Origin of the sequence: Vogesella fluminis (genome assembly GCF_014652335.1) — a bacterium.
Classification (GTDB): domain Bacteria; phylum Pseudomonadota; class Gammaproteobacteria; order Burkholderiales; family Chromobacteriaceae; genus Vogesella; species Vogesella fluminis.
The window spans coordinates 1-55495 of the sequence record NZ_BMYP01000021.1 but is presented as its reverse complement, the minus strand read 5'-3'; the positions used below and the strand labels follow the sequence as shown (position 1 = coordinate 55495).

57 protein-coding genes are annotated in these 55495 nt (G+C 65.7%); 23 read left to right on the top strand and 34 right to left on the bottom strand.

What is annotated here, in order from left to right; all coding sequences use genetic code 11:
- Window positions 1-124 precede the first annotated feature (124 nt).
- From IE083_RS09775 to IE083_RS09765, 3 genes are read right to left on the bottom strand one after another with little or no spacing between them, the layout of a single operon-like run.
- Complete coding sequence (locus IE083_RS09775) at window positions 125-586, bottom strand: SixA phosphatase family protein (protein WP_189353414.1); 462 nt, start codon at window positions 584-586, stop codon at window positions 125-127.
- 49 nt (window positions 587-635) lie between these two features.
- A complete protein-coding gene (locus IE083_RS09770) occupies window positions 636-1349 on the bottom strand; it encodes an LrgB family protein (protein ID WP_189353413.1) in 714 nt (237 codons plus the stop codon).
- On the bottom strand, window positions 1346-1705 hold the full coding sequence (locus IE083_RS09765) for a CidA/LrgA family protein (protein WP_189353412.1): 360 nt from the start codon (window positions 1703-1705) through the stop codon (window positions 1346-1348). The genes IE083_RS09770 and IE083_RS09765 overlap by 4 nt, the downstream gene beginning before the upstream one ends.
- 79 nt (window positions 1706-1784) lie before the next feature.
- Here IE083_RS09765 and IE083_RS09760 point away from each other — a divergent pair, with 79 nt between their 5' ends.
- The 3 genes from IE083_RS09760 (at window position 1785) to IE083_RS09750 (ending at window position 3700) form a co-directional block, all read left to right on the top strand.
- Window positions 1785-2315 carry a chorismate--pyruvate lyase family protein gene (locus IE083_RS09760; protein ID WP_229799701.1) on the top strand — a complete coding sequence of 177 codons (531 nt, stop codon included), beginning with the start codon at window positions 1785-1787 and terminating at the stop codon, window positions 2313-2315.
- A complete protein-coding gene (gene ubiA, locus IE083_RS09755; RefSeq protein ID WP_373295182.1) occupies window positions 2315-3187 on the top strand; it encodes a 4-hydroxybenzoate octaprenyltransferase in 873 nt (290 codons plus the stop codon). Before IE083_RS09760 ends, ubiA begins: the two co-directional genes overlap by 1 nt.
- 174 nt (window positions 3188-3361) lie before the next feature.
- Complete coding sequence (locus tag IE083_RS09750; protein WP_189353410.1) at window positions 3362-3700, top strand: GrlR family regulatory protein; 339 nt, start codon at window positions 3362-3364, stop codon at window positions 3698-3700.
- Here IE083_RS09750 and IE083_RS09745 read toward each other — a convergent pair.
- From IE083_RS09745 to IE083_RS09735, 3 genes are read right to left on the bottom strand one after another with little or no spacing between them, the layout of a single operon-like run.
- Complete coding sequence (locus IE083_RS09745) at window positions 3669-4388, bottom strand: ABC transporter ATP-binding protein (protein WP_229799700.1); 720 nt, start codon at window positions 4386-4388, stop codon at window positions 3669-3671. The genes IE083_RS09750 and IE083_RS09745 overlap by 32 nt on opposite strands.
- Window positions 4381-5595: an ABC transporter permease gene (locus IE083_RS09740; RefSeq protein ID WP_189353409.1), complete on the bottom strand. Its 1215-nt coding sequence runs from the start codon at window positions 5593-5595 to the stop codon at window positions 4381-4383. The genes IE083_RS09745 and IE083_RS09740 overlap by 8 nt, the downstream gene beginning before the upstream one ends.
- Window positions 5592-6638 (bottom strand): efflux RND transporter periplasmic adaptor subunit, encoded by a 1047-nt coding sequence (locus tag IE083_RS09735; protein WP_189353408.1) that lies wholly within the window; start codon window positions 6636-6638, stop codon window positions 5592-5594. The genes IE083_RS09740 and IE083_RS09735 overlap by 4 nt, the downstream gene beginning before the upstream one ends.
- Window positions 6639-6715: 77 nt before the next feature.
- Here IE083_RS09735 and IE083_RS09730 point away from each other — a divergent pair, with 77 nt between their 5' ends.
- Window positions 6716-7048, top strand: a complete 333-nt coding sequence (locus tag IE083_RS09730) for a DUF2322 family protein (protein ID WP_120810667.1) — start codon at window positions 6716-6718, stop codon at window positions 7046-7048.
- 139 nt (window positions 7049-7187) lie between these two features.
- Here the strand turns inward: IE083_RS09730 and IE083_RS09725 are convergent, their stop codons facing one another.
- The 8 genes from IE083_RS09725 to purM all read right to left on the bottom strand — a co-directional run bounded on the left by IE083_RS09725 (window position 7188) and on the right by purM (window position 14601).
- Window positions 7188-8432, bottom strand: a complete 1245-nt coding sequence (locus IE083_RS09725) for a uracil-xanthine permease family protein (RefSeq protein ID WP_189353407.1) — start codon at window positions 8430-8432, stop codon at window positions 7188-7190.
- 50 nt (window positions 8433-8482) lie between these two features.
- Window positions 8483-9133 (bottom strand): hypothetical protein, encoded by a 651-nt coding sequence (locus IE083_RS09720; protein ID WP_189353406.1) that lies wholly within the window; start codon window positions 9131-9133, stop codon window positions 8483-8485.
- A gap of 48 nt (window positions 9134-9181) precedes the next feature.
- Window positions 9182-9814: a uracil phosphoribosyltransferase gene (gene upp, locus IE083_RS09715; RefSeq protein ID WP_189353405.1), complete on the bottom strand. Its 633-nt coding sequence runs from the start codon at window positions 9812-9814 to the stop codon at window positions 9182-9184.
- Window positions 9815-10040: 226 nt separating this feature from the next.
- Window positions 10041-10358, bottom strand: a complete 318-nt coding sequence (gene grxD / locus IE083_RS09710; RefSeq protein ID WP_189353404.1) for a Grx4 family monothiol glutaredoxin — start codon at window positions 10356-10358, stop codon at window positions 10041-10043.
- Between the two features lie 54 nt (window positions 10359-10412).
- A complete protein-coding gene (locus IE083_RS09705) occupies window positions 10413-11708 on the bottom strand; it encodes an RsmB/NOP family class I SAM-dependent RNA methyltransferase (RefSeq protein ID WP_373295183.1) in 1296 nt (431 codons plus the stop codon).
- Window positions 11704-12825, bottom strand: a complete 1122-nt coding sequence (locus tag IE083_RS09700) for a DUF3108 domain-containing protein (RefSeq protein ID WP_189353402.1) — start codon at window positions 12823-12825, stop codon at window positions 11704-11706. Before IE083_RS09700 ends, IE083_RS09705 begins: the two co-directional genes overlap by 5 nt.
- A 2-nt stretch (window positions 12826-12827) precedes the next feature.
- A complete protein-coding gene (gene purN / locus IE083_RS09695) occupies window positions 12828-13463 on the bottom strand; it encodes a phosphoribosylglycinamide formyltransferase (protein WP_189353401.1) in 636 nt (211 codons plus the stop codon).
- Window positions 13464-13563: 100 nt separating this feature from the next.
- Complete coding sequence (gene purM / locus IE083_RS09690) at window positions 13564-14601, bottom strand: phosphoribosylformylglycinamidine cyclo-ligase (protein ID WP_189353400.1); 1038 nt, start codon at window positions 14599-14601, stop codon at window positions 13564-13566.
- A 90-nt stretch (window positions 14602-14691) separates the two neighbouring features.
- Between purM and IE083_RS09685 the strand changes: the two genes are divergently transcribed.
- The 7 genes from IE083_RS09685 to IE083_RS09655 all read left to right on the top strand — a co-directional run bounded on the left by IE083_RS09685 (window position 14692) and on the right by IE083_RS09655 (window position 20590).
- Window positions 14692-15768 (top strand): AI-2E family transporter, encoded by a 1077-nt coding sequence (locus IE083_RS09685; protein ID WP_189353399.1) that lies wholly within the window; start codon window positions 14692-14694, stop codon window positions 15766-15768.
- Between the two features lie 21 nt (window positions 15769-15789).
- Entirely contained in the window at window positions 15790-16467 is a 678-nt protein-coding gene (hda, locus tag IE083_RS09680) for a DnaA regulatory inactivator Hda (protein ID WP_189353398.1), read from the top strand.
- 6 nt (window positions 16468-16473) lie between these two features.
- Window positions 16474-17142 (top strand): histidinol-phosphatase, encoded by a 669-nt coding sequence (locus IE083_RS09675; protein ID WP_189353397.1) that lies wholly within the window; start codon window positions 16474-16476, stop codon window positions 17140-17142.
- 31 nt (window positions 17143-17173) lie between these two features.
- Window positions 17174-18043 carry an ATP-binding protein gene (locus IE083_RS09670; protein ID WP_189353396.1) on the top strand — a complete coding sequence of 290 codons (870 nt, stop codon included), beginning with the start codon at window positions 17174-17176 and terminating at the stop codon, window positions 18041-18043.
- A 217-nt stretch (window positions 18044-18260) separates the two neighbouring features.
- Window positions 18261-19121 (top strand): flagellar motor stator protein MotA, encoded by an 861-nt coding sequence (gene motA / locus IE083_RS09665; protein WP_189353395.1) that lies wholly within the window; start codon window positions 18261-18263, stop codon window positions 19119-19121.
- A gap of 90 nt (window positions 19122-19211) precedes the next feature.
- Window positions 19212-20159, top strand: a complete 948-nt coding sequence (locus tag IE083_RS09660; RefSeq protein ID WP_308426740.1) for a Nudix family hydrolase — start codon at window positions 19212-19214, stop codon at window positions 20157-20159.
- Complete coding sequence (locus IE083_RS09655) at window positions 20156-20590, top strand: hypothetical protein (protein ID WP_189353393.1); 435 nt, start codon at window positions 20156-20158, stop codon at window positions 20588-20590. The genes IE083_RS09660 and IE083_RS09655 overlap by 4 nt, the downstream gene beginning before the upstream one ends.
- Window positions 20591-20931: 341 nt before the next feature.
- Here IE083_RS09655 and IE083_RS09650 read toward each other — a convergent pair whose 3' ends face one another.
- Window positions 20932-21486 carry an isochorismatase family protein gene (locus IE083_RS09650; protein ID WP_189353392.1) on the bottom strand — a complete coding sequence of 185 codons (555 nt, stop codon included), beginning with the start codon at window positions 21484-21486 and terminating at the stop codon, window positions 20932-20934.
- 135 nt (window positions 21487-21621) lie between these two features.
- Between IE083_RS09650 and IE083_RS09645 the strand changes: the two genes are divergently transcribed.
- The gene (locus IE083_RS09645) at window positions 21622-24453 is read left to right on the top strand and encodes an FAD-binding and (Fe-S)-binding domain-containing protein (RefSeq protein ID WP_189353391.1); all 2832 of its coding nucleotides are present in this window, start codon (window positions 21622-21624) and stop codon (window positions 24451-24453) included.
- A gap of 52 nt (window positions 24454-24505) precedes the next feature.
- Here IE083_RS09645 and IE083_RS15825 read toward each other — a convergent pair whose 3' ends face one another.
- From IE083_RS15825 to IE083_RS09595, 10 genes are all read right to left on the bottom strand, one after another.
- Window positions 24506-24874 (bottom strand): hypothetical protein, encoded by a 369-nt coding sequence (locus IE083_RS15825; protein ID WP_229799699.1) that lies wholly within the window; start codon window positions 24872-24874, stop codon window positions 24506-24508.
- A complete protein-coding gene (rplI, locus tag IE083_RS09635) occupies window positions 24858-25307 on the bottom strand; it encodes a 50S ribosomal protein L9 (protein ID WP_189353390.1) in 450 nt (149 codons plus the stop codon). Before rplI ends, IE083_RS15825 begins: the two co-directional genes overlap by 17 nt.
- 21 nt (window positions 25308-25328) lie before the next feature.
- Entirely contained in the window at window positions 25329-25556 is a 228-nt protein-coding gene (rpsR, locus tag IE083_RS09630; RefSeq protein ID WP_047967360.1) for a 30S ribosomal protein S18, read from the bottom strand.
- Window positions 25557-25560: 4 nt separating this feature from the next.
- Window positions 25561-25860 (bottom strand): primosomal replication protein N, encoded by a 300-nt coding sequence (gene priB, locus IE083_RS09625; RefSeq protein WP_189353389.1) that lies wholly within the window; start codon window positions 25858-25860, stop codon window positions 25561-25563.
- Between the two features lie 19 nt (window positions 25861-25879).
- The gene (gene rpsF, locus IE083_RS09620; protein ID WP_189353388.1) at window positions 25880-26257 is read right to left on the bottom strand and encodes a 30S ribosomal protein S6; all 378 of its coding nucleotides are present in this window, start codon (window positions 26255-26257) and stop codon (window positions 25880-25882) included.
- Between the two features lie 148 nt (window positions 26258-26405).
- Entirely contained in the window at window positions 26406-26612 is a 207-nt protein-coding gene (locus IE083_RS09615; protein WP_189353387.1) for a heavy-metal-associated domain-containing protein, read from the bottom strand.
- 31 nt (window positions 26613-26643) lie between these two features.
- The gene (locus IE083_RS09610) at window positions 26644-26946 is read right to left on the bottom strand and encodes a metal-sensitive transcriptional regulator (RefSeq protein WP_120810615.1); all 303 of its coding nucleotides are present in this window, start codon (window positions 26944-26946) and stop codon (window positions 26644-26646) included.
- A gap of 3 nt (window positions 26947-26949) precedes the next feature.
- Window positions 26950-27072 carry a multicopper oxidase domain-containing protein gene (locus tag IE083_RS09605; protein WP_229799698.1) on the bottom strand — a complete coding sequence of 41 codons (123 nt, stop codon included), beginning with the start codon at window positions 27070-27072 and terminating at the stop codon, window positions 26950-26952.
- 178 nt (window positions 27073-27250) lie between these two features.
- Entirely contained in the window at window positions 27251-27997 is a 747-nt protein-coding gene (gene rlmB, locus IE083_RS09600; protein WP_047967355.1) for a 23S rRNA (guanosine(2251)-2'-O)-methyltransferase RlmB, read from the bottom strand.
- 62 nt (window positions 27998-28059) lie between these two features.
- Window positions 28060-31233, bottom strand: a complete 3174-nt coding sequence (locus IE083_RS09595) for a sensor domain-containing protein (RefSeq protein ID WP_229799697.1) — start codon at window positions 31231-31233, stop codon at window positions 28060-28062.
- 244 nt (window positions 31234-31477) lie between these two features.
- Between IE083_RS09595 and mfd the strand changes: the two genes are divergently transcribed.
- The 7 genes from mfd to glpD all read left to right on the top strand — a co-directional run bounded on the left by mfd (window position 31478) and on the right by glpD (window position 42532).
- Complete coding sequence (gene mfd, locus IE083_RS09590; protein WP_189353385.1) at window positions 31478-34882, top strand: transcription-repair coupling factor; 3405 nt, start codon at window positions 31478-31480, stop codon at window positions 34880-34882.
- 248 nt (window positions 34883-35130) lie between these two features.
- Window positions 35131-35736, top strand: coding sequence for a TetR/AcrR family transcriptional regulator (locus tag IE083_RS09585; RefSeq protein ID WP_189353384.1), 606 nt, complete (start codon window positions 35131-35133; stop codon window positions 35734-35736).
- A gap of 275 nt (window positions 35737-36011) precedes the next feature.
- Window positions 36012-37112, top strand: coding sequence for an N-ethylmaleimide reductase (nemA, locus tag IE083_RS09580; protein ID WP_189353383.1), 1101 nt, complete (start codon window positions 36012-36014; stop codon window positions 37110-37112).
- 112 nt (window positions 37113-37224) lie between these two features.
- Window positions 37225-38163: a diacylglycerol/lipid kinase family protein gene (locus tag IE083_RS09575; RefSeq protein WP_189353382.1), complete on the top strand. Its 939-nt coding sequence runs from the start codon at window positions 37225-37227 to the stop codon at window positions 38161-38163.
- Between the two features lie 301 nt (window positions 38164-38464).
- On the top strand, window positions 38465-39967 hold the full coding sequence (glpK, locus tag IE083_RS09570; RefSeq protein ID WP_189353381.1) for a glycerol kinase GlpK: 1503 nt from the start codon (window positions 38465-38467) through the stop codon (window positions 39965-39967).
- Between the two features lie 114 nt (window positions 39968-40081).
- Window positions 40082-40786: an MIP/aquaporin family protein gene (locus IE083_RS09565; protein ID WP_189353380.1), complete on the top strand. Its 705-nt coding sequence runs from the start codon at window positions 40082-40084 to the stop codon at window positions 40784-40786.
- Window positions 40787-41005: 219 nt separating this feature from the next.
- The gene (gene glpD / locus IE083_RS09560) at window positions 41006-42532 is read left to right on the top strand and encodes a glycerol-3-phosphate dehydrogenase (RefSeq protein WP_189353379.1); all 1527 of its coding nucleotides are present in this window, start codon (window positions 41006-41008) and stop codon (window positions 42530-42532) included.
- A 69-nt stretch (window positions 42533-42601) separates the two neighbouring features.
- Here glpD and astD read toward each other — a convergent pair whose 3' ends face one another.
- The 6 genes from astD to IE083_RS09530 form a co-directional block, all read right to left on the bottom strand.
- A complete protein-coding gene (gene astD, locus IE083_RS09555) occupies window positions 42602-44068 on the bottom strand; it encodes a succinylglutamate-semialdehyde dehydrogenase (RefSeq protein ID WP_189353378.1) in 1467 nt (488 codons plus the stop codon).
- Between the two features lie 102 nt (window positions 44069-44170).
- Window positions 44171-45196, bottom strand: coding sequence for an arginine N-succinyltransferase (gene astA / locus IE083_RS09550; protein WP_189353377.1), 1026 nt, complete (start codon window positions 45194-45196; stop codon window positions 44171-44173).
- The gene (gene astA, locus IE083_RS09545; protein WP_189353376.1) at window positions 45196-46236 is read right to left on the bottom strand and encodes an arginine N-succinyltransferase; all 1041 of its coding nucleotides are present in this window, start codon (window positions 46234-46236) and stop codon (window positions 45196-45198) included. Before astA (IE083_RS09545) ends, astA (IE083_RS09550) begins: the two co-directional genes overlap by 1 nt.
- Window positions 46237-46299: 63 nt before the next feature.
- A complete protein-coding gene (locus tag IE083_RS09540) occupies window positions 46300-47541 on the bottom strand; it encodes an aspartate aminotransferase family protein (RefSeq protein ID WP_189353375.1) in 1242 nt (413 codons plus the stop codon).
- 136 nt (window positions 47542-47677) lie between these two features.
- Window positions 47678-48649, bottom strand: a complete 972-nt coding sequence (locus tag IE083_RS09535; RefSeq protein WP_189353374.1) for a GlxA family transcriptional regulator — start codon at window positions 48647-48649, stop codon at window positions 47678-47680.
- 426 nt (window positions 48650-49075) lie between these two features.
- On the bottom strand, window positions 49076-49306 hold the full coding sequence (locus IE083_RS09530; RefSeq protein WP_189353373.1) for a DUF3079 domain-containing protein: 231 nt from the start codon (window positions 49304-49306) through the stop codon (window positions 49076-49078).
- 267 nt (window positions 49307-49573) lie between these two features.
- Between IE083_RS09530 and IE083_RS09525 the strand changes: the two genes are divergently transcribed.
- From IE083_RS09525 to IE083_RS09515, 3 genes are all read left to right on the top strand, one after another.
- Entirely contained in the window at window positions 49574-50338 is a 765-nt protein-coding gene (locus IE083_RS09525) for a transporter substrate-binding domain-containing protein (RefSeq protein ID WP_047965698.1), read from the top strand.
- 379 nt (window positions 50339-50717) lie between these two features.
- On the top strand, window positions 50718-51302 hold the full coding sequence (locus IE083_RS09520) for a phosphoribosyltransferase family protein (protein WP_189353372.1): 585 nt from the start codon (window positions 50718-50720) through the stop codon (window positions 51300-51302).
- Window positions 51295-51915, top strand: coding sequence for a phosphoribosyltransferase (locus IE083_RS09515; RefSeq protein ID WP_189353371.1), 621 nt, complete (start codon window positions 51295-51297; stop codon window positions 51913-51915). The genes IE083_RS09520 and IE083_RS09515 overlap by 8 nt, the downstream gene beginning before the upstream one ends.
- Here the strand turns inward: IE083_RS09515 and IE083_RS09510 are convergent.
- From IE083_RS09510 to IE083_RS09500, 3 genes are read right to left on the bottom strand one after another with little or no spacing between them, the layout of a single operon-like run.
- Window positions 51864-53243, bottom strand: coding sequence for an aspartate aminotransferase family protein (locus IE083_RS09510; protein ID WP_229799696.1), 1380 nt, complete (start codon window positions 53241-53243; stop codon window positions 51864-51866). The two genes, IE083_RS09515 and IE083_RS09510, sit on opposite strands and share 52 nt — an antisense overlap.
- Window positions 53240-54298: a phosphotransferase gene (locus IE083_RS09505; RefSeq protein ID WP_189353370.1), complete on the bottom strand. Its 1059-nt coding sequence runs from the start codon at window positions 54296-54298 to the stop codon at window positions 53240-53242. Before IE083_RS09505 ends, IE083_RS09510 begins: the two co-directional genes overlap by 4 nt.
- Window positions 54291-54407: an SDR family oxidoreductase gene (locus IE083_RS09500; RefSeq protein ID WP_229799695.1), complete on the bottom strand. Its 117-nt coding sequence runs from the start codon at window positions 54405-54407 to the stop codon at window positions 54291-54293. The genes IE083_RS09505 and IE083_RS09500 overlap by 8 nt, the downstream gene beginning before the upstream one ends.
- A gap of 317 nt (window positions 54408-54724) precedes the next feature.
- On the opposite strand from IE083_RS09500, the gene IE083_RS09495 reads away from it, so the two are divergent.
- A complete protein-coding gene (locus tag IE083_RS09495) occupies window positions 54725-55441 on the top strand; it encodes a GntR family transcriptional regulator (RefSeq protein ID WP_229799694.1) in 717 nt (238 codons plus the stop codon).
- The last annotated feature ends 54 nt before the right edge of the window (window positions 55442-55495 follow it).

Genomic DNA, 55495 nt, shown 5'->3' with positions numbered 1-55495 from the left:
CTTTTTGATACCAGATCGGCAAGTCGTTGATTTTACAGCCGACCAAGCGCCAACAAAAATGAAAAAGGTTGGCCGCAACGCTTGCGGCCAACCTTGGACACGGAAATAAAGCCTGATAATCGTATCAATCGATACCCAGCATCGATGGCGTCATCATCGCCTTGAGGCGGATTTGCTCGATGCCGTGGCGTTCGCGATGGCTGAGCCACCAGATGGCACCTTTCTTCACGCTCCACAGCAGCGGTTGCTCGCTCATCAGCGTGGCGGCGAGACGACCGATGTAGGGTTGATGACCGACCAGCACGATGGTCTTGCCGCTGCGCGGCCAGTCGATGGCAGCCAGTACCTGCTCGACCGAGGCATCCGGGTTCAGCGCCGGTACAACTTCATAACTCTTGGCAAACAGTGCCGCGGTTTGTTGCGAGCGCAGCGCCTCGGAGGCGAGCAGCGCAAAATCGTCGGGCAGCTGCTTGCGCAGCCAGGTTGCCATCGCGCTCGCCTGTTTCTGGCCGCGACGGGTCAGCGCGCGCTGCATGTCGTCTGAGCCTTCCTCGGCTTCGGCATGACGCCACAAGATGAGATCCATATCATTCCTTAGTCTTATTGTTTGGCTGCCATATGCTGTGCCATGTGTATTACGACAGCAAGAAATGCACCAACAATGGTGCCACCACCGCCGTGACAAAACCGGTCAGCCCCATTGCCAGACCGGCAAAGGCGCCGGCAGTTTCCGAAATCTGGAATACGCGGGCGGTGCCGATGCCGTGTGCGGCGATGCCGGTGGCGACACCCAGCACCACGTCATCGTTCATGCGCAACAGTGTCAGCAGCGGCCTGGCCAGCACCGCACCGATGATGCCGGTCACGATGACAAAGGCGGCCGCCAGGGTGGGAATGCCGCCGATGGCCTCGGCCACGCCGATCGCGATCGGCGTGGTGGCTGAGCGCGGTGCCAGGCTGAGCACGATCTGCGGCGGCAGGTCGAAGGCGACGGCAATCAGCACCGCGCTGGCCACACCGGCGATACTGCCGACCACGATGCTGCACAGGATGGCGAAGGCGCTGCGCTTGAGGCGCGCCAGATTGTTGTATAGCGGAATCGCCAGCGCGACGGTGACCGGCCCGAGCAGGAACTGGATGAAACTGGCGCCGCGGAAGTACTCGTCGAAACTCAGCCCCAGCGCCAGCAGGCTGACGATCAGCAGCGCGGCACCGACCAGCACCGTATTGGCCAGCGGATGGCCGTGATAGCGGCGGCTGATACTCAGTGCGACGCGATAGGCCAGCAGCGTCAGGAAGATGCCGGTCAGCGGCGACTGGCGCAGCCATTCATGGAGTGCCGGTGTCATGGCCTGGCCTTTCTGCCTTGTTGACGGCGCAGCAGCAGTGTCAGCGTCAGCGCGCTGATCAGCAGCGTCGCCAGTGTCGACAGCAAGAGCACCGCCGCCATCGCCAGCGGTCGCTCGGCCAGCAGCGGCCAGAAGGCGAGGATGCCGGCGCCGGCGGGAATGAACAGCAGCGACATGTGCGTCATCAGCCGCGGCACGTTGTGGCGCAGCGTGTCGGGAATGCCCTTGCGCACGCACAGCGTCAGGAACAGGAACAGCATGCCGAGCACAGCGCCGGGGATGGGCCAGCCGAGGCTGCGTGCCAGCAACTCGCCGGCAAACTGGTAGCCCAGCAGCCACAGGAAGGTTTCGATCATCGACAACTCGCAGGGTGGTCACAAGGTTGGCCGCACGCGACAGCGGCGGGACAGGACGGGTTTTGGCATAATGCGCCGCATGACGCCTTTTTCTGACTGGTCGGCCCGGTTGCCGCCAACTTCACCGCTGCTGGCAGAGTGCATCACCGTCAGCGGCTCGCTCACCAACTACCTGATGGCAACCGGCCACGACTTCGCCGTCAGCGTACTGCAGCAAGGCAACGATGCGATTCATGCCGACGAAACCGCCCTGTTCGAGCTTACCCCAGATAGCCAATTGCATGCCAGACACGTGAGCCTGTCCCTGGCCGGCAAACCGGTGGTGGTGGCACGCAGCGTGTGTCTGCCGGCGTGCCCGGTGTGGCGGCCGATACTGGAGCGCGGCAGCCGTTCGTTGGGGCTGACGCTGTTCGGCGGCCTGCCGCAACTGCAGCGCGGCGAGCTGAACTTTGTCGAATTGCGCGCCGGACATCCGCTATTTGCACTGGCGCAGGCGCACGATCCCCGTGTCAGCAGCCGCTATCTGGCCCGCCGCTGCCTCTTCGAGCTGGACGGGCAACGGCTGCTGGTTTGTGAAATCTTCTTGCCGGAACTGGAGCAATTGCTGTGATGAGCATGGACTTTATCAAGGAGCGGCTGACGGTCTACGGCCAGCTGATGCGTATCGACAAGCCTATTGGCACCCTGCTGCTGTTGTGGCCGACACTGTGGGCGCTGTGGATCGCCTCAGCCGGCCAGCCGGACTGGCAGCTGCTGCTGATCTTCAGCCTCGGCACCTTCTTGATGCGCTCCGCCGGCTGCGTGATCAACGACTTTGCCGACCGCCACATCGACATGCACGTGGCGCGCACCAAGCAGCGGCCGTTCGCCCGCGGCGCGGTGAGCGGCAAGGAAGCGCTGCTGCTGGCCGCGGCACTGGCCGTACTCAGCCTGCTCTTGATCCTGCCGCTGAACCGGCTGACCCTGCTGCTGTCACTGCCGGCGGTGTTCCTCGCCGCCAGCTATCCGTTCACCAAGCGCTTCTTCCCGCTGCCGCAGGCCTATCTCGGCCTGGCTTTCGGCTTCGGCATCCCGATGGCGTTTGCCGCGGTGACCGGCGACGTGCCGCTGCTGGCCTGGCTGCTGTTCCTGGCCAAGGCGCTGTGGACCATCGGCTACGACACCGCCTACGCGATGACCGACAAGCCGGACGATCTGAAGATCGGCATCAGGACCTCGGCCATCACCTTTGGCGATCACGACGTGCGCGCGGTGATGCTGTGCCACGCCGCCTTCATCGCGCTGATGACCGGCATCGGCCACAGCCTCGACCTCGGCTGGCCCTACTACCTGTCGCTGCTGCTGTCGGTGCTGCTGATCGGGCGCCAGTACCTGGACATCCGCCACCGCGACCGCGCGCTGTGCTTCAAGGCCTTTCTCGACAACAACCGCGTCGGCGCGGTGATCTTTGCCGGGCTGGTGCTGGCTTACGCGCTGCGCTGAAGCGGATCGCCATGACAGGCAAAGCTGGCAGCCGGTGGCTGTCCGCTTTGTTTGGCCGCCGTACTCAAAAATGGCAGCCGCATCCAGATTTATCTGCCGTGATTTGTAGTCTAAGTTGAAACAGGTAGCTGCCTGCCGGCAGACAACAGATCTTCCCCTCGAAGGAGACGCACCATGATCAACGGTATCTATCACGTCACGGTATCCACCAGTGACGGTCAGCACAGCGATGGCCAGTGGGTGATCGACAACCATTCACTGCAGGGCACCGATTCCACCTCGCGCTATCAGGGGCGATTCCACCTTTCCGGCCAGCATGTGGCAATGCAGATGAACGTGTCGCGCCACCAGGAAGCCGAGCGCACGCTGTTCGGCCCGGCCATGCAATACCTGCTGTCGCTGAACGGCCACTTCATGAGCGACAGCAACGCCTTCAACCTGTCCGGCCCGGTGGCGCAGGAGCCGGCGCTGATCGCCACCGTCAGCGGCCACTGGCTGAAGGCGCTGGACTGAGCCATCCATCCGGCTGCAGCCGCCCATCCAGCAGCCGGATCTGGCGCGGACAGCCATCGGCCAGGCGCTGGTCGTGGGTAACGATCAGGAAGGTGGTGCCATCCTCGCGATTGAGTTCATGCAGCAGCGCAAACACCTCGTTCGCCGTCTGGGTGTCGAGGTTGCCGGTCGGTTCATCGGCCAGCACCAGCCGCGGGCGATTCATCAGCGCCCGCACGATGGCGACGCGCTGCTGCTGCCCGCCCGATAGCTGTACCGGCTGCTTGGCGGCATGCTCGGCCAGCCCGACGCGCTGCAACAGCATGGCGGCACGCTGCCGGTCCTGCGACGTGACCCGCCCCTGGCCGGCGAACAACGGCATCATCACGTTTTCCAGCGCCGAGAATGCCGGCAGCAGATGGTGAAACTGGAACACGAAACCCAGATAGCGATTGCGCAAGGCGGTGCGCGCCGCGTCGTCGAGGCCGGCGGTGGCGGTGCCGGCAATATGCAGCTCGCCGGCCGTCGGCGTCTCCAGCAGCCCCATGATGTTGAGCAGCGTCGACTTGCCGGAGCCGGACGGCCCCAGCAGCGCGGCGAATTCGCCTTCCACCAGCTGCAGCCCGATACCGTGCAGCACCTCGACCCGCGGCGACTTGCCGCCGCCGTAGCTTTTCTTCACCCCTTGCAGGGTCATGACCTCAGCCACGGATTGCCTCCACCGGGTCCAGCCTGGCCGCACGCAGTGCCGGCAGCAGCGCCGCCAGCACCCCGACCAGGGTCGCGATCAGTGCAGTGGTGACGAACAGCTCGCCGTCAAGCACCACCGGAAACAGCGGGCTGCCATCCTCGGTCAGCGCCAGCCGGCTGATGCCCACCGACATCGCCGCCCCCAGCAGCGAGCCGAACAGCGAACCGAACAGGCCGACGAGGCCGCCCTGCAGCAGGAATACCGCCAGGATGCGCGACGCCGGCGTGCCCATCGCGCGCAGGATGCCGATCTCGCGCTGACGCTGCACCACCGTCACCACCAGCACGCTGGCGATGCCCAGCGCCACGGCAAAGGTGACGAACACGCGGATCATCAGGCTGGACGCGCTCTGGCTTTTCAGCGCCGTCACCAGCTGGCCGTTGCTGGACTGCCAGCTGTCCGCGGTCAGGCCGGTGGCCAGCGCAAGGTTGGCCGCAAGGCTTTCCGCCTCGAACAGGCGCTCGCTCTTGATGTAGATTTCGGTGACGTCACGCTGGAAGCCGAGCAGGTTCTGCGCCTCGCGCAGCGGCAACAGCACCCAGCGCTTATTGAGATCCTTGAGGCCGAAATCGAGAATCGCGCCCACCGTCATGCTCTGGCTGCCGCCGGTCGCGGCCTGCAAGCGCAGGCGTCCGCCCGGCTGCAGGCCCAGGTCCGCCGCCAGTTCCTTGCCGATCAGCGCGGTGCCGGTCGGCAGTAGCAGGCGCCCGGCTTGCAGCTTGTTGTCCAGCCGCACCACCTGGCAGTAGTCGTCAAGCTCGACCCCCATCAGCACGATGGACTTGCGCACACCGCCCTGCTGCGCGACGCCGGGGCCGCTGGCCATCGCCGCTACCGCGCTGACATTGGGCGTGCCGCGCACCCGTGCCACGATGCCGCTCCAGTTGGCGATGGTGTTCTCGCGCTGCGTGCGCTTGGCGATGTCGGCCAGCTTGACGCTGCCCGGCACCGTCAGCGGCGCCTGGTTGACGATGTCGGCCGGGCGCAGCACCACGTGCGCCTGGGTCGACAGCGTGCGGTCGATGATGTTGGCCTGCAGACCGCTGACGATGGCGGTGATGTAGACGATGACGCCGACACCGATGCTGACCCCGGCCAGGATCAGCGCGGTCTGGAAGCGGCCCTCGCGCAGCAGCCGCCACGCCACCGTCCACACGAAGTTCATGGCGCTGCCTCTACGATGCGCACGCGGCTGCCGGCCGCCAGCAACGGAAATGGCGTCACCACCGCCATGCCGGCGCGCAGCCCCTGCAGGATCTGCACCTTGCCCTCTACCACCGCGCTAACCTGCACCGGCTGCAGCTGCAGGCGACCGTGCTGCACCAGCGCCACCTGGCCGCGCTTCACCGCCTCGGCCGGCAGCAGCAGCACCTGGCGCAAGCGAGTGGTCTCGATCTCCGCCGACACCGTCATCCCCGGCAGCAGGAAGCCGCCGTCCTCGCCCAGCAGCACCTCCACCTCCAAGGTGCCGCGGTCCTTATCCACCTGCGCCGCGATGCGGCCAACCTTGCCGGCCACCCGCCGCGCCGGGAAGGCATCGGCCGCGATCAGCGCCGGCTGGCCGCCGGCCAGTTGCGCCAACTGGCGTTCGTCGACATCCAGCACCACGTGTTTCGGGCCGGCGGCGGCAAAGCTGAGTCTGGTGCTGCCGGCGGTGAGCAGGTCGCCGACCTCCACCTCGCGCGCCAGCAGCACGCCGTCGGCCGGCGCGCGGATCTGCGCCTGCGCCAGCCGCGCCTGATACTGCGCCAGCTGCGCCTGCAGTTGCGCCACCCGCAGCCGCGCCTGATCACGGCCGCGCTGCTGGCCATCCAGCGCCGCCTGGCTGACGAAGCCCTGGCGGAACAGCGCCAGCTGGCGCTGCAACTGGCGCTCGGCATCGGCCTGCTGCTGGCCGGCATCCTCCAGCTGGGCACGGGTCTGCTGCAATTGCGCCAGCAGCTCTTCCGGCTCCAGCTGCAGCAGCACGGTGCCGGCGGTCACCGCCTGCCCCTTGGCCACCGGTGTCGCCACCACCCGGCCGCCGATGGTGGCGCCGAGCCGGCTCTGGCGGCTGGCCTCGACGCGACCGCTGGTCACCACGCTGCGCACCACGTCCTGCGCCTCAAGCGCCACCACCGTCACCGTCGCCGGACGCCACCACCAGTAGCCGGCGGCCAGCAGCGGCAACAGCAAAAACAGGGACAGCAGGATTTTGCGGCGCGTCATGTCGGGTAAACTCGGGTAATGAAGGAAGGGTCTGATTCCATTCTACGAAACATCTTGCCAACGGAGCTTTGATCATCATGAAATTTGCCGACATTCTCGCCACCCTGCCCACCATCGACGGCATTGCCGCGCTGATGCTGCTGGATGCCGCCGGCGAACCGCTGCAACGCCTCGACAACAAGCCGGGCACCGCCGGCTCGGTGCGCGTCTATCACGCGCTGGTAAAACGCTTCGGCCACATCGACAAGGCGGCGGCGCGCGAAGGCCTGGCGCTGTACGCCGAACACACCGACGACGCCCGCGCCCACCCCGGCAAGCACCCCAATATCGACCGCCTGCTGGCGATTGCCGAACAGGACGCGCCCGGCCTGCGCGTGCGCATCGTGCTGGACGACAGCGCCGAGGCCTGATCCGCGCGGCCGCAAAAAAACCCGCCACTGCTGGCGGGTTTTTTCATGGCAACGCGCGGCGGCACTCCCCCGCGGCGCGTCATGCGCCAAGGTTGGCCGCAGGCTGCGGCCAACCCTGGGCTGCTACACGAACCGGTATCTACACATCCTGGCCTTCGACGATGCCGTCGTGGCTGGCGGCCTGCAGCGGCAGGATCAGGTTCAGCACGATGGCCAGCACCGAGCACAGGCCGACGCCGACCAGCTCGAAGCTGCCGAACTTCAGCGCCAGCCCGCCGATGCCGGAGGTCAGCACCACCGAGATGATCACCAGGTTGCGCGGCTCCATCAGGTCGACCTTGGCCTCGATCAGCGTCTTCAGGCCGATGGAGGCGATGGTGCCGAACAGCAGCACCATGATGCCGCCCATCACCGGCATCGGGATCGACTGCAGCAGCGCGTTGAACTTGCCGAAGAAGGCCATGGCGATGGCGAATAGCGCCGCCCACGTCATCACCACCGGGTTGAAGTTGCGGGTGATCATCACCGCGCCGGTCACTTCGGCGTAGGTGGTCACCGGCGGGCCGCCGATGGCACCGGCGATGCACACGCCGAGGCCGTCGCCGGCCAGGGTGCGGTGCAGGCCCGGGGTCTTGGTGTAGTCCTTGCCGGTCACGCCACCGATCGCCATCACGCCGCCGATGTGCTCGATAGCCGGGGCGATCGCCACCGGCAACATGAACAGCGCCGCCGCCCAGTTCACCTCCATGCTGCCGAAGGCCGGCACCACGAACCACGGCGCGTTGGCCAGCTTGTCAAAGTCCACCACGCCGATGAAGGCGGCCACGATGTAGCCGACGGTGACACCGGCCAGGATCGGCACCAGCTTGAACATGCCGCGCGCAAAGATCGACACCACGATGGTGGTGGCCAGCGACACCGCCGCCAGCAGCAGCGAGGTCTCGTACGGCATCACCTGGTTGCCGCCGGCACGGCCCATCGCCATGTTCGACGCGGCGTTGGCCACCGACAGGCCGATGATCATGATCACCGGCCCGATCACCACCGGCGGCAGCAGGCGATTGACCATCGCCATGCCGCGCCAGCGCACGATGGCGGCGAACACGAAGTACATGAAACCGGCGCAGAACAGGCCGAACATGGTGGCGCCCTGCCCCCAGGTCTGCATCGAGTAGATGATGGGGCCGATGAAGGCGAACGAGGAGCCGAGGAAGATCGGCACCTGGCGGCCGGTGCACAGCTGGAACACCAGCGTGCCGACCCCGGCGCCCAGCAGCGCCATCGCCGGATTGAGGCCGGTCAAGAGCGGCACCAGCACCAGCGCGCCGAAAGCGACGAACAGGATCTGGGCACCAGATACCGCCGTCTTCAGTTGTTGAAACATGCTGTGTTTTCCTTATTGTTGTTGAAATCGTGCGCCACGCGGCCGGCGCCTCAGGCCGCCGCGCAATACATGATCGCCTGGGCGATGATGTTGTCCTGCCCCGCCGCCAGCGTGCTGCGCGCACGGAACTGCTGCACCATCGCCTGCACCCGGCAGTAGGTGTCGTAATTGGGCAACGCCCGGTAGGCGATGTCGGCATCCAGCCGTGCGGCCAACCTTTTGATGGTGGTCGGCTTGATGCACACGTGGCGTTGCGGATCGCTGTAGGCGAGAAAGCAGCTCACCAGCGGCCACTTGGCGGCATTGGCCTTGCCGTTGTCGTGACGGCACAGCTGCAGCACGTCGACGAAATCGGCAAAGCTGGTTTCGTCAAAGCGGTACAGCAGCGCATACAGCGCCGCCACGAACGGGCGGTGCACGTCGCTGAACGCCAGGTAATTGCGGAAGGCCATGCGCTCGAAGGTGCTGACCGTGGTGCAGCGGGCGACGATCTGGCGGCAGCAGTCGATCACCGCCGCCGTATTGCCGCTGTCGATGGCGGCGCGCAGCTGTGGCTCGCCCAGACCGTCACGGCACAGTTGCAGCACGCGGTCGATGCCGCGGTGCTTCTTGCACAGCGCCAGCCACGCCTCGTCCTGCAGGCCGTGCGGGAAGCGCAACAGGAAATCATGCTCCAGCTGTTGGTAGGCGTTGTGCTGCATCGACATTCCCCCGCGCAAGGTTGGCCGCAAGCCGGCGGCAACGGCTCATCAGGCGTGTTTGGTACCGAAGATCTTGTCGCCGGCGTCGCCGAGGCCCGGGATGATGTAGCCGTGTTCGTTGAGGTGGCTGTCCAGCGACGCGGCCACGATCTGCACGTCCGGATGGGCGTCGTTGACGGCCTTGACGCCTTCCGGCGCCGCCACCATCACCACCGCCTTGATCTGCTTGCAGCCGTTGCGCTTGAGCAGGTCGATGGTGGCGATCAGCGAGCCGCCGGTGGCCAGCATCGGGTCGATGATCATGGCAATGCGCTCGTCGAGGTTGCCGACGAATTTCTCGAAGTAGGACACCGGCTCCAACGTTTCCTCGTTGCGCGCGAGGCCGACCACGCTGATCTTGGCCGACGGCACCAGATCAAGCACGCCGTCCAGCATGCCGATGCCGGCGCGCAGGATGGGCACCACGGTCACTTTCTTGCCCTTGATCTGCTGCACGTCGATCGGGCCGCACCAGCCTTCGATGGTCACCGGCTCCAGTTCAAAATCGCGGGTGGCTTCATAAGCCAGCAGGCGCGCCAGCTCCTGGGTCAGCAGGCGGAATTTCATGGTACTGATGTCGCCCTCGCGCAGCAGGCCGAGCTTGTGCTGCACCAGGGGATGATTGACGACGGTAATGTTCATGGCAGGATCCCAGACCTTGGCAAAAAGCGGCCCCGGAACCAGGTCCCGGCAAACCGCTTTCGGTAATCGATAAAACCGGCTGCACCAGGCGGTGCAGGCGTGAGGTATGGGGCAAGATTATACAATCATTTCAAACGCCCCGCTGTACGCGGCTCTCCGGCCCCCGTCCAAACAAAACAGCCCGTGGCGCGGGGCACACGGGCTGTCGGAGCGAAGCAGACGCGGCTTAGTTGGCCAGGTCTTTCAGCACTTCCTGCAGTTCGCCGGACTGGTACATCTCGTACATGATGTCGGAACCGCCGACAAACTCGCCGTTGACGTACAGCTGCGGAATGGTCGGCCAGTTGGAGTAATCCTTGATGCCCTGGCGCACTTCCGGATCGGCCAGCACGTCAACAGTGGCGAAGTTGTTCACGCCACAGGCCTTGAGGATCTGCACCGCACGGCCGGAAAAGCCGCACTGCGGGAACTGTGCCGAGCCCTTCATGAAAAGCACGACAGGGTTTTCGGTCACGGTCTGGCGGATGGTGTCCTGGATCGACATGGTATTCCTCTTTCAAGTGGTCGTGCCGGGCGCATACCCGACTAAATCAATGGGTTATTGTAGCCCCGCTTCGGCTTTCGGCTCAAGTGCGGCATCCGCCACGCCGGCCTTGCGCTGCAATACTGCGGCAAAGAAGCCGTCGGTATTGTGCTGGTGCGGACGCAGCGCCAGATAGTCGCCGGTATCCAGCGCGATCTTCTGCTCGGCCAGCACCTGGCTGGCTGGCACCAGCTCGAATGCCGGATGGGCGGCGAGGAAGGCTTCGACGATGGCCTGGTTTTCCTGCGGCAGCAGGCTGCAGGTGGCGTACACCAGCCGGCCGCCGGCCTTCACCAGCCGCGCGGCAGAGGCGAGGATGGACTGCTGCTTGGCGTTGAGCTCGGCCACGCTGTCCGCGCTCTGGCGGTACTTGAGGTCAGGATTGCGGCGCAGGGTGCCAAGGCCGGAGCACGGCGCATCGACCAGCACGCGATCGGCCTTGCCGGCCAGACGCTTCACCTTGGTGTCGTTCTCGTGCGCGATCAGCGTGGTGTTGACGTTGGACAGGCCGGAGCGCGCCATGCGCGGCTTGAAGTTGGCGAGGCGTTTTTCCGACACGTCGAACGCGTACAGGCGGCCGGTGGAGGCCATCTGCGCGCCCAGCAGCAGGGTCTTGCCACCGGCGCCGGCGCAGAAGTCGACCACCATTTCGCCACGGCGGGCACCAGTGAGCAGGCCCAGCAGCTGGCTGCCCTCGTCCTGCACCTCGATGGCGCCGCCGACGAACAGCGGGTGCTTGACCAGCGACGGCTTGCCCTTCAGGCGGATGCCGATCGGCGAGTACGGTGTTGCCTCGCAGGCGATGCCGGAATCCTGCAGCTGTACCAGCGCGTCGTCACGCTTCAGCTTGAGGGTGTTGACGCGGATATCCAGCGGCGCGGCGGAGGCCAGGCCCTTGCCCAACGCCACCACGTCTTCTTCCGGCATCGCGGGCAGCAGGTCCAGTACCCACTGCGGCAGCGCCGCACGCGCGGTCAGCGTGTCCGGCAGCGGCGCACCCTTCAGCGACGACAGCCATTCGCGCTCGGTTTCCTTGATGATGCCGTCCAACTCGCGCAGGTTGGCGCCGCCGATGCGCACCAGCGTGGCCAGCGCCAGCTTGCGGGTGTTGGCACGTTGGCCGCACAGCGCGCGCAGCGTTTCCAGGTGGCGCAGGCAGGCGAAGGCGGTTTCCGCGATCAGGTGGCGATCGGTGGCGCCCAGCTTGCTGTTGGCACGGAAGTGGGCGGTGAGCACGGCATCGGCCGGGCGGTCGAACTTCACCATCGCGAACAGTACCTGTTCGATCTGGTTGAATTGCTGCAGGTTAATTTTCATGTTTACTAGACCTTTGGGGTGGCGGTGGTGTCCACACTACCGCACCGTTAAATTCAATCAGTGTCGCGCGCAATTCAAAGCGCTTGTCGTTATCCACCCGCATGATGCGGATGGGCAGATTGGCAAACTCCGGCGCCAGCCAGAACTCGATCAAATCCTTGTCGTTGCGGGCGCGCAGCACCACTGCACGCAGCGTGCCGCCCTCCACCTCGAAATCCGTCTCACCGGCCAGTTGCAGCGCAAACTGGTACACCTTCTTGCCGGTGGTCACCTGCCGCGTCGCTGCACCCGGCTGCTCGCCGTGCAAGCCCAGCTCAAAGGCGAGGCTCAGCCAGTCCAGCGCGCCCGGTTGCAGCGGCGCCTGTTTCGCCTCCTTGTCGCCGTAGTCGAGCACGCCACCGGCCCAGTCGAAGCGGGCGTATTCGCGCGGCGCATCGTTGCGGCTGGCACTGAAGCGCTGCGGCTGCAGGCCGTTGCGGCCAAGCTCGCCGTGCACCTCGTAGCGCAGCGTCGGGCCGATCAGCGGCTTGACCGTGGTGACGATGCGGTAGTCGCCGCCGCTGCGCTGCCAGTTCATCTCGCCGCGCCCCAGCGGCAGGCCACTGCTCAGCAGCGCGTACTCCAGCCGCGCCGCATCGGGAAAGCGCGCCGGCTTCGGCGCGGCCGGCTCGCCGTGCTCGGCGCCCGATGGCGCGACTGCCGCCGCCGGTGCCGACGCCTCGACCGCGTGGCCATCACTACCGGCCTGCGCCACCGTTGCCGCCGAGTGCGGCAGCGCGGGCGACGCGGCGACCGGCCTGGCAGGCGCCGGCGCCGGCTTGGCCTTGACGGCCTTGACGGGCCTGGCTGGCCGCGGCGCCGAGGCGTCGGCCGCCTCGCCATCTTCGGTGGCGGCAGCCATACCAAGCGCCACCGCCGCCGGCGCCGAGGCATCGTCTTGCTCCGGCGCCATCGCCTGCAGCGAGATGGTCAGCCTGCGCAGCGGCGCCTCTGCCGGCACGGCGCTGTCGAAAGACAACAGGCTGCCGCCGAACAGCAACAGGTGCAGCAGCAGCGACGCCAGCAGCGCCAGCAACAACGGCCCCCGCCAGCGCCGCCGCGCGGGCATCATGCTCAGAGTACCGGCACCTGCAGCGCGAGGCCGGCGGCGGCGGCGTCGACACCGCCGATGCGACCGTTGCGGATCTGCAGCTCGCCGGCGGCAAAGCGGCGCACTGCTTCCGGATACAACCGGTGCTCCTGCTGCAGCACGCGTGCGGCCAAGGTGGTCTCGGTATCGTCGTCCAGCACCGGCACCACCGCCTGCGCCACGATCGGGCCGTGGTCCAGCTCGGCGGTGACGAAGTGCACGGTGCAGCCGGCCACCTTGCAGCCCATGTCGATGGCGCGCTGGTGGGTATGCAGGCCGGGAAAGGACGGCAGCAGCGACGGATGGATGTTCAGCATCCGCCCCTCGTAACGCGCGGTGAACGCCGGCGTCAGGATGCGCATGAAGCCGGCCAGTACCACGAGATCAGGGGCGAAGGCGTCGATTTCTGCGGCCAACCTTTCGTCAAAGGCTTCGCGGCTGGCGAACTGCTTGTGATCCAGACCGACGGTGGCGATGCCGCGCGATGCCGCCCAGGCGAGGCCAGCGGCATCGGGACGGTTGGCGATCACCGCGGCAATGCGGGCGCCGGGGATGTCGGCATCGACGATGGCCTGCATGTTGGAGCCACGGCCGGAGATCAGGATTACGATGTTTTTCATGTTCAGCAGTCAGGAACGGTTATGCAGTAGCGGATAAAGGTTGGCCGCAAACAGAAACGCCGCCAGCAGTGCCAGCGGCGCGGTTACATCAGTACGGCGCTCAGGCAACCTGGGTCTGGTGCTCGTCGCCGTTGCGCGCACGGATCACGCCGATACGCGACACGGTTTCACCCTGCCCGGTCAGGAAGGCGGCCGCGGCGTCGGCATCGGCCGCGTCCACGATCACCACCATGCCGATACCGCAGTTGAAGGTGCGATACATTTCCTGGGCATCAACATTGCCTTCCGCCTGCAGCCACTGGAACAGCTTCGGCAGCGCCCAGCTGCCCGCGTCGATCTGGGCTACGGTGTTTTCCGGCAGCACGCGCGGGGTGTTTTCGGTGATGCCGCCGCCGGTGATGTGCGCCATGCCCTTCACGGTCAGCTTCTCCATCAGCGCGAGCAGCGGCTTGACGTAGATGCGGGTCGGGGCGATGACGGCCTGACGCAGGGTGGTGTCACCTTCGAACGGTGCGTCCAGATCCGGCTGCGCGCGATCGATGATCTTGCGCACCAGGCTGTAGCCGTTGGAGTGCACGCCGTTGGACGCAAGGCCCAGCACGACGTCGCCCGGCTTGATGTTGCGACCGGTGATGACCTTGCTCTTTTCCACCACGCCGACGGCAAAGCCGGCGAGGTCGTATTCGCCTACCGGGTACATGCCCGGCATTTCGGCGGTTTCACCGCCGATCAGTGCGCAGCCCGCTTGTTCGCAACCCTGGGCAATACCCTTGATCACATCGGTGGCTTGCGGCACATCCAGCTTGCCGCAGGCAAAGTAGTCCAAAAAGAACAGCGGCTCGGCGCCCTGTACCAGAATGTCGTTGACACTCATGGCCACCAGGTCGATGCCGACGGTATCATGCTGGTTCCAGTCGAAGGCCAGCTTCAACTTGGTGCCGACACCGTCCGTGCCGGAAACCAGCACCGGCTCCTTGTATTTCTTGGAGATTTCCACCAGTGCGCCGAAACCGCCGAGGCCACCGAGGACTTCGGGACGCATGGTGCGTTTGGCAAACGGCTTGATGTTTTCGACGAGCGCGTCACCGGCATCAATATCGACACCGGCATCGCGGTAACTGAGGGACGTGGTATTCAAGGTCTACTCGCTTTCTGCTAACGTGATCGTTTTCCTGCTGCGGCAAACGGGCTCTTGGCCCGAAGCGCCTGTATTTTAACTGAAAAGCCGATGGAACGCTCCCGCACAAACTATCTTCCGTGGTTGATTGTCGCTATCACCCTCGCTGGCGCGGTATGGCTGCTTGACCGGCTGTCCGCGGTGCTGACCCCGTTTGTCACCGCCATCGTGCTTGCCTACATCCTGGACCCGGCCGTCGATTACCTGCAAAAACACGGCTTATCACGCATCCTGTCGCTTGTTTGCGTGATGTTCGCCGGATTTTTCGCCATCCTCGCGCTGTTGCTGATCGTGATCCCGATGCTGCTCAGCCAGGGCCATGCGCTGGTGGAGCGGCTGCCGGCGGTGGTGGATTTCATCCAACAGCAGGCGCTGCCGTGGCTGAACCAGCTGCTCGGCACCAAGCTGAGCCTGGACACGCAAAGCTGGCGCAATACGCTGAGCAGCAATACCGGCAGCCTGCGCCAGCTGCTGGCCAGGCTGGCGCCGCAGCTGGGTCATGGCGGCGCCCTGCTGCTGAGCGTACTGGCCAACCTCAGCCTGCTGCCGGTGCTGCTGTTCTACTTCCTGCACGACTGGGACCGGATGGTGGTGCGCGTCGGCACGCTGGTGCCGCGGCGCTGGGCGCCGGAGGTTGGCCGCATCGCCCGCGAGCTGGACGAAGTGCTGGGCCAGTTCCTGCGCGGCCAGCTGTCGGTAATGCTGCTGATGGCAATCATCTACGGCGGCGGCCTGGCACTGGTGGGGCTGGAGTCCGGCCTCGCCATCGGCATCGTCGCCGGCCTGCTGGTGTTCATTCCCTATGTCGGTGCATTTCTCGGCCTGCTGCTGGCGACGCTGGCCGCCGTCCTGCAGTACAACGGCTTCAGCGGCCTCGTGCTGGTGTGGAGCGTGTTCGTGGTCGGCCAGACGCTGGAGAGCTTCCTGATCACGCCCTATCTGGTGGGCGAGCGCATCGGCCTGTCACCGGTGACCGTGATCTTCGCGCTGATGGCCTTCGGCGAGCTGATGGGCTTCGTCGGCGTGCTGCTGGCGCTGCCGCTGGCAGCCATCAGCGTGGTGCTGGCGCGTTATCTGGTGCAGCGTTATTTCAACAGCGGCTTTTATCAGCGTAAAATCGATTCCTGACTCTATCTAGAACCTTGCCGCATGTTGGATCAGCTCGTCCTCGACCTCAGCCCCACACCCCTGCCCGGGTTTGACAACTTTCTTGCCCAGCGCAACAGCGAAATCATCGCCGCGCTGACCGCGGAAGGCGGGGAGCGCTTCGTCTACCTGTGGGGCGAACCCGGTTGCGGCAAGACCCACCTGCTGCAGGCGTGGATCGCCCACGCCGAGCTGCTCGGCCGCGCCTCGATCTACCTCGACGCCCAACACGAGCAACTGCCCGATTTCGCCCGCGAGGCCAGCTTCATCGCCGTCGACCATGTCGACGACCTGGCGCCGGACGACCAGATCATGCTGTTCTCGATCTACAACTCGCTGAAACAAAGCGGCGAAGGCCGCCTGCTGATGGCCGGACACCAGCCGCCGATGCAGGCGCCGGTGCGCGACGACCTGCGCACCCGCCTCGGCTGGGGCCTGGTGTTCGAGGTGAAGGCGCTGTCCGACGACGACAAGCTGGCGGCGCTGCGCCACCACGCCGCCGAGCGCCAGCTGGCCATCGGCGACGACGTGTTCCGCTACCTGCTCACCCACTGGCGCCGCGACCTGTCCAGCCTGATCGGCATGCTGGACATGCTCGACCGCTACTCGCTGGCCATGCGCCGCCCGATCACGGTGCCGCTGGTCAAGAACGTGTTACAAACCGCCCCTACCGAAAGCTGAAGCACCATGAATCTTGCCCTGTTTGACCTGGACAACACCCTGATCATTGGCGATTCCGACAGCGAATGGCCGAAATTCCTGATCAAACGCGGCATCCTCGACGCCGAGCACCACGCGCGGCAGAACGACTACTTCTACGAGCAGTACAAGGCCGGCACGCTGGACATCCACGAATTCCTCGATTTCCAGCTCTCGCCGCTGACCCGCTTCTCGCGCAGCGAGCTGGACACCCTGCACGCCGCCTACATGGAAGAGCACATCAAGCCCATCATCCCGCAAAAGGCGCGCGCGCTGCTGGCGGCGCACTTCGCCCAGGGCGACGAGGTGATGATCATCACCGCCACCAACCGCTTCATCACCGGCCCCATCGCACGCGAGCTGGGCGTGGAGCACCTGATCGCGGTGGAGCTGGAAGAAGACGACAACGGCAACTTCACCGGCAAACCCACCGGCACCCCCAGCTTCCAGGCCGGCAAGATCACCCGCCTCAACGAATGGTTGGCCGCACGCGGCGAAACGCTGGACAGCTACGACAAGGTGTTCTTCTACAGCGACTCGCGCAACGACCTGCCGCTGTTGTCCATCGTCAGCAACCCGGTGGCGGTCGATGCCGACGCCACCCTGAAGGCGCACGCCGAAGCCCGCGGCTGGCCGGTGATTACCCTGCGCGACTGACGCCCGTCCAGTCCGCCACAAGAGCACACCCATGGACCGACTCGATACCTTTCTTGCCCGCGCCGAAGCGCTGCTGGCACGGCTGGAGCCGCTGCTGCCGCCGGCCGTGCCGGCCACCGACTGGAGCGCACCGGCCTTCCGCTGGCGTCGCCTCGGCGCCAGCGCCTGGCTGGAGGCCATCCACCAGCCGCACAGCGTGGCGCTGGACGAGCTGATCCACATCGAACGCCAGAAGCTGCTGCTGCTGCGCAACACCGAGCAGTTCCTCGCCGGCCGCCCCGCCAACAACGTGCTGCTCACCGGCGCACGCGGCACCGGCAAGTCGTCGCTGATCAAGGCGCTGCTGGGCCGGTACGCGGTACAGGGCCTGCGCGTGATCGAGGTCGACAAGGCGCAACTGCCTGACCTCGCGCAGATCGTCGATGCCGTCGCGGCGCGGCCGGAACGCTTCATCCTGTTCTGCGACGACCTGTCGTTCGAGGAAGGCGAAGACAGTTACAAGGCGCTGAAGTCGGCGCTGGACGGCGGCCTCGCGCGGCGTGCGGCCAACCTGCTGGTGTACGCCACCTCCAACCGCCGCCACCTGATGCCGGAAAAGGCCAGCGAGAACCGCGAGGGCTGGCTCAAGGACGGCGAGATCCATCCCGGCGAGACCACCGAGGAAAAAGTGTCGCTGTCCGACCGCTTCGGGCTGTGGCTGTCGTTCTACCCGTTCGACCAGGACGCCTACCTCGCCGCCGTGGCCGGCTGGCTGGCGCACTTCGGCCTCAAGCACGGCAAGCACAGCGAACGCGCGGCGCTGCAGTGGAGCCAGCTGCGCGGCAGCCGTTCCGGCCGCGTGGCCTGGCAGTTTGCCTGCGACTGGGCCGGGCGCAGCAGCAAGGAGCGCCGCGCCGAGTGAGCCACCTGCCGATAGCCCTGCTGCGGCCCTCCGCACGCAGGCAGCGCGGCATATGCAACGCAATTCACCGGCCATGCAGTAAAAATGCCCGGCACCTGCCGCGATACAATATCATGTCAGCGGTCCGGCGGCGGCCCTGCGCGCCGCCGCCCGACACCCTGCGCCAGCACGCAGCCGAACAACCCTCTTCACCGTCCCATCTCAGGAAGTCTTGCTTATGAATGTCATCATTGGTTATGTGATCACGCTGGGCTGCATCTTCGGCGCTTACATCGTTCACGGCGGCAACATGATGGTGATCATCCATGCACTGCCCACCGAGTTGCTGGCGATTCTGGGCGGCGCCATCGGCGCCTTCGTGGTCAGCAACCAGGGCAAGACGCTGAAGGCAGTCAAGGCCGCGCTGCCGGGCGCATTCAAGGGCTCCAAGTACACCAAGGCACGCTACATGGAACTGCTGTCGTTGCTGTACGAAATCATGGTCAAGATCCGCAAGGAAGGCCTGATGGCGATCGAGAACGATGTCGAGCACCCGCACGAAAGCCCACTGTTCAGCAAATACCCGAATATCGTCCATGACCATCATGTGGTCGAATTCATCACCGACTACCTGCGCATCATGGTATCCGGCAACCTCAACGCCCTTGAAATCGAAAACCTGATGGACAACGAGATCGAAACCCATCACCACGAGGCGGCGATGCCGGCGGGGGCGGTGACCAAGCTGGGTGATGCGCTACCGGCGTTCGGTATCGTGGCGGCGGTACTGGGCGTGGTGAACACCATGGGCTCGGTCGGCCAGCCGCCGGCCATTCTCGGCGGCATGATCGGCAGTGCGCTGGTCGGCACCTTCCTCGGCATTCTGCTGGCCTATGGCGTAGTGTCGCCGCTGGGCTCGCTGCTGGAGCAGAAGGTCGAAGACAGCACCAAGGAATTCCAGTGCATCAAGACCACGCTGCTGGCCAGTCTGCAGGGTTATGCACCGCAAAGCGCGGTCGAATTCGGCCGCAAGGTGCTGTATTCCACCGAGCGCCCGACGTTCAACGAGCTGGAGCAGCACGTCAAAGGCGCCAAATGATCCGGCTAGCCCGCCACGCCGCCGCTGCCTGTCAGCGGCGGCGTTTTGCATGCCGCCTTTCCCCATTGCAATACCTCATCCGGGATCCCGATCATGTCTGAATCCAAACCTGTCATTTCCGTTGTCGCCGGCGCACTGATGCGCGCCGACGGCAGCTTCATGCTCGGCAGCCGCCCGGCAGGCAAGCCCTATGCCGGTTACTGGGAATTCCCCGGCGGCAAGGTCGAACCCGGCGAAACACCGCTGGCGGCACTGGTACGAGAATTCCGCGAGGAGATGGGCATCGAGGTCAGCCACGCCACGCCGTGGCTGACGCGCATCCACCACTACGAACATGCGTCGGTGCACCTGCGCTTCTTCCGCATCTGGGCGTGGCAAGGCACGCCGCAGCCGCACGAAGGGCAGTCTTTTGCCTGGCAGACGCCGGGCCATCACAGCGTCACACCGATGCTGCCGGCCAATGACCCGGTGCTGCGCTCGCTGCAGCTGCCGGATGTGCTGCAGATCAGCTGCGTCAGCGAATGCGGCCGCGACCACACGCTGGAAGTGCTGGCGCAGCGCGACAATCCGGGCTGGGTCATGGTGCGCGAGCCGCAAAAAAGCCGCGAGCAGCTGGCCGACTTTGTCGCCGAAGTGGCCGACATCGTCCACCCCAGGGGCGGCAAGCTGCTGGTCAACACCGATCCGGCATGGATCAGGGGCTGGCCGGTGGACGGCCTGCACCTGAGCGGCCAAAGGTTGGCCGCACTGGACGAGCGGCCGCCGCACCTGGCCTGGGTCGGCGCCTCGGCGCACAGCAGCGCGGAACTGGCACGCGCCGCGGCACTCGGCCTCGACTACGCGCTGCTCGGCCACGTGCAGCCTACCGCCAGCCACCCGCAACAGGCGACGCTGGGCTGGAACGGCTTTGCCCGCCTGCTGCAGAACGAGATCCCGCTGCCGGTATTCGCCATCGGCGGCCTGCAGGCGGCGGACCTGGACACCGCCCGCACACACGGCGCACACGGCATCGCGCTGATGCGGGGGGCGTGGCGATGAAGGCACTCAGCCGCAGGCAGTGGCAGTTCATCGCACTGGCACTGCTGGTATTCGCCGCGCTCAAGGTGGCGCTGATCGTCTGGTATCTGCAGCAGCGCCAGCCGGCCGCGCCGGCCGTTACCAGCATCAGCTGCAGCTCGCTGCAGCAGGGCTGCACGCTACCGGATGGCAGCATGCTGCGTGTTGACAGCATCCCGCGCCAGCGCCATCCGTTCACGCTGACATTGGGCAAGCATGGCAGCGAGGCGCCGACAGCGGAGTTCTCGATGCGGGACATGGACATGGGCTTCAACCGCTACCGCTTTGTCGATGGCGGCGATCACTGGCAGGCCCGCATCACACTGCCTGCCTGCGTCAGCGGCAGCCCCGACTGGCTGCTGGACCTGCGCCAGGACGGGCATATCTACCGTATCGCCTTCCGGGCTGAATAGAGCCGGCCAGGCTGGCACACCCTTTGCTAGATACTATCCGGCTCCACGGAGCGACAGGTGTTGTTCTTCGTTTACTGCGCAGTCCGATCGACCAAACGCTCGGTTGACGAAGTATTTTGCACAACAATGGTGCAGCAAAGCCGCCCGAATTGGTGCAATGCGCCAATTCGGGGCTTCTTTTCCGGATGGTCACACGGCGTCGCCACGACGACGTGCAGGGTTAGATAGAGGGAGAACCAGAACGGCTCAGCCGTCATCTCAACAGGCAAGGTTGGCCGCAAGCGATTGCGGCCAACCTTTTCCTTTTTGGGGCTGCCCTGCCGGCCGCTCGCTCCTCTCTCTCAGGACGGCTGCGCGCCAACCAGGTAACGCTTGCTCATCTGGCGGAACAGCTCGGTGCCGGACACCTGCAGCGCCTCGAACAGCACCATCTCGCGCGTCACCAGCACCGCGCCGGCATCGCGCATGCGCTGCAGGCCGTAGTCGCGGTTGACCTCGCCCCGGCTGGACACCGCATCGGCCACCACGAACACCTGCTTGCCGTGCGCCAGCAAATCCAGCACCGTCTGCAGCACGCAGACATGGGTTTCCATGCCGCATACCACCACCTGCGGCCGCTGCAGCAAGTCCGGCGGCAGGCACTGGCTGGCAACGCAGGAGAAGTGCAGCTTGCTCACCACCGCCGCACCCGGCGCCGCCGCCAGCAATGCCGGTGCGGTATGCCCCAACCCCTGCGGGTACTGCTCGGAAAACACCACCGGCAGCCCGACATCGTGTGCCGCCGCAATCAGCCAGCGGCAGCGCGCCAGCATCCCCTCCGCATCCAGCACCGCCGGCAGCAGTTTTTCCTGGATGTCCACCACCAGCAGGGTGGCCCGTTCCTTGTCGATCAGCATGATTTGTCCTCCATGGTTGCAAACAGCTTAACCGCTTGCCATAAACAAGGGCAAACCCCTGATGGGAAAGCGTTTGTGTTGTGGCACCATCACACCATCAAGAACAAGCCAGGCCACGGCCGCACGGAGAGTCTCATGCTGCAAGGTGCACACCGCGAATTTCATCAACGCATCCTGGAAGCCCTGCCTGCGCGACGGGTATTCAGCGACCCGCTGTCGACGCTGGCCTATGGCACCGACGCTTCCTGTTACCGGTTGACGCCGAAGATCGTCATCAAGACCGAGAATGAGGACGAGGTACGCACCATCCTGCACGAGGCCGCCCGCCTGCAATTACCCGTTACCTTCCGCGCTGCCGGTACCTCGTTGTCCGGCCAGGCGGTAAGCGATTCCATCCTGATCGTGGCCAGCCACGGCTGGAAGCGGCGGCAAGTGCTGGATGACGGCGCCGCCATCCGCCTGCAGCCGGGCGTGATCGGTGCCGAGGCCAACGCACTGCTCGCGCCGTACGGCCGCAAGATCGGCCCCGACCCGGCCACCATCAACTCGGCGATGATCGGCGGTATCGTCAACAACAACTCCAGCGGCATGTGCTGCGGCACCGCCGAAAACACCTATAAAACGCTGAAATCACTGCGCATGATACTGGCCGACGGCGCGGTGCTGGACAGTGGCGACGCCGCCAGCGTGGCGGCATTCCGCGCCAGCCACGCCGGCCTGCTGGCGCAGCTGGCGGCACTGCGCGACCGGGTACTGGCCGACGAAACGTTGGCCGCACGCATCCGCCGCAAGTACAGGATGAAGAACACCACCGGCTACAGCCTGAACGCGCTGCTGGATTTTGCCGACCCGGTGGACATGCTGGCGCACCTGATCGTGGGCAGCGAAGGCACGCTGGCTTTCGTGTCCGAAGTCACCTACCACACCGTGGTGGAGTACCCGCACAAGGCATCCGCCCTGGTGTTCTACCCCGACATCAAGGCCGCCTGTGACGCCATCCAGATCCTGGCGCAGCACAAGGACGTGGTGTCCTCAGCCGAGCTGCTGGATCGCGCCAGCCTGAAATCGGTAGAAAACAAGGCCGGCGTACCGGCATTCATCAAGACGCTGGGCGACGGCGCCGCCGCCATCCTGATGGAAACCCGCGCCGCCAGCCCGGAGGCGATTGCGGCCAACGTGGCCGCCATCAGCGGCTTCATCACCCACATCGATACCGCAACCGGCATCCGCTTCACCAGCGACGTGGCCGAGTACACACAATACTGGAACATCCGCAAGGGCATGTTCCCCAGCGTCGGCGCCATGCGCGCGGCCGAGACCACGGTGATCATCGAGGATGTGGCCTTCCCGATCGAGCATCTGGCCGAAGGCACGCTCAAGCTGCAGGCGCTGTTCAGGCAATACCGCTACCACGAAGCGATCATTTTCGGCCACGCGCTGGAAGGCAACCTGCATTTCGTGTTCACCCCCAACTTCAGCGGCCCGGAAGAAATCGCCCGCTACGAAGCGTTCATCGAAGCGGTATGCCAGCTGGTGGCGGTGGAATACGAAGGCGCGCTGAAGGCCGAACACGGCACCGGCCGCAACATGGCGCCGTTCGTGGAAATGGAATGGGGCCCGGCCGCCTATCGCCTGATGCAGGAAATCAAGGCGCTGCTCGACCCGCAGGGCATCCTCAACCCGGACGTGATCATCACCCGCGACAAGCTGCTGCATGTGCGCGACCTGAAGCCGATCCCGGCAGCCAACCCGCTGATCGACAAATGCATCGAGTGCGGCTTCTGCGAGGTGATGTGTCCCAGCCGCGCCCTGACCCTCACCCCGCGCCAGCGCATCGTGGCCAACCGCGAAATGGCGTTGCTGCAGAAAACCGGCAACAGCGAGCGCCTGGCCGAAATACAGGCCGCCTACCAGTATGCCGGCATCGACACCTGTGCCACCTGCGGCCTGTGCGAAACCGCCTGTCCGGTTGGCATCAACACCGGCAGCCTCACCAGCCTGCTGCGCCAGGCCAGCCTGAGCGATACAGGCCGTACCGTGGCCGATACCCTGGCCGACAACTTCGCCACCGCCGCCAGCAGCGCCAGGCTGGGACTGAAGGCGCTGGACACCCTGCACGCGGTAGCCGGCGATGCCGCCACCGGCGCCATCATGCGCAGCCTGCGCAAGGTGGTTGGCCGCAAGATCCCGCGCTGGACACCGTACTTCCCGCGCGCTGCCGGCAAGCTGCGGCTGGCCCCCGGCCGGGATGGCAGCACGCGCAAGGTGGTGTACCTGCCGTCCTGCCTGACCCGCACCTTTGTCCCCTCCGCCAAGGCGCCGGATGCACGGCCACTGAACGAAGTGGTGGCCTCGGTGCTGACCAAAGCCGGCTACGCACTGATCTACCCGGACAACCTCGCCAGCCTGTGCTGCGGCACGCCGTTCAAATCCAAGGGCGCCATCGATGCGGCACAGAAGAAGGTGCACGAGGTGGAAGCCGCGCTGCTGGCCGCCAGCGACAACGGCCGCTGGCCAGTGATCATCGACAACGGCGTGTGCACCGCTGCACTGCTGGATGGGGTGCAGGACCCGCGCCTGCGCATCCTCGACGTGACGACTTTTGTACAAGAGGAAGCCGCGCAGTACCTGCAATTCAGCCCGCAGGACGAGACGGTGGCACTGCACGTGGTGTGCTCGATGAAGAAAAAGGGCCAGTCCGCCACCCTCAACGCGCTGGCACGGCGCTGCGCCAGCACGGTCATCGAGCCGGCCGGCATCACCTGTTGCGGCTTTGCCGGCGACAAGGGCTTTTCATACCCGGAACTGAACGAAAGCGCGCTAGCCGGCCTCAAGGAACAGGTCGCCGGCTGCTGCGGCGGCTTTTCCACCAGCGCCACCTGCGAGATCGGCCTGTCCGAACACGGCGGCATCCCCTACCAGCACCTGATGGTACTGGTAGACAGGGCAAGCCGGAGCGCCGGCTGATACGACCCGCCAACGGCAACGCCCCGCACTACAGGCGGGGCGTTTTGCTTGCTCAGCGTTTGCCGAAGTGATACGGCGACAGCTTGTAGTACGGGTTCAGCGGATGCCAGCCGGATAGCACCTTGCCGTTGTGAAAACGCGGCCGGATCGCGCCGCTGACAAAGGCCAGCACGCCACCAAACAGCGGAAAAACAAAAAATAATAACAATACCGCAGCAATTACCAGTTCCATCATCGCGCCCTCCATTGATCTGTTGGCATTATGCGCCAAGCGGGGCAAACGGGCGTTCGAGAACAGGACATTGACGTTGTGCAGTGCGACATAAATCGGCGTCGCCGGCAGGCCGCCATGAAAAAAGCCGCCCGAAGGCGGCTTTTCTTTGTTGCGGGCAGTGCTGTCTTGCTTAAACGGCAGGAACAACCACAACCTTGATCGCAACCACAACATCGTGATGCAGGGCGATTTCAACGTCGTACTCGCCGATGGCCTTCAGCTGGCCGTTTGGCAGACGAACTTCGAAACGCTTGATGGCAACGCCAGAAGCGGTAACGGCTTCAGCGATGTCAACGTTGGTTACGGAACCGAACAGGCGGCCGTCAACACCGGCTTTTTGTGCGATGGTAACGGTAGCTTCGTTCAGTTTTTCAGCGCGGACCTTGGCGTCTGCCAGAATTTCAGCCTGTTTGGCTTCCAGCTCGGCACGGCGAGCTTCGAATTCTTTCAGGTTGGCGTCAGTTGCACGCTTGGCTTTGCCTTGTGGGATCAGGAAGTTACGGGCGTAGCCGTTCTTCACGTTTACCACGTCACCCAGGGTACCCAGGTTGGCGACTTGTTCGAGCAGAATGATTTGCATCTTGTCGGTCCTTTCCCGGTCTTAGTGCTGGTCAGTGAATGGCAGGAAAGCCAGGAAGCGCGCGCGCTTGATAGCTTCTGTCAGTTGACGCTGGTAGCCAGCCTTGGTGCCGGTGATACGAGCCGGGATGATTTTGCCGTTTTCGGCGATGAAGTCTTTCAGCAGATCGACAGACTTGTAGTCGATTACTTTGATGCCTTCCGCGGTGAAGCGGCAGAACTTCTTGCGCTTGAAGAGTTGACGTGCCATTTGATTAACCTTTTACAAATTCAACGTGTTCGATATGCAGAACCAACCGGGGATTACGTAAACTACGCTGACTGAGAAAACCGGTGCAATGCACCACATTTCCTGCCATCTTTCCTGCCATTTTTCTGGCACCTTCCCCCAGCAGCACAGCCTGTATTTCACAGACCACATCACGTTCCAGGTTGGCCGCACTTTGGCGGGATTGATGTCTGAGCCACATTTCCAGTACCGGCAAGCCGGCGGGCGTGCATCTCAGCGAGTCTTCGCGTTCGACCGTAGCGGTCAGTTCAATTCGGTTCTGCAAGGAATCGGTTACCTGCCGATTAGGCAGTAACTTCAGCCTCGGCTGCAGCTGCCTGGTTATCCAGCAAGCTCTTCGCCTTTTCGTCCTTCATCATCGGGGATGCTTCGACGATAGCGCGATTCATCTTGATGGTCAGGTGACGCAGAACGGCGTCGTTGAACTTGAAGGCGTGTTCGATTTCAGCCAGGGTCTCTGGTGCGCATTCAACGTTCATCAGCACGTAGTGAGCCTTGTGAACTTTCTGGATCGGGTAAGCCAGTTGACGACGGCCCCAGTCTTCCAGACGGTGAATCTGACCGCCAGCGTTCAGGACCATGCCCTTGTAACGCTCGACCATGGCGCCAACCTGTTCGCTCTGATCCGGATGGACGATGAACACGATTTCGTAGTGCCGCATGTGAACTCCTTGTGGCTATAAAACCCTTCGTCATGCGAAATAGCGAAGGGCAAGGGTTAAAAGCTGAAGATTGTACGGACTTATGCGCCGTGCCGCAATGTCGCGGCACGTATTGCGTGCTTTTGCCGTGCCGTCTGTGGCAAAGCGCTCAGCCGATCACGTCAAAACCGGCGTTTTCGATGGCGTTGCGCAGTGCGCCCTCGTCGGCCTGGCCGTCGTGCTGCACGCTGACGCGCTTGCTGTCCAGATCGACCTCCACCTCGGCCACGCCGGGCACGCCGGCCAGTGCCTTCTTGATGCTGTTGGCGCAGCCGCCGCAGGTCATGCCGTCGACGGTCAGAATCAGGTTTGCCATATCGTTCTCCAGTACGGATATAAAAGTTGCGTTAACGCATTTTCTTGAGCAGGGCCATCACCTCGGCGATGGCCTCGTCGCTGTTGCCTTCGTTCACCGCACGGGCCACGCAGCCCTTGAGGTGGCTTTCCAGCAGCTGCTGCGCCACCGCGTCCAGCGCCGAGCGCGCGGCGGCGATCTGGGTCAGCACGTCGACGCAGTAGCGGTCGGCGTCGATCATGCCGGCCACGCCGCGCACCTGCCCTTCCAGCCGCGCCAGCCGTTTCAGCAGCGCCGCCTTGTCCGGCTGCACCACACGCTTGTCGCTGCAGCAGTCATGTTGCGAGTCGTCCATGGTTTACCTCGGCAAAAAGTCGATTTGCGCCATCATGCCCTGGTCTTCGTGCTCCAGGATGTGGCAGTGATACATGTGCAGGCCGGCCAGCACGCTGCCGGCCTGCCGGAAAAAGCGACGCGCCATGACGGGCTCCTGTTCAATGGCCATCATCTTATACCCCCATAAGGTATATAGGCAATCACCGCGCGCGCGGCAACAAGTTCAGGCTCACGGCTAGTCATGGCGCAAGGCAAGGCAACAAAAAGGCCGCAACGCTTGCACGTTGCGGCCAACCTTGTCGCGTATCGCGCGCGGCGGCGGTTTACGACGCCTTCAGCACCCGCTGGCGGCGACTTTCGGACAGCACCATGCCGGCGGACACCGACACGTTCAGGCTCTCCACGGTGCCGAACATCGGGATCGACACCAGCACGTCGCAGTGTTCGCGCGTCAGGCGGCGCATGCCCTCGCCCTCGGCGCCCATCACCCACGCCAGCGGACCGCTGCCGTCGAAGTGGTACAGGTCGGTGCTGCCTTCCATGTCGGTGCCGGCGATCCACACCCCGGCGTCCTTCAGGTCGCGCAGCGTGCGCGCGAGGTTGGTGACGGTGATGTAGGGCACCACTTCGGCCGCGCCGCAGGCCACCTTCGATACCGTCGCGTTCAGCGTCGCGGAGCGGTCTTTCGGCGCGATCACCGCGTGCGCGCCCATGGCGTCGGCCACACGCAGGCAGGCGCCGAGATTGTGCGGATCGGTCACGCCGTCGAGGATCAGCAGCAGCGGCGGCTCGGACAGGTTTTCCAGCACGTCGTCGAGGGTGACGAAGTTCTGGTTGGCGTCGATCATCGCCACCACGCCCTGGTGGCGCGCCTTGCCGGTCATGCTGTCCAGGCGCTCCTTGTCGACGATGTGCGCCTTGACGCCCTCGGCGGCGGCCTTCTCCAGCACCGCCTGCGCGCGCACGTCCTGACGGCCGCCGGCCAGAAAGATTTCCAGTACGCTTTTCGGGTTTTGCCACAGGCGGGCATTGACGGCATGGAAGCCGTGAATGAGTTTCTTGTTGCTCATGAGGCATCACCAGTAAAAATCAAGCGCGCATTGTAGCGCTTTATTCGCCCGCGCATGACGGCTCAGGCCAGGCTGGCCTGGCAGCGCTGCTGGTGCATGAGCAGCCAGCCGCCAAGGTTGGCCGCCGGCAGCGGCTTGCTGAAGTAGTAGCCCTGCAGGATGGCGCAGCCGTTGCGGCGCAGGAAGGCGCCCTGCTCCGCGGTTTCCACGCCTTCGGCGATCACCGTGTAGTGCAGCTTGCGCGCCATGGCGATGATGGCCTCGGTGATGGCGGCGCTGTCCTCGTCACCGGGCAGGCCCTCGATGAAGGAGCGGTCGATCTTCAGGTAATCCAGCGGGAAGCGCTTCAGATTGGACAGCGAGGAGTAGCCGGTGCCGAAGTCGTCGATCGACAACTTCACCCCCAGCGCCTTCAATTCGCCCAGCAGCAGCACCGCCTCCTGCGGGTTCTGCATCAGCATGCTCTCGGTGATCTCCAGCTCCAGCCGCGAGGGTGCCAGCCCGGTCACCGCCAGCACGTTATTGACCTCGGACAGCAGCGTCTGCTGCTCGAACTGGCGCGCCGACAGGTTCACCGCCAGCCGCGGAATGGCCAGCCCCTGCGCGTCCCACGCCATCATCTGGCGACAGGCTTCGCGCAGCACCCAGGCACCGATAGGCTTGATCAGCCCGGTTTCCTCTGCCAGCGGAATGAAGCGCGCCGGCGACACCAGCCCCAGATGCGGATGGCGCCAGCGGATCAGCGCCTCGACGCCGACCAGCTGGTGATCGTCGCCGGCCACCTGCGGCTGGTAGTGCAGCTCGAACTCGCCGCGCTCCAGCGCCTGACGCAGGCCGCTTTCCATCAGCAGGCGCTCGAAGGTCTGCGCATTCATCTGCGCGTCGAAGAACTGGTAGGTGTTCTTGCCGGCTTCCTTGGCGCGGTACATCGCGGCGTCGGCATTTTTCAGTAGCGAGGCGGCGTCGATGCCGTCGTTGGGGTAGACGCTGATGCCGATACTGCCGCTGACGAACACTTCGTGGCTTTCCACCCGCATCGGCCGCGCCAGCGCGTGCAGCACCTCTTCCGCCATCCGCGCCAGCATCTCGTGGTTGTCGAAGTCGCGCACCAGCAGGGTGAACTCGTCGCCGCCCAGGCGCGCCACCATGCCGAAACGCTCCGCCGCCTGCAGCAGGCGCGCCGCAATCTCGTGCAGCACCTCGTCGCCGGCCTGGTGGCCGAAGGAGTCGTTGATCAGCTTGAAACGGTCGAGGTCGATGAACATCAGCGCCATGGCCGGCAGCGCTCCGTCCGGATTGGCGATGGCGCCATCCAGCGCCTCGATCAGCGCCGAGCGGTTCGGCAGCCGTGTCAGCGGATCATGACTGGCGAGGAACTGCAGCCGGTCTTCCGCCTGCTTGCGGCCGGTGATGTCGGAGAACACACCGACGTAGTGGGTGAGCCTGCCGTGCAGATCGCGCACCGCGCTGATCGACAGCTCGGCGGTATACGGCTCGCCGCACTTGCGGCGGTCAAACATCTCACCCTTCCAGAAGCCTTGCTGGCCGAGGGCGTCGATCAGGGATTTGTTGCGCTCGCGGTTGGCGGTTTTCAGCATGCGCGAGGTGCGGCCGATGGCCTCGTCGGAGGCAAAACCGGTGATACGGGTAAAGGCCTGATTGACCATCACCACCGCGCCGTCACCATCGGTGACCAGGATGCCTTCGGTGGCGTTGTCGAATACCGTTGCGGCCAACCTCAGCTCAGCGTTGGCGGCCACGCGCTCGGAGATGTCCATCACCACGCCGATGATCGCCTTCTTGCCCTGGTAGTCGAACAGCCGGCTGTGGACCTCGACATCGACGGTGTCGCCGCTCCGGTGCAGCAGGCGCGTGGTGTAGTGCATCACCTGGATATTCTCGCGCAGACGGCGATAGATCTGCTGACGGATGCGCTCGTCCTCGCCCGGTATCAGCACCGAGGCGATCGGGCGGCCGAACAAGTCCTCCGCCGCGTAGCCGACCAGGTCGGACAGCTTGGGGTTGACGTAGACCAGGGTGTCGCCCTGCACGATGTAGATGCCGATCAGCGACTGTTCCACTACCGCGCGGTACTTCTCCATCGCCTCGTGACGCTGGCGTTCTTCCTCCTCGCGCTGGCTGATGTCGACCGAGATGCTGCCGACGCCGGCCGGCAGGCCGTCGCTGTCGAACAGCGGGAACACGCTGGACAGCATCAGGTAGTGCTTGCCGCCGCTGCTGACGCGCTGCTCGAACTGGCGCGACTCCAGGCTGTGCATCACCTGCAGGTCGTGGCCATTGATGCGCGCCGCCTCGTCGGCATCGAATACATCGAGCGAGGTCTTGCCCTTGAAGTGCTCGGCCGGCAGGCCGAACAAGTGGGCAAAATTGAGATTCACCAGCAGGTAACGGCCGCTGTTGTCCTTCAGCGTCATCAGGCTGGTGCTCTGGTTGAGCAGGGATTCGAACTGCGCGCGCACGTCACGCAGCAGGCGTTCGCGGCGGCGGTAGAGATCGCCCGTCACCGCCACGCCGCACAGCAGGCCGCCGCACAGCGCCATGGTCAGCGCCGCCGGGGTCTCCTGCAGCACCGCCCAGCCCGGCACCGCCAGTTGCAAGGGCAGCGTCAGCAGCAACAGCACCAGCAGCAACAGACCGCTCTGGCCGGCACTGCCATAGCGCGGCGCGGCAAACACCAGCAGCGGCAGCAGCAAAATCAGGCTGTATAGCAATGGCGGCCGGCCCGCCGGCAGCCACAGCAGCGCAAAGCCGCCGGCCATGGCACAGCCCAGCCACAGCGCACGCTGCTGCATCGCCGCGCCTGGCGCCGGCGAAAACAGCAGGCCGCAACACAGCAGCAGCGACAGCCACGCCAGCGCAAACCAGCCCGGCCACTGCAGCGGCGAAGCCGGCGACGCGAGCGCCAGCGGCAGCACGATCAGGAGCGCCGGCAGGCACAGGCGCAGCATCAGCCGCTCGATGCCGAAGGCGCCATACAGGCGGAAATGGCGCGGCGGCAGCACCCGGCGCAACACCAGCAGCGGCAGGCACAGCGTGCTCGTCCACAGCAGCGCCGGCAGCGGTGGCAGCAGCCACAGCGCGACAACAGCGCCCGGCACGCACCAGGCAAGGCCGGCACGCAGGCCGGCGCTGCCGGTGCGCCACGCCAGCGCGCCGTGCGACAGGAACATGGCCGGCAACAACGGCGCGGCCAACTGCGCGGGCCACGCAGACATGCCGGCCACGAAAACGACGAACGCCAGTACGGCGTTCCGGGTTTGTCTCTCCACTGCTCCCCTACCCTTATCAGCTGATGGCGCATGGCCTGCCGGCCCGGCAACAGGCCGGGAAGACAGGGTTTTCTGGTGAAAACGTACGCGGGTAATACCCCGGATTTTATTGATATTGGTTGGCCGTCTTGCGCGGCCCTCATCCGGTGGCGTTGTTATAATACCCGCCTCTTTGCGAATGTATAGCGATATGACCTCCTCTTTGCGATCGTGGCCCGCCAGCGGGCAAAGAACCCGGCTGGCACGGCCGGCGGGCAGTGCCGACAGCGCGCTGATTGCTGCGCTGCCGCATCCGGGACAGCCGGTTTTGATCCTCACCGCCAGCGCGCAGGACGCGCAGCGGCTGCAGGCCGAGCTGCCGTTCTTCCGCCCCGAGCTGCGCATCGCCCTGCTGCCGGACTGGGAAACGCTGCCCTACGACCACTTTTCACCGCACAGCGACCTGGTGTCGGAACGGCTGGCCACGCTGTGGCAAATCCGCAATGGCGAGTGCGACGTGGTGATCGCGCCGGTGTCCACCGTCATCACCCGCCTGTCGCCGGTCAGCTTCCTGCTGTCGCGCACCTTCCGGCTGAAGCAGAAGCAGCGGCTGGATGTGGACAAGCTGCGCGCCGACATGGTTACCGGCGGCTACCAGCATGTGTCGCAAGTGGTCGCCCCCGGCGAGTTCTCGCTGCGCGGCGGCCTGATCGACCTGTTCCCGATGGGCAGCGCGCTGCCCTACCGCATCGACCTGTTCGATGACGAGATCGACAGCCTGAAGACTTTCGACCCGGACACCCAGCGCACGCTGTACCCGGTGCCGGAGATCCGCCTGCTGCCGGCGCGCGAGTACCCGACCGACGAGGCCGGCGTCACCGCCTTCCGCCAGCACTACCGCGAGCAGATGGAGGGCGACCCGTCGCGTAGCCGCATCTACAAGGACGTGTCCAACAAGCTGTGGCCGGCCGGCATCGAGTACTACCTGCCGCTGTTCTTCGACGCCACCGCCACCCTGTTCGACTACCTCGGCGCGGCGGCGGGCGTGATCGTGCACGGCGACGTGCTGGCCGAGGCGGAAGGCTTCTGGCGCGACGCGCAGAGCCGCTACAACATGGCCGGCGGCAATCCGGAGCGGCCGGTGCTGCCGCCGGGCGAACTGTTCCTGCGTCCGGACGAGCTGATGGCGGCGCTGAAGCCCTACCCGCGCATCGAGCTGACCTGCGACGGCGAGCCGCAGGGCGACTACCTGCCGCTGCCCGACCTCGCCGTCGATCGCCGCGCCGACAACCCGTTGACCAAGCTGGACGACTTCACCCGCCGCTACGGCGGCCGCGTGCTGATCGCCACCGAGAGCCTGGGCCGGCGCGAGACGCTGCTGCAGTTCCTGCGCGACAACGGCATCCAGCCGCAGCCGGTGGACAACTGGGCCGGATTCCTCGCCAGCGACGGCAAGCTGGCGCTGGCCGCCACGCCGCTATTCAACGGCTTCGAGCTGCACCACGCCGCCATCGCCATCGTCACCGAGGCCGAGCTGTACCAGCACATCGCGCGCAGCCACGGCAAGCGCCGCAAGAGCGCGGCCAGCTCCGACGCCATGCTGCGCGACCTGGCCGAGGTCAAGGTCGGCGATCCGGTGGTGCACGAGGCACACGGCATCGGCCGCTACATGGGGCTGGTATCGATCGACCTCGGCGACGGCCAGACCGAGATGATGCAGCTGGAGTACGCCGAAGGCGCCACCCTGTACGTGCCGGTGGCGCAGCTGCAGCTGATCAGCCGCTACGCCGGCCGCGCCAGCGACGACGTGCAGCTGCACCGGCTGGGCAACCCGGCGTGGGAAAAGGCCAAGAAAAAAGCCGCCGAGAAGGCGCGCGACACCGCCGCCGAGCTGCTCAACCTGTACGCACAGCGCGCCGCGCGCGAGGGCCACGCCTTCACGCTGAGCCACCACGACTACGACGCCTTCGCCGCCGGCTTCGGCTTCGAGGAAACCCCCGACCAGGCCGCCGCCATCGAGGCGGTGATCGCCGACATGACCTGCGGCCGGCCGATGGACCGCCTGGTGTGCGGCGACGTCGGCTTCGGCAAGACCGAAGTCGCGCTGCGCGCCGCCTTCGTCGCGGTGATGGGCGGCAAGCAGGTGGCGGTGCTGGTGCCCACCACGCTGCTGGCCGAGCAGCACTTCCAGAACTTCAGCGACCGCTTCGCCGACTGGCCGGTGCGCATCGCCGAGCTGTCGCGCTTCAAGAGCGCCAAGGAGGTAAAGCAGGCGATGGCAGGGTTGGCCGCCGGCAGCATCGACATCGTGATCGGCACCCACAAGCTGGTGCAGCCGGACGTCGAATTCCACAACCTGGGCCTCGTCATCATCGACGAGGAACACCGCTTCGGCGTGCGGCAGAAGGAGCAGCTCAAGCGCCTGCGCGCCAACGTCGACGTGCTGACGCTGACCGCCACGCCGATCCCGCGCACGCTGTCGATGGCGCTGGAAGGCCTGCGCGAGTTCTCCGCCATCACCACCGCGCCGTCGCGGCGGCTGGCGGTGAAGACCTTCGTCAGCCCGATCGGCAACGGCATCATCCGCGAAGCGATGCTGCGCGAGTTCAAGCGCGGCGGCCAGGTGTTCTTCCTGCACAACGAGGTGGACACCATAGCGAACATGCGCGAGAAGCTGGCCGAACTGGTGCCGGAGGCGCGCATCGGCGTCGCCCACGGGCAGCTGCGCGAACGCGAGCTGGAACAGGTGATGCGCGACTTCCTGCAGCAGCGCTACAACGTGCTGCTGTGCTCCACCATCATCGAGACCGGCATCGACATCCCCAACGCCAACACCATCCTCATCCACCGCGCCGACAAGTTCGGCCTGGCCCAGCTGCACCAGCTGCGCGGCCGGGTTGGCCGCAGCCACCACCAGGCCTACGCCTACCTGCTCACCGGCGACGGCATGACCCGCGACGCGCAGAAGCGGCTGGAGGCGATACAGGCGTCGGAAGAACTGGGCGCCGGCTTCTACCTGGCGATGCACGACCTGGAAATCCGTGGCGCCGGCGAGGTGCTGGGCGAAGGCCAGTCCGGCGAGATGCAGGAAGTCGGCTTCAGCCTGTTCACCGAGATGCTGAAGCAGGCGGTGCGCGAGCTGAAGAAGGGCCGCGAGCCGGACCTCGACGCGCCGCTGGGCGTCACCACCGAAATCAACCTGCACAGCCCGGCGCTGCTGCCGGACGACTACTGCCCCGGCGTGCACGAGCGGCTGGTGATCTACAAGCGGCTGGCCACCTGCGAGGACGAGGGCGAGATCGACACCATCCACGAGGAACTGATCGACCGCTTCGGCCTGCCGCCGCAGAACGTGAAAACGCTGGTCGAAAGCCACCGCCTGCGGTTGGCCGCACGCGAGATGGGCATCCAGAAACTGGACGCCAGCGAGGTGGCGATCCAGCTCACCTTCGTGAAAAACCCGCCAATCGACCCGATGAAAATCATCCAGCTGATCCAGAGCAAGCGTAACTACAAGCTGGCCGGCCAGGACAAGCTGCGCGTGGAAAGCAGCATCCCGGACGTGGCGATGCGCATCGTGCGGGTAAAGGAGCTGCTGAAGGAGCTGGCGGTGTAAGTCTGCGTTTTCCCCGGCACGAAAGCATGCGGCCAACCTTGGCGCCAAGGTTGGCCGCAATATTACTCAGTACTGGCACCATACCTTGATCAGGGCGAGTGCATTTGCGGTTTGGCCGAAGCGGCCAGTCACACAAGCGAGAGGATCATGGCTGTTTATACAAAAATTCGGACATGCTTTTAATATTTACGCACCCCTCCCCCAACACAGTACTTGACAACAAGACGACCGGTCTAATATATAAAAACATGTCACGTCAAAGCCTATACCCCGATACCCGCGAACACATCCTGGCCGTTGGCGAGGTGCTGATTCATGGCCGCAGCTTTACCGCGCTGGGGCTGTCCGAACTGCTGGCCGAGGCCAAGGTGCCGAAGGGGTCGTTCTATCACTACTTCAAGTCGAAAGAAGACTTTGGCGTGGCGTTGCTGGCGCGCTATTTTGCCGCTTACCGCGAGCGGGTCGGCGATCTGCTGGCTGACAGCCAGCCCGGCAACGGGCGCGAGCGGCTGCTGGCCTACTTCCAGCAATGGCTGGACAACCACGCCAGCTGCGAATCGCAAAGCTGCCTGGCGGTAAAGCTGGCGGCCGAGGTGTCCGACATGTCGGAGCCGATGCGCGTGGCGCTGAGCGAGGGCATGGATGCCATCGTGCGCAAGCTGGCGGCCTGCATCCGCAGCGGGCAGCAGGATGGCTCGATCAAGCCGCAGCTGCCGGCCGATGACACCGCTTATGCGCTGTACAGCCTGTGGCTGGGCGCGGCGCTGATGTACAAGACCCAGCACAGTCTGGCGCCGCTGCAAGCGGCGATGGTCCACACCCAAGGCCTGCTGTTGCCCTGCAACGCCGCCTGAGATACGCAGTACCGTTCGCCACGGGCGAGCGGTTTTTTATGGCACAAATATAGACGACCGGTCTATTAGTAAATGAACAGAAATTGCCCGCCTGCCGCCTGCCGCCTGCCGCCTGCCGCCTGCCGCCTGCCGCCTGCCGCCTGCCGCCTGACAGCCGACAGCGCAGCGCGCGGCCAACGTTGGCCGCAAGCCGTATTACCCGAGCGCCCCTGCCTGCCGGCGGGCGTTAGCACCACCCGTACTGCCGCCTCTTTGACTGAAAAGGACCACACCCCATGCAAGCCGACAAACTGCTGACCCCGCTGCACCTCGGTGCCGTTACCCTCGCCAACCGCGTGCTGATGGCACCGCTGACCCGCCTGCGCAATACCGAGCCGGGCGACGTGCCGACCGCACTGGCGATCGACTACTACCGCCAGCGCGCCGGTGCCGGCCTGATCATCAACGAAGGCACCCACATCTCGCCGACCGCCAAGGGCTACGCCGGCGCACCGGGTATCTACAGCGAGGAACAAGTGCGCGCCTGGCGCGAGGTCAACGACGCGGTGCACGCCGCCGGCGGCAAGATCGCCATCCAGCTGTGGCACACCGGCCGCATCTCGCACAGCAGCCTGCAGCCGAACAGCGACGCGCCGCTGGCACCGTCGGCGATCCGCGCCGACAGCAACACCAATATCCGCGACGAAATGGGCCAGCTGGTACGCGAGCCCACCTCCACCCCGCGCGCACTGGAAACCGCCGAAATCGCCGACCTGATCGAGGACTACCGCCGCGCCACCGACAATGCGCGCCGCGCCGGCTTCGACCTGGTGGAGATCCACGGCGCCCACGGCTACCTGCTCGATCAGTTCCTGTCGCCTGCGGCCAACATTCGCACCGACCAGTACGGCGGCAGCGTCGAGAACCGCGCCCGCATCGTGCTGGAGGTGCTGGACGCGGTGATCGCCGAGTGGGACGCCGCCCACGTCGGCATCCGCCTGTCGCCGCTGGGGGTGTTCAACGGCCTGTCCGAGACCGACCAGCAGGAAATGGCGCTGTACCTGATCGCCGAGATCGCCAAGCGCAACATCGCCTTCCTGCACCTGTCGGAGCCGGACTGGGCCGGCGGCCCCGCGTGGCCGGACGAGTTCCGCCGTGCCGTGCGCGCCATCTACCCGCACCCGATCATCGCCGCCGGCGGCTATACCGTGGACAAGGCCGAGCGCCTGATCGGCGCCGGGCTGATCGACGCGGTGGCCTTCGGCCGTCCGTTCATCGCCAACCCGGATCTGCCGGCGCGTTTCGCCCGCGGCGCGGAACTGAACCCGCCACACCCGGAAAGCTTCTACGGCGGTGGCGCGGCAGGCTACACCGACTACCCGGCGCTGGCCGATTAAGCCGCAGCCGGCCCTGCCCCAAGGTTGGCCGCAACGCTTGCGGCCAACCTTGCGCCATTGCGCAAGCGCGCGATGGCGGCATAATGGCGCAATCTGCATCACGCTTCTTACCATGTCCCCGTCTCCGTCCGCCTCCCGCATCGTGTTCATCATCCACGGCCGTCACTGCCCGGACGGCCTGCCGCAGCAGCTGCTGCAACCGTTCCGCGACCGCTTCAGCGTCGACGTGCTGCTGACCACCTCGGCCAGCGGCGCCACCCGCCTCGCGCACGAGGCGGCGCTGTCCGGCGCGCGCTGGGTAGTCGCCGTCGGTGGCGACGGCACCGTGCACGAGGTAGTCAACGGCCTGATGAGCGTGCCGCCAGCGCAGCGGCAGCAGCTGGTGCTGGGGGTGCTGCCCAGCGGCACCGGCAACGACTTCGTGCGCACGCTGGGCAGCGGCCGCCACAGCGACGACATGCTGGCGCTGATCGCCGCCGGTCACGCCTACCCGCTGGACCTGATCCGCGTCACCACCCGCGGCAACGACGGCCAGCCGCAGCTGCGCTGGTGCAACAACATCGCCTCGCTCGGCATCAGCAGCGACATCGTGCGGCGGGTGAAGCGCCTGCCGGCGTGGCTGCCGGCCAGCGCCACCTTCTCCAGCGCGGTGCTGGCGGCGCTGCTGCGCTTCCGGCCGCGGCCGATGCGGCTGACGCTGGACGGCGAGACCATCAGCGGCCGTTTCCTGTGCCTGTCGGTGGCCAACGGCCGCTACTTCGGCAGCGGGCTGGGCATCGCGCCGCAGGCCAGCGTCAACGACGGCCTGTTCGAGCTGGTGCTGATCCGCGACGGCAACGGCCTGGATTTCCTGCGCCTGCTGCCGCAACTGCGCGCGGCGCAGCCGCTGCGCGACCCGCGGGTGCGCTACCTGCGCGGTCGCCAGCTGCAGGTGGACGGCGCGGCGGAAGACTGCCCGCTGGAGCTGGACGGCGAGCTGTGTGGCAGCGCGCCGGTCAGCTTCGAGCTGGTGCCGGCCGCGCTGCAGTGCCTGATGCCGCCGCCCGGCTGAGGCCTTGCGGCCAACCTTTGCACTGCAACATCCGCACAACGCCCGCCTTGCGCGTTTCATGCCGTTTTCCCGGCCGGAAAACGGCATTTTTGCCTTGCACCGCAACAACTTGTAGCCGCGCGACTACACCACACTCTGCACCGCAACATCCGGACTTTGTGTCAATTTTTTGACGACGCGAATTGACAGCCGCTTTGGCGGCACTACAATTCGAACGAAAGAAAAAACAACAAAATAAACACAAAAACAAACAGCAAAGAAACAACTCACAATACGGCCTGCGGCCGAGGAGACTTCTCAAATGCAAGATCAATTCATTCTGGCGCTGGATCAGGGCACGACCAGCTCCCGGGCAATCGTATTCAACCGCAGTGGCGACATCGTCGCCTCGGCACAGAAGGAATTCCGCCAGATCTACCCGCAGCCGGGCTGGGTCGAGCACGACGCGATGGAGATCTGGGCCGGCCAGGTCGGCGTGGCCGCCGAGGCGCTGGCGCGCGCCGGCATCCCCGGCAGCAAGATCGCCGCCATCGGCATCACCAACCAGCGTGAAACCACGGTGGTGTGGGACCGCGACACCGGCCAGCCGGTGTACAACGCCATCGTGTGGCAGGACCGCCGCACCGCACCGTTCTGCGACGAGATCCGCGAGCGCGGCCTGGCCGACACCATCCGCAACAAGACCGGGCTGCTGGTCGATTCCTACTTCTCCGCCACCAAGGTGCGCTGGATTCTGGACAACGTGCCCGGCGCCCGCGAGCGCGCCAATGCCGGCAAGCTGGCCTTCGGCACCATCGACAGCTGGCTGATCTGGCAGCTGACCCACGGCGCGGTGCACGTCACCGACGTGTCCAACGCCTCGCGCACCATGCTGTACGACATCCACCGCCTGCAGTGGGATGACGAGCTGCTCGACATCATGGGCATCCCGGCCAGCATGCTGCCGCAGGTGAAAAGCTCCAGCGAAGTCTACGGCTACACCCACGCCGCGCACCTGGGCGTGGCGATCCCGATCGCCGGTGTCGCCGGTGACCAGCAGGCGGCGCTGTTCGGCCAGCAGTGCACCACCCCGGGCATGGTGAAGAACACCTACGGCACCGGCTGCTTCATGATGATGAACACCGGCGACACACCGGTGCCCTCGCACAACAAGCTGCTGACCACCATCGCCTGGCAGGTCGGCGACAAGGTGCAGTACGCGCTGGAAGGCAGCATCTTCATCGGCGGCTCGGTGGTGAAATGGCTGCGCGACGGCCTCGGCATCATCAAGCACTCGCACGATGTCGGCCCGCTGGCGGCCGGGGTGAAGGACAGCGACGGCGTGTATCTGGTACCGGCCTTCGCCGGTCTGGGTGCGCCGCACTGGAATTCCGACGCGCGCGGCACCCTCGTCGGCATGACGCAGGGCACCGGCGCCGCCCACATCGCCCGCGCCGCACTGGACAGCATCGCGTTCCAGACCATGGACGTGCTGGGTGCGATGCAGGCCGACTCCGGCATCACCATCGCCGAGCTGCGCGTGGACGGCGGCGCCTGCGTCAACAATGTGCTGATGCAGTTCCAGAGCGACATCCTCGGCACCCAGGTCGCGCGACCGAAGATCACCGAGACCACCGCGCTGGGGGCGGCGTATCTCGCCGGCCTCGCCGTCGGCTACTGGCAGGGCACCGACGACATCCAGGGGCAGTGGCAGCTGGACACCCGCTTCTCGCCGCAGCTGGATACCGCCACCGTCGATCGCTATGTCGCCGGCTGGCAGCGCGCCACCCGCGCCGCGATCAGCTGGGCCAACGACGCGGCCTAAGCAAGGTATCGCGCCGGTAGCCTGACGCTGCCGGCGCGGCCAGTACCTCCCCTAATCCTGTTTTCCCGCGGCGGCAGCCAGTATGCTGCCCCGCGTTCGCGACGGAGTTTCAACATGAATCCACTATTCGGCGAATTCATCGGCACCGCGCTGCTGGTGCTGCTCGGCAACGGCGTGGTTGCCAACGTGATCCTGAAAGGCACCAAGGGCCATAACAGCGGCCTGATCGTGATCGCCTTCGGCTGGGCGATGGCGGTGTTTGTCGGCGTGTTCAGCGTTGCCGCCATCAGCGGCGCCCACCTCAACCCGGCGGTCACCGTCGCGCTGGCGGTGGCCGGCAAGTTTGCCTGGGCCGACGCGCCGGGCTATATCGCGGCGCAGATGCTGGGCGGCATGGCCGGTGCGCTGCTGATGTGGCTGATCTACCGCGACCACTTCGACCATACCGACTGCGCCGACACCAAGCTGGCGGTGTTCTGCACTGGCCCGGCGATCCGCAGCACCGGCGGCAACCTGCTGTCGGAAGTGCTGGCCACCTTCGTGCTGGTGTTCGCCATCCTCAGCATGGTGGCGCCCAAGGTGTCACTGGGCGCGATGGACGCACTGCCGGTGGCCCTGCTGGTGCTGGGCATCGGCGTGTCGCTGGGCGGCACCACCGGCTACGCGATGAGCCCGGCGCGCGATCTGGCGCCGCGCATCATGCATGCCATCCTGCCGATCAAGGGCAAGCGCGACAGCGACTGGCGCTACAGCTGGGTGCCGGTGATCGGCTCGCTGCTGGGTGCAACCTTGGCCGCAGTGGCGCACAGCGTGGCCTGAGCCTGACACGGCGGCCCGCGCCACAGCGGTGCGGCCGTCCAGACGGACTGCACTCTCCCTCGACGCCTTCGGGCGTCTTTTTTTTGCGCTAAATGAAACACAAAACAAACATTAACGATCGTTTAATGTTGCTTTTGTGTTCGTTTATATCTATCTTCTATTATTCAAGAGACAACAAGCGCCACGCCATCAGGCAGGTGCCGTTCGGAAGGAAAGCTCGTGGAAAATTATGATCTGCTCGTGATCGGTGGCGGCATCAACGGCACCGGCATCGCCCGTGACGCCGCCGGCCGCGGCCTGAAAGTGCTGCTCTGTGAAAAGGACGACCTGGCGGCGCACACCTCGTCGGCCAGCACCAAGCTGATCCACGGCGGCCTGCGCTATCTGGAATATTACGAATTCTCGCTGGTGCGCAAGGCGCTGCAGGAGCGCGAAGTGCTGCTGGACGCCGCGCCGCACATCATGTGGCCGCTGCGCTTCGTGATGCCGCACGACGCCGAACAGCGTCCGGCGTGGCTGATCCGCTGCGGCCTGTTCCTGTACGACCACCTGGCCCGTCGCCGCCGCCTGCCCGGCAGCGAGCGCATCCGCTTCGAGCGCCACCCGGCCGGCAGCCCGCTGAAGTCGCGCTACCACCAGGGCTTCGTCTACTCCGACGGCTGGGTCAACGACGCACGGCTGGTGGTGCTCAACGCGATGGACGCCGCCGAGCGCGGCGCCGGCATCCGTACCCGCACCGCCTGTATCGCCGCGCAGCGCGACGGCGACGGCTGGCTGTGCACGCTGGATGGCGAGCACGGCCGCCAGCAGGTACGCGCCCGCGCGCTGGTCAACGCCGGCGGGCCGTGGGTGCAGCAGCTGCTCGGCGGCGTGATCCACGCGCCGGCGCGCAAGGCGATCCGCCTGGTGAAGGGCAGTCACATCATCGTGAAGAAGCTGTTCGATCACGACTTTGCCTACATCTTCCAGAACCCGGACAAGCGCATCATCTTCGCCATTCCCTACGAGCAGGACTTCACCCTGATCGGCACCACCGACGTCGAATACCACGACGATGCCGCCAAGGTAAGCATCGACCGCGACGAGATCGCCTACCTGTGCGCGATGAGCAACCGCTACTTCGAACGCCAGATCGGCCCCGCCGACGTGGTGGCCACCTACTCCGGCGTGCGCCCGCTGCTGGACGACGACAGTGACAATGCCAGCGGCGTCACCCGCGACTACGCGCTGGAGCTGGACAGCGACGGCGCGCCGCTGCTGTCGGTGTTCGGCGGCAAGATCACCACCTACCGCAAGCTGGCGGAGCAGGCGGTAGACCAGCTGGCGCCGCTGCTGGGCAACACGCGCCCAAGCTGGACCGCCGGCCAGCACCTGCCCGGCGGCGACCTGCCCGGCGGCGACTTCGACGCCTTCGTGCACAGCCTGCAGCAGGCCAGACCGTGGCTGCCGCCGGCGCTGGCGATGCGGCTGGCGCGCGCCTACGGCAGCCGCGTCCATATGCTACTGGGCGATGCGGCCAACCTTGCGGCGCTGGGCGCGGAAATCCAGCCCGGGCTGTTTGAAGCCGAGCTGCGCTATCTGGTGGACAAGGAGTGGGCGACGACGGCGGAAGACATCCTGTGGCGGCGCAGCAAGCTGCGCCTGCACCTGCCGGCCGGCGCCGAGGCCGCAGTAGCACACTGGCTGGCCGCATACCGGGCAATGCCGGCCGGCAATGGCCGGCAACGACAGATGATCGCGCAATAGCCTGCAAACGTTGGCCGCACGCAAAAAAGCCCGCACGCGGCGGGCTGTCAAGGAGCAGAAACAACACCCTCAGAAAGTCATGCCCGGCGACAGCTGCGCCGGCAGCGTCAGCTCGCCCGCTTCCACCGACGCCATCGGGTAGGCGCAGTAGTCGGCGGCGTAGAACGCGCCCGGACGATGGTTGCCGGACAGGCCGGTGCCACCGAACGGTGCCGCGGACGAGGCGCCGTTGGTGGGTTTGTTCCAGTTCACCACGCCGGCGCGGATGTCCTGGTTGAAGCGCTGCCACAGCGCCGCGTCGTCGGCCAGCAGCGCGGCGGACAGGCCGTACTGGGTGCGGTTGGCGATCTGCAGCGCTTCGTCGAAGTCGTGGTAGCGGATGATCTGGCTCAGCGGGCCGAAGTATTCCTCGTCCGGCAGCTGGGCGGCGATGGCGGTCACGTCCAGAATGGCCGGGGTCACGAAGGCCTTGCCGTCCTGCAGCTGGCGCATGGCCAGGATGGACTTGGCGCCCATGGCCAGCAGTTTGTCCTGCGCGGCCAGCATGCCCTGCGCGGCCTTCAGCGACACCATGGCGCCCATGAACGGCTGCTGCTCGGCATCGTATTCACCGATGGTGAGCTTGGCGGCCACTTCGGCAAAGCGGGCGATGAAGCGGTCACCGAATTCGCCGTGCGGCACCAGCAGGCGGCGTGCGCAGGTGCAGCGCTGACCTGCGGACAGGAAGGACGACTGGATGGCGTGGTGCACGGCGCCGTCCAGGTTGTCGACTTCAGCAACCACCATCGGGTTGTTGCCACCCATTTCCAGCGCCAGCATGAAGCCCGGGCGGCCGGCGAACTGCTTGTGCAGTGCCACGCCGGTGGCGGAGCTGCCGGTGAACAGCAGGCCGTCAAGCGCCGGGTGCTGCGCCAGGGCGATACCGGTATCGCGTTCGCCCTGCAGCAGGTTGATCACACCAGCCGGTGCGCCGGCCTTTTCCCACAGCTTGACGGTGAGTTCGGCCACCAGCGGGGTGAGTTCGGACGGCTTGAACAGGATGGTGTTGCCGGCAATCAGTGCCGGCACGATGTGACCGTTCGGCAGGTGGCCGGGGAAGTTGTACGGGCCGTACACCGCCATCACGCCGTGCGGGCGGTGGCGCAGCACGGTGGTGTCGCCGGCCAGCTCGCCGCGCTTTTCACCGGTGCGGTCGTTGTAGGCGCGGATGGAGATGTCGATCTTGCCCACCATCGCCGCCACTTCCTGGCGCGACTCCCACAGCGGCTTGCCGGTTTCCACGCCGATGGCGCGGGCCATGTCTTCCTTGTGCTCGCCCAGCACTTCGGCAAAGCGGCGCACCAGCGCGATGCGCTCGTCCAGCGAGCGGCGGCGCCAGTCGTCAAAGGCGCGGCGCGCAGCGGCGAAGGCCGCGTCGATGTCGGCGGCAGAGGCCGAGTGGCCTTCCCATACCGGCTGGCCGTTGGCCGGGTTGAGCGATACGAAGGATGCGCCGCGACCGGTGGTCCAGGCGCCGTCGATGAACAGTTGGCTCATAGCGATATTCCTGTCTGGTCACCTCGAAAAACTCCCGTTTTTCGAGGCGCCCGTTTGTGTTGGTAAACCGGCAGCACTGGCTGCCGGCAATAAATGTTCGGTTTATTTGGCCGGGTTCTGCGGCATCACGCGGACGCGGTCGCCGGCTTTCACCTGCAGCGCGCGCGCCTGTTCGGCGGTGAGGTGCACCACGCCATCCACCACGTTGGCCGCAGCCAGAATCACCCGGAAGTCGGCCAGCTCGCCGTTGGCCACCAGCTGGCGCGGCGCATCGGCAGCAGCTTCAGCCACGATTTCCACCTGGCACAGGCCGCTGTCGCGCATCACGCGCAGGTCGTCGATGCGCGCTTCCAGCACCGGGCCACCTTCGAAGATGTCCACATGCTGCTCCAGGCGCAGGCCTTCCACTTCCAGCAGGCGGCGTGCCGGCTCGGTTTCCTTGTGCACCTTGCCGATGCAGTCGCGGGCGTCCTGCGGCAGGAAATCGATGTACACCGGGTAGCGCGGCATCAGCTCGGCAAGGAAGGATTTCTTGCCCAGCGCCACCAGGCGGTCGGCCTCGTGGAAGTCGATACGGTAGAAGTGCGCGCCCAGCGCCTTCCAGAACGGCGATTCACCGTTTTCGTCGAAGTAACCGCGCATTTCGGCGCAGATGCGCTCGGCAAAGCGTTCGCGGAACTGGCCGATGAACATGAAGCGCGCCTTGGACAGCAGCGAGCCGTTGCCGTTGACGCGGAAATCCGGGTCTAGGAACAGCGTGCACAGCTCGGAATAGCCGGTCAGGCCGTGCGACATGTGCAGCTTGTCCATGCGCGTCCACAGCCCCAACTCACGGCTGGCGTGCACGAAGGTATCCATGCGGTAGGTCCAGAACGCCTGATCCAGGCCGACGGCCACCTCGATGCCGCACACGCCGACCACCTTGCCGCTGGCCGTGTCTTCCAGCACGAACAGATAGCCCTGCTCGGCCAGTGGCAGTTCGCCAGCGATGGTGCGCTGCACGCGCTCAAGGCGCGCGCCCTGCGCGACCGGGTCCGGCTTCAGCGTGGTCAGGCCGGGGCCGGCCTTGTGGCCCAGCATCACCAGCGCGTCGACGTCGTCCGGCCGGCACATTCTCAATACGATCATCAGCGGCCCCCTTCGGTCTGCAACGGAACGCAACGCACGGCGTCGCCATCCACGATTTCCAGTGCATCCGCCACTTCCGGCGGCAGTACCACTTCGTCGCCCAAGAGCGGCGGCAGGTCCACCAGCAGGCAGCGGAAGTCGGCAGTCAGCGTGTTGCTGACCAGGTGCGGCACGGTGTCACCGCTCACTTCGCCACGGCGGGCGGTGTGCAGCCGGCTGTAACGCACCGAGCGACAGACATCCAGCTGCGCGGTGAGCACCGGGCCGGCGTCGAACAGGTCGACGAAATGATCCGGCTCCAGGCCTTCGGCCAGGTGGCAGCGGTAGTTGGTGCGCGCGCCGGCGTGCGGCTCGCCCATCACGCGCTGCGCTTCCTCGGCGATCAGCGGCACGTACAGCGGGTCCACCTGCATCATTTCGGCGATGAAGGTGCGGCTGCGGCCACCGGAGGCCAGCTCCATCTCGGCAAAGTCGCGACGGAAGAACTTGAAGCCGACGGCGTCCCAGAACGGCGAGCGGCCGTTGTCGTCGGTCACGCCCGGCAACACCGAGAAGATCTCGTTGTTGAAGCGTTCGCGGTGCTGGGCGATGAACATCATGCGGGCGCGCGACAGCAGCTGCGGCAGCGCCAGGCCACGGCCCAGCGCGGCTTCGTCAAAGTAGAAGCCGGTCAGGCGGCTGCGGCCGGTCAGCTCGTGCGAGGTCACCAGCGCGTGCACGCGGTGGTTCACCTTCAGCTCGCGCGAAGCGTGCACCAGCACTTCGTTGCGAAAGGCGTAGAACGGCTCGGAATAGCCGGCGACGGCCATGATGCCGGCGGTGCCGTGCAGCTGGCCGGTAGCGGTGTCTTCCAGCACGAACAAATAGCTTTCCTCGCCGGGGCAATCGACGTCGGCGCGCAGCGAATGCACGGAATCATTCACGCGCTGCTGCAGGCGCTCGCGGTCGGGCGGCAGGGAGTGCAGGACCGGGCCGTCGGAACGCGCCATGCGTTCAATCTGCGGCAGGTCGGACAGCTTGCTCGGACGGACTAGGAGCATGGATCTTCCTCTGTAGGGAAAAACGGCGGCGATACTTGGTCGCCGCCGTGTATTACGTCGTGATCAGGCCGGTTGTGCCTGTTTGGCGGTTTCCGCCTTGGTCACCAGTTCGGCGATGGTGGCATCCAGACGCGCCAGGCCTTCCTTCAGGTCGGCTTCCGGAATCACCAGCGACGGCACGATGCGCAGCACGTTGGTGCCGGCTACCAGCACCATCAGGCCGTGCTTGGCGGCGGCGTTGACGATGTCCTTGGCCTTGTTGTGGAACGCGCCCTGCAGCTCGGCGCCGATCAGCAGGCCCATGCCGCGCACTTCCTTGAACACGCCGTGCTTGGCGTTGATGGCGGCCAGGCCGTCCTTCAACAGCTGGTGACGCTTGCTGACGCCGTCCAGTACCTCAGGGGTGTCGATCAGTTCCAGCACCTTGTCGGCAACAACGCAGGCCAGCGGGTTGCCGCCGTAGGTGGAGCCGTGGGTGCCGACCACGAAGGACGCGGCAACCTTGTTGCTGGTCAGCATCGCGGCGACCGGGAAACCGTTGCCCAGAGCCTTGGCGCTGGTCAGGATGTCCGGGGTCACGCCGTAGGCCTGGTAGGCGTACAGCGCGCCGGAGCGGCCGACACCGATCTGCACTTCGTCGAAAATCAGCAGCGCGTTGTGCTTGTCGCACAGCTCGCGCAGCTTCTGCAGGTAGGCCTTGGTGGCCGGCAGCACGCCGCCCTCGCCCTGTACCGGCTCCACGATCACGGCGCAGGTACCGGCGTTGATGGCGGCCTCGGCGGCTTCCAGGTTGTTGAATTCGATGTGGTTCAGGTCACCCGGCAGCGGGGCGAAGCCTTCGGTGTACTTCGGCTGACCGCCCACCGATACGGTGAACAGGGTACGGCCGTGGAAAGCCTGCTTGCAGGACACGATGCCAGTCTTGCTGCCGCCGAAGTGGTCGAAGGCGTAACGGCGCGCCAGCTTCAGCGCGGCTTCGTTGGCTTCGGCGCCGGAGTTGCAGAAGAACACCTTCTCGGCAAAGGTGGTTTCGGTCAGGCGACGCGCCAGCTTCAGCGCCGGCTCGTTGGTGAAGGTATTGGACAGGTGCCACAGGCGGTCTACCTGCTCGTGCAAGACCTTGGTCAGTTCCGGATGCAGATGGCCCAGGCTGGTCACGGCGATGCCGCTGGCGAAGTCGATGTATTCCTTGCCCTGCTGGTCCCACAGGCGGGAGCCTTCACCCTTGACCGGTACGAACGCGGCCGGGGCGTAGTTGGGAACCATCACTTCATCAAATGTTTGGCGGGTAACAGGAGCGGACATCTGGGAATCCTTCATCTGGCGTTGAGATGGAGCCATTCTAGGGAGGCGCGTCAAACTTTCCATCCAGAATCAAGACACGCAGCTTTCTGTTTGGGCCAGCCTGTCACGCTTGCGGCCAACGTTGGCCGCAGGCGGCTCAGGCCTCGTCGGCCAAGTCGCTGTCGCCGGGGAAGCGCTCCTCGCGCGGCGAGATGCCGAAATGGGTGCGGTACACGGTGGAAAAGTGCGGCCCGGAAGAAAAACCGCACAACAGCCCGATCTGCACCACCGACTTGCCGGTGTTGCGCAGCAGTTGCCGCGCGCGCTCCAGCCGCAGCTGCAGGTAGTAGCGCGACGGCGAATCGTCCAGGTACTGCTTGAACAGGCGTGCCAGCTGGCGCCGCGACTGATTGGTGAGCCGCGCCAGCTCGTCGGTGGTCAGCGGCTCCTCGATATTGGCTTCCATCAGCATCACCGCCTCGGTCAGCTTGGGGTGTTTCTCGCCGACCCGCGCCAGCAGCGGCACGCGCTGGCGCTCGTCGCTGCCGCGCACGCGCTCGGCGCACAGCAGCGCGGCGATGGACTCCACCAGCTCGACACCGTGCTGGCGGCCGATCAGCGCCAGCACACCGTCGATCTGCGCGAGGCCGCCGGCACAGGTGAAGCGGCCGCGATCCAGCTCGTACACGTGCTGCGACGCCACCACATTGCGAAAGCGCTCGGCAAAGGCCGGCTGTTCCGGCCAGTGGATGGTGGCGTGGTAGCCGTCGAGCAGGCCGGCACTGGCCAGCCACCAGGCACCGCAGTGCACCCCGCCCAGTAGCGACACGCGGGACGCCAGCAGCGCCAGCGCATGGCAGCACAGTGCGGCATCACTGAACGGCAGCACGCCCTCGCTGAGCACGAACAGCTGGTCGCAGGCCTCGGCGTCGCGCAGCGCGCCGCTCACCGGGTAGCGCATGCCACCGGCCATCGGCAGCGGTTGGCCGTTCCAGCTATAGAAGCGCAACTGGTACAGCGTCTTGCCGGCCAGACGGTTGGCCTGCAGGAAGGGCTCGGCAAAGCAGCCGATGCCGAACGGAGAACAAGGCGGCAGCAGCAGCACCGCCAGCTGCAGCGGCGCCGTCATCGCCCTGCCCCCGCAGCGGCCACGGCGCGGCCGGCGCGCGCCGCGAACGGCGACGCCACACCGGTGACGGGCAATGGCCGGGCGGCAACGACGGGCAGGGACATGCTTCACTCCTTGGCGGTGGATGGATGGGGCTGGGCGCGCGGCGCCGGCGTTAGCGGCGGCGCGAACGGACGCACCCAGCCTGTTGCGTACGCATCATTTCAGCAATCCCTGCGCGTCACAACGGCCGGCGGCGCGCCTGACGCGGCGCAACAATCAACCGGAAAAGAAAAATTTTACAGATTTATCAAGGAGATAAAAATTTTTTGCGCTCGGCAAGACCGGCAGCGACGGTGCCGCTTCTGTACAGCGATGTCACCTGTACGCAATTGTCGCGCCCGTGATGGCCGCCGGCTTGCGGCCAACCCTGGGCCGCGGTCGCGCTCAGTTGTCGCTGTCGGTGGGCGGGATGGCGGGCGCCGGCTCCGCAGTCTCTTCATCCGGGGTGATGCCCCAGTCACCCCACAGATACCAGTCGTCGCCGAGCACCTCGGCCGGATGCTGGGTACGGCCGGAGCCGTTGCCGCACTGCAGGGAGCCGGCCGGACAATACTTGTCGCAGCCCCAGCAGATACGCTCCGGGTGCTTGGGATGCAGCGGGAATTTCTTGGCCATGGCATGAGGTGAAGCATGGTGCCGGGAAGCCGCCCCGGCCCGGTGTCGCGCCAGTAGCGACAGGAGCCGGGCATTGTAACAGACCCTGGCATTGACGGCATTCAAGTTGAAAAACTGCCGGCATCCGTTTTTTTTCATGCCGCACTGGCAAAAAAGCCGCACAAATGTATATACAACCGGTACGCGCTTGGCACGTCTCCGCGATTAGGATAGAAACAGCCGCGGAGTGCGACACACACCGCAACGACAAAGGAAAACGGAGACCACATGAACTACAAACACCTGCTGGCGCTGACCGCCATCTGCTCGCTGCCACTGCTGGCACAAGCTCAAACCATCCGCATCGTCACCGATGTCAGCTACCCGCCATTCTCGAAACAGGCCGCCGACGGCAGCATCACCGGCTTCGACCCGGACATCGCCCGCGCCATCTGTACCGAGGCCAAGCTGCAGTGCGAACTGAAAGCGATGGACTTCGACGGCATCGTGCCGGCGCTGCAGGCCAAGAAGTTCGAAGTCGCCATCGCCTCGATGAGCATCACCGCGGAACGCGCCAAGATCGTCGATTTCAGCGACATGTACTTCAACGTGCCAGGCCGCCTGCTGGCCAAGGAAGGCACCCAGATCAACGACGCCTGGTACAAGGGCAAGAACATCGGCGTACTGCGCAGCGCCGTGCAGCAGCAGGAAGCCAACGACAAGCTGAAACCGAAAGGCGCACAGATCAAGGTCTACGGCAAGATCACCGACGCCTTCCTCGACCTGTCCAGCCAGCGCCTGGACGCGGTGTTCCTGGAGTCCACCGTCGGTGAGGAAGACTTCCTGAAAACCGGCAAGGGCAAGGGCTACGCCTTCGTCGGCCCGGTGTTCAACGATCCGAAGTACTACCAGGGCTGCGGCATCGCGGTACAGAAAGGCAACAAGGAGCTGCTGGCCAAGATCAACGTGGCACTGAAGAAAATCCTGAAGGACGGCACCTACAAGAAGATCCAGGACAAGTACTTCAGCAACGACATCTACCCGTTCAAGTAAGCCGCACCGGCAGCAAGCCTGAACCCCGCAACCCACACCCGCCCCGGTGCGGGTTTTGTTTTGCCGCGGCCGGGCATGGCACGGGGGCGACCGGACCCGGGGGGGATGCCGACCACAACAGCGCTACCACTAAGCGGTATGCCTTGAGTGTGCCCGGCAGCGCCACATGCGGCGGTCGTTGGACGGCTGGCTCACCCGCAGCCCCGTAACCTGTTCAAAGTCTTTTTACAGCGGCGGCCACGCCTTGCCCGTAGCCGGGGCGCTTGCTATACACAGGGCAAGCCGCACCGACCCCGCACCAACAAGGGCGCTGCCGCGCTTGCGGCCAACCTTTCCAATGCGGCCGCGGCCGCCAACTTGCCGCGAGGTGACTCCTGCCATGACTCCCGGTTTACGAACCTGCCTGTTCGACGAGGCGCAGCTGGCCGTGCTGCTCGACAACATGGCCGAGCGCTGCGCCGGCTTGCTGCGCGGCCGGCAGCGCGTGGCGGTGATCGGCATCCGCCGCCGTGGCGCGCCGCTGGCCGACCTGCTCAGCGAGCGATTGATCGCGATGCACGGCATGGCACCACCGTTGCGGCTGGACCTGCTGGTCAAGCGCTACGCCGACGACCTCACCCTGCTGCACCCGGAAACGCAGCTCACCGAACAGGCGCAGCACGCGGCGCTGGATCTCTCCGGCTACACCCTGCTGGTGGTGGACGACGTGCTCTACAGCGGCCACTCCATCCTGAAGGTGCTGGCCTATCTGGTGCAGAAGCAGCCGGCCGCCATTTGCGTCGCGGTGCTGGCGGAGCGGGCCGGCCGCTGCCTGCCGCTGGCCGCCGACGTGGTCGGCGCCCGGCTGGAGATCGCGCCTACCGACATCATCGAGTGCCACGTGCCGCCGTTCGAGCGCGATTTCAGGATCGAGCTGCTGCAGCCCGGACGCGCCACCACCCCGGACGGACAGGACCATGTTTGAAGACCGGGACGATGCCGCGCGCCAGCTGGCCGCACGGTTGCACGCCTACCGGGGCCAACACCCGCTGCTGCTGGCCATCCCGCGCGGCGCGGTGCCGATGGCCAGACTGCTCGCCGACAAGCTGGACGGGGAGCTGGATGTCGTGCTGGTACGCAAGCTGCGCGCGCCCCGCCACGCGGAAACCGCCATCGGATCCATCGATGAAAGCGGCTGGCGTTATGTGGCGCCGTACGCGGCGGCGATGGGCGCCGACCAGGACTACATCGAGCGCGAGACCCAGGCCCAGCTGGCGGCCATCCGCGCGCGGCGGCAAAGCTACACCCCGATCCGGCCGCCGCTGGATCCGGCCGGCCGGGTGGTGATCGTGGTCGACGACGGCCTGGCGACCGGCGCCACCATGCTGGCGGCGCTGCACGCGCTACGCCACCAAAAGCCGGCCCGGCTGGTCTGCGCCGTGCCGGTAGCCTCGCCCGACGCGCTGGAGCTGGTCCGCCCGCAGGCCGACGAGGTGGTCTGCCTGCACGCGCCGTACTACTTCCAGACCGTCGGCCAGTTCTACCGTCACTTCCCGCAGGTGGAAGACGAGGAAGTGCTGGCGCTGCTGGGCGGCTGAAGCCCGGCCAGCACCTCGTCCAGCGTGGCCAGCAGCTGGTCGGCGTTGGCGCGCGAGAACGGCAGCTGCGGCCGCAGTTTGAGGATGTTGCCTGCCGAGCCGGTGGCGCTGATCAGGATGCGGCGCTGGCGTAGCGCGTTGACGATGCGCCCGGTTTCCGCCGTGGCCGCCGTCTTGCGCTGGCGGTCGCTCACCAGCTCCACGCCGAGGAAGAAGCCGGCGCCGCGCACATCGCCGATCAGCTCATGCCTTGCGGCCAACCTTTCCAAGCCGGCCTTGAGGTAGGCGCCGGTATCGTGCGCGTTCTGCTGCAGGCCCTCGTCGCGGATGATGTCCAGCACCGCGAGGCCCGCGGCGCAGGACACCGGGTTGCCGCCAAAGGTATTGAAATAGCGCACCCGGCGGCCGAAGGCTTCGATGATCTCCGGCCGTGCCGCCAGCCCGGCAATGGGATGACCGTTGCCCATCGGCTTGCCCATGGTGACGATGTCCGGGATGACGCCGTGGCGCTGGAAGCCCCAGAAGTGGCTGCCGCTGCGGGCGAAACCGGCCTGCACTTCGTCGGCGATGAACAGCCCGCCGGCGGCGCGGATGGCGTCCACCGCGCCGGCGAGAAAGCCCGCCGGCTCGGCAAACACGCCGTCGCTGGTAAACAGCGTGTCCACCAGCAGCGCCGCCGGCTGGATGCCGTGCCGCTGCAGGTCGGCGATGGCCTGCTCGACGTGGCGGGTAAAGCGCGCGCCCACGTCCTCGTCCGGGTAGCGGTAGGCGTCGGGCGCCGGCACGGTGCGCACGTGCACGCCCAACGGCACCTTGTGGCCGAAGGCCGGCGAGCACGCCGCCACGCTGCTGGTGACGCCGTGATAGGCATGGCTGGTGACGATCACGCCGGCACCGCCACTGTAGTTGGCCGCCAGCCGCAGCGCCAGATCGTTGGCCTCGCTGCCGGTGCAGGTGAACATCGCCTGGCTGCTGGCCGCCGGCAGGGTGGCCAGCAGCCGCTCGGCGTAGTCGAGGATGCTGTCGTTGAGATAACGGGTGTGGGTGTTCAGCGTCGCCGCCTGGCGCGCGATGGCCTCCACCACCCGCGGGTGGCTGTGCCCGACCGAGGCCACGTTGTTGTACACGTCCAGATAGGCGTTGCCGTCCGGGTCGTACAGCCACACCCCCTCGCCGCGCACCACGTGCAGCGGCTGCTCGTAGAACAGCCGGTAGGCCTGCCCCAGCAGCTGCAGCCGGCGCTGGATCAGCGCCTGCTCGCGCGCCGGCAGGCTGGCTGCGGTGGCCGGATCGAAGGCATTGGCCATGCGTTGGTCCTTGCTGCTCATGCTTGTCCTTTCATGCCGCACACCTGCAGCAAAAATGCCTGCGCGGCGTCACGGCCGACGGCTTGCAGCCGTTGCAGCCCGTCCCAGCTCAGGCCGTTGTTGCGCAGGATGTAGGTCTTGTTTTCGGGGTAGCGGCTGGCGCGCCAGCCGGTGATGGTCACCGTCATGCACAGCCGGGTGAGGATCAGTTCGTACAGCAGCAGCACTTCTTCGCGCCGCAGCGGGTACAGCGCGTGGTAGCCGGCGATCAGCTCGGCGGCGGTGTCCAGCGGGTTGGCATTGCCGGACAGCTGGTAAGAGCAGGCCACCGCCAGTTCGCCCACCAACGGCGCCTGCACCATGTCGCCAAAGTCGATCAGCCCGCGGGTGGTGATCTGGTCCTGCGCATCCACCAGCACGTTGTAGGGGTTGAGGTCGTTGTGGATCACCTGCCGCCGCAGCCCGGCCAGTGCCGGCAGGACCTCGCACCGGAAATGCGCGACAAACGCCGCCAGGGTGTCGGTTTGCGGCCCCGGCGGCAGCTCGGCCAGCAGCGGCTGCAGCCGCTCGCTGTGCTGGATGTCCCACAGCAGCGCGTGATCGGCGGACGGATGGGCAAAATCGCTGAGCGCCAGATCCAGCCGCGCCAGCGTCTGCCCCAGGTCGCGGCGCTGTGCGGCGCTGCGCGTGATCTGGTGCAAAGCTTGGCCGCCAAGGTAGCTGAACAGGCGCAGTACCCGCTGCATGCCATCCGCCAGCGTAATCGCCGCATACGGTTCACCATCCAGCCGCGGCATCACCCGCGGAATCGGCAACGCCGGGTCGCGGCTGGCGGCATGCAGCAACGCGCGGGTCTGGAAATCGGTGACGCCGCGCACCTCGGCCGGGTGGGTCAGCTTCAGCACGTACTGCTGGCCATCGTCGCCGTGGATGTGAAAGTTCTGGTCGCGCTCGCTGTTGAGCGGGCTGGCGCTGCCACGCAGGCCGTAGTGCTGCCACAGCAGTTCACTGGCGGCCTGTGGCGTAGTGGCGCTGCCCATGGTGGAAAACAGCTGGTCGATGGCGCTGTCAGACATGCTGGCCTCCGTTGATGTGGATTTCCGAGCCGTTGATATACGAGGAACGGTTGGAGCACAGGAAATAGATCGCCTCCGCCACCTCGTGCGGCGTGCCCAGCCGCTGCATCGGTACATCCTGCTGCCGTCCCCGGCGCGGCACTGGCGGCGGCGCTGCTGCATCACGACATCACGACATCACGACATCACGACATCACGACANACATCACGACATCACGACATCACGACATCACGACATCACGACATCACGACATCACGACATCAAAATTATGATGCATCATATTTGTTGCATTTTTTAATTGCAAGCGCGGCACCGTGCCGCGTGATGGCTGCTGCCGCGTCGGGCTTGGCGGCCCTGCGGCCAACCTTGCACACCCGCCCGCGTGGCCCTGTTGCCTGTTTGATGCATCCTATTTGCAGACGCCGATGCTAGAATCGGCCCAACTCAATCTTGCGGCACGCCCCACCATGACCGACGCGCTGGACACGCTGGAACACGACAACTTGGGTAGCACCGTCTACCACCTGCTGTGCAATGCCCTGATCCAGGGCAAGCTGAAACCCGGCGAGCGGCTGAAGATCCGCGAGCTGGCGGCGCGGCTGGGCACCAGCGTCACCCCGGTGCGCGATGCCATCCTGCGGCTGGTGCAGGAACAGGCACTGGCGATGAAGTCGGCGCGCGACATCCGCGTGCCGCACATGACGGTGGCGCGCTATCTGGAGATCCGTGCCATCCGCATCAAGCTGGAAGGGTTGGCCGCAGAGATGGCGGCGCAGAATGCCGACGCTGCGCAGATCGCGCTGCTGGAAGAGCTGGTGCGCCAGAACGAGCAGGCGCTAGCCGACGGCGACACCGCCCGCGGCTGCGACCTGAACCAGCGCTTTCACTTCGCGCTAGTCGACATCGCCGGCATGCCGTTCCTGCAGGGCATCCTGTACCGCATCTGGCTGCAGATGGGGCCGCTGATTGCCGATGTCTACGGCGCCGGCGGCGACGACATGCTCGACTTCCACTACCCGGTGCTGGATGCCATCCGCACGCATGACGGCCCGGCCGCCGCCCGCGCCATCAGCGATGACATCCTGTGCGGCGGGCAGGTGATCCTGCAGCATCTGCAAGCCGCGCCGGCGCCGGATGCCTAGCAGCCTGTCGGACTTAACGAGCCGTATGAGATAATTCGGATCATCCAAAACACA

Excerpts from the sequence above, each read along its gene's own strand:
- IE083_RS09775 (WP_189353414.1), bottom strand. The coding sequence starts at position 586 with ATGGATCTCATCTTGTGGCGTCATGCCGAAGCCGAGGAAGGCTCAGAC.
- IE083_RS09770 (WP_189353413.1), bottom strand. The coding sequence starts at position 1,349 with ATGACACCGGCACTCCATGAATGGCTGCGCCAGTCGCCGCTGACCGGC.
- IE083_RS09765 (WP_189353412.1), bottom strand. The coding sequence starts at position 1,705 with ATGATCGAAACCTTCCTGTGGCTGCTGGGCTACCAGTTTGCCGGCGAG.
- IE083_RS09760 (WP_229799701.1), top strand. The coding sequence starts at position 1,785 with ATGACGCCTTTTTCTGACTGGTCGGCCCGGTTGCCGCCAACTTCACCG.
- ubiA (WP_373295182.1), top strand. The coding sequence starts at position 2,315 with ATGAGCATGGACTTTATCAAGGAGCGGCTGACGGTCTACGGCCAGCTG.
- IE083_RS09750 (WP_189353410.1), top strand. The coding sequence starts at position 3,362 with ATGATCAACGGTATCTATCACGTCACGGTATCCACCAGTGACGGTCAG.
- IE083_RS09740 (WP_189353409.1), bottom strand. The coding sequence starts at position 5,595 with ATGAACTTCGTGTGGACGGTGGCGTGGCGGCTGCTGCGCGAGGGCCGC.
- IE083_RS09735 (WP_189353408.1), bottom strand. The coding sequence starts at position 6,638 with ATGACGCGCCGCAAAATCCTGCTGTCCCTGTTTTTGCTGTTGCCGCTG.
- IE083_RS09730 (WP_120810667.1), top strand. The coding sequence starts at position 6,716 with ATGAAATTTGCCGACATTCTCGCCACCCTGCCCACCATCGACGGCATT.
- IE083_RS09725 (WP_189353407.1), bottom strand. The coding sequence starts at position 8,432 with ATGTTTCAACAACTGAAGACGGCGGTATCTGGTGCCCAGATCCTGTTC.
- IE083_RS09720 (WP_189353406.1), bottom strand. The coding sequence starts at position 9,133 with ATGCAGCACAACGCCTACCAACAGCTGGAGCATGATTTCCTGTTGCGC.
- upp (WP_189353405.1), bottom strand. The coding sequence starts at position 9,814 with ATGAACATTACCGTCGTCAATCATCCCCTGGTGCAGCACAAGCTCGGC.
- grxD (WP_189353404.1), bottom strand. The coding sequence starts at position 10,358 with ATGTCGATCCAGGACACCATCCGCCAGACCGTGACCGAAAACCCTGTC.
- IE083_RS09700 (WP_189353402.1), bottom strand. The coding sequence starts at position 12,825 with ATGATGCCCGCGCGGCGGCGCTGGCGGGGGCCGTTGTTGCTGGCGCTG.
- purN (WP_189353401.1), bottom strand. The coding sequence starts at position 13,463 with ATGAAAAACATCGTAATCCTGATCTCCGGCCGTGGCTCCAACATGCAG.
- IE083_RS09685 (WP_189353399.1), top strand. The coding sequence starts at position 14,692 with ATGGAACGCTCCCGCACAAACTATCTTCCGTGGTTGATTGTCGCTATC.
- hda (WP_189353398.1), top strand. The coding sequence starts at position 15,790 with ATGTTGGATCAGCTCGTCCTCGACCTCAGCCCCACACCCCTGCCCGGG.
- IE083_RS09675 (WP_189353397.1), top strand. The coding sequence starts at position 16,474 with ATGAATCTTGCCCTGTTTGACCTGGACAACACCCTGATCATTGGCGAT.
- IE083_RS09670 (WP_189353396.1), top strand. The coding sequence starts at position 17,174 with ATGGACCGACTCGATACCTTTCTTGCCCGCGCCGAAGCGCTGCTGGCA.
- motA (WP_189353395.1), top strand. The coding sequence starts at position 18,261 with ATGAATGTCATCATTGGTTATGTGATCACGCTGGGCTGCATCTTCGGC.
- IE083_RS09655 (WP_189353393.1), top strand. The coding sequence starts at position 20,156 with ATGAAGGCACTCAGCCGCAGGCAGTGGCAGTTCATCGCACTGGCACTG.
- IE083_RS09650 (WP_189353392.1), bottom strand. The coding sequence starts at position 21,486 with ATGCTGATCGACAAGGAACGGGCCACCCTGCTGGTGGTGGACATCCAG.
- IE083_RS09645 (WP_189353391.1), top strand. The coding sequence starts at position 21,622 with ATGCTGCAAGGTGCACACCGCGAATTTCATCAACGCATCCTGGAAGCC.
- rplI (WP_189353390.1), bottom strand. The coding sequence starts at position 25,307 with ATGCAAATCATTCTGCTCGAACAAGTCGCCAACCTGGGTACCCTGGGT.
- rpsR (WP_047967360.1), bottom strand. The coding sequence starts at position 25,556 with ATGGCACGTCAACTCTTCAAGCGCAAGAAGTTCTGCCGCTTCACCGCG.
- rpsF (WP_189353388.1), bottom strand. The coding sequence starts at position 26,257 with ATGCGGCACTACGAAATCGTGTTCATCGTCCATCCGGATCAGAGCGAA.
- IE083_RS09615 (WP_189353387.1), bottom strand. The coding sequence starts at position 26,612 with ATGGCAAACCTGATTCTGACCGTCGACGGCATGACCTGCGGCGGCTGC.
- IE083_RS09610 (WP_120810615.1), bottom strand. The coding sequence starts at position 26,946 with ATGGACGACTCGCAACATGACTGCTGCAGCGACAAGCGTGTGGTGCAG.
- IE083_RS09605 (WP_229799698.1), bottom strand. The coding sequence starts at position 27,072 with ATGGCGCGTCGCTTTTTCCGGCAGGCCGGCAGCGTGCTGGCCGGCCTG.
- rlmB (WP_047967355.1), bottom strand. The coding sequence starts at position 27,997 with ATGAGCAACAAGAAACTCATTCACGGCTTCCATGCCGTCAATGCCCGC.
- IE083_RS09595 (WP_229799697.1), bottom strand. The coding sequence starts at position 31,233 with ATGTCTGCGTGGCCCGCGCAGTTGGCCGCGCCGTTGTTGCCGGCCATG.
- mfd (WP_189353385.1), top strand. The coding sequence starts at position 31,478 with ATGACCTCCTCTTTGCGATCGTGGCCCGCCAGCGGGCAAAGAACCCGG.
- IE083_RS09585 (WP_189353384.1), top strand. The coding sequence starts at position 35,131 with ATGTCACGTCAAAGCCTATACCCCGATACCCGCGAACACATCCTGGCC.
- nemA (WP_189353383.1), top strand. The coding sequence starts at position 36,012 with ATGCAAGCCGACAAACTGCTGACCCCGCTGCACCTCGGTGCCGTTACC.
- IE083_RS09575 (WP_189353382.1), top strand. The coding sequence starts at position 37,225 with ATGTCCCCGTCTCCGTCCGCCTCCCGCATCGTGTTCATCATCCACGGC.
- glpK (WP_189353381.1), top strand. The coding sequence starts at position 38,465 with ATGCAAGATCAATTCATTCTGGCGCTGGATCAGGGCACGACCAGCTCC.
- IE083_RS09565 (WP_189353380.1), top strand. The coding sequence starts at position 40,082 with ATGAATCCACTATTCGGCGAATTCATCGGCACCGCGCTGCTGGTGCTG.
- astD (WP_189353378.1), bottom strand. The coding sequence starts at position 44,068 with ATGAGCCAACTGTTCATCGACGGCGCCTGGACCACCGGTCGCGGCGCA.
- astA (WP_189353377.1), bottom strand. The coding sequence starts at position 45,196 with ATGATCGTATTGAGAATGTGCCGGCCGGACGACGTCGACGCGCTGGTG.
- astA (WP_189353376.1), bottom strand. The coding sequence starts at position 46,236 with ATGCTCCTAGTCCGTCCGAGCAAGCTGTCCGACCTGCCGCAGATTGAA.
- IE083_RS09540 (WP_189353375.1), bottom strand. The coding sequence starts at position 47,541 with ATGTCCGCTCCTGTTACCCGCCAAACATTTGATGAAGTGATGGTTCCC.
- IE083_RS09535 (WP_189353374.1), bottom strand. The coding sequence starts at position 48,649 with ATGACGGCGCCGCTGCAGCTGGCGGTGCTGCTGCTGCCGCCTTGTTCT.
- IE083_RS09530 (WP_189353373.1), bottom strand. The coding sequence starts at position 49,306 with ATGGCCAAGAAATTCCCGCTGCATCCCAAGCACCCGGAGCGTATCTGC.
- IE083_RS09525 (WP_047965698.1), top strand. The coding sequence starts at position 49,574 with ATGAACTACAAACACCTGCTGGCGCTGACCGCCATCTGCTCGCTGCCA.
- IE083_RS09520 (WP_189353372.1), top strand. The coding sequence starts at position 50,718 with ATGACTCCCGGTTTACGAACCTGCCTGTTCGACGAGGCGCAGCTGGCC.
- IE083_RS09515 (WP_189353371.1), top strand. The coding sequence starts at position 51,295 with ATGTTTGAAGACCGGGACGATGCCGCGCGCCAGCTGGCCGCACGGTTG.
- IE083_RS09510 (WP_229799696.1), bottom strand. The coding sequence starts at position 53,243 with ATGAGCAGCAAGGACCAACGCATGGCCAATGCCTTCGATCCGGCCACC.
- IE083_RS09505 (WP_189353370.1), bottom strand. The coding sequence starts at position 54,298 with ATGTCTGACAGCGCCATCGACCAGCTGTTTTCCACCATGGGCAGCGCC.
- IE083_RS09500 (WP_229799695.1), bottom strand. The coding sequence starts at position 54,407 with ATGCAGCGGCTGGGCACGCCGCACGAGGTGGCGGAGGCGATCTATTTC.
- IE083_RS09495 (WP_229799694.1), top strand. The coding sequence starts at position 54,725 with ATGCTAGAATCGGCCCAACTCAATCTTGCGGCACGCCCCACCATGACC.